Origin of the sequence: Streptomyces niveus (genome assembly GCF_001723055.1) — a bacterium.
Classification (GTDB): Bacteria; Actinomycetota; Actinomycetes; order Streptomycetales; family Streptomycetaceae; genus Streptomyces; species Streptomyces niveus.
On sequence record NZ_MDCR01000064.1, the window covers coordinates 1 to 57,671 of the forward strand.

Sequence of the window (57,671 nt, forward strand, 5' to 3'; positions counted from 1 at the left end):
GGGTGCGGGCGGCCTCAGGCGTTCGGCGTTGTCGGGGGTTCGGCCACCGGCGCCGGGCGCTCGGTCTCACGGACCCGCGGGCCTGGGCCCGGAGCCCGACCGGGCCCCGTGAACAGCCACGGCCGTCCCACTGCCCCGGCTGCGAGGGTACGGACGGCCGTCGGGCGACGGGGCGGGCGAGCGACGGGCGGGCTCGCGACGCACGAAGTCCCCCTTCCCGCCGGCGCCGGCGGGAAGGGGGACTCGTGGGACCGATCAGGAGAAGCGGAGCGGGGTGAACGGCGCCGTCGCGGCGTGCGGGACGGTGTCGGTCAGGTAGGCCGCCATGGCCACGGCCGTGACGGGAGCCAGCTGGACTCCCATCCGGAAGTGCCCGCTCGCCAGGTAGACATCGGGAACCGTGGTCGGGCCCATGACGGGGAGGTCGTCGGGCGAGGCGGGACGGAGCCCCGCGGTGATCTCGGCGAAACGCAGGGCGCCCACCTCGGGAATGACCTCGGCGGCGCGGCGCAGCAGGCTGCCGGTGCCCTCGGCGGTGACGGTCTCGTCGTAGCCGCGCTCCTCGTAGGTGGCGCCGACGACGAGCTCACCGTCCAGGCGGGGAGCCAGGTAGAGGGACTTGCCCTTGGAGATGGCGCGGGCCGTCACGTTGAGCAGTGGCACGTCGGAGCGCAGGCGGAGGATCTGGCCCTTGACGGGACGGATCTCCGGGATCGCGCCCGCGGGCAGCCCCTCGATCTGGTGGGTCCAGCAGCCGGCGGCCAGGACGAGACGGTCGAAGGGCACCTTGTCACCGGTGTCGAGGACGACGGTGTGGTCCTCGATCCGGGTGGCTCCCCTGCGTACGACGCTGCCGCCCAGGGCTTCGACGGCGGTGATCAGCGCCGCGTCGAGGACGCGCGGGTCGATGGCGCCGTCGTCCGGGGACAGCAGGCCGCCGACCACGGGGGCGAAGGCCGGCTGGAGCTTGGCGCACTCCTCGGCGGTCAGCCGTTCGGTGCGCACACCGATGGACTTCTGGAAGGCCAGTTGGCGGTCGAGGATCGGCAGGGATTCCTCGTCGAACGCCGCGTCGAGGACGCCGTCGCGCCGGAAGCCGGCCGGAGCGAACTCCTCCAGCTCCTCGACGAAGGACGGGTACAGCTCACGGGAGGTCAGGCACAGGCGCAGGAGTTCCGGCTGGTCGTACAGCTGGTCGTTGATGGCCGGGAGCAGTCCCGCCGAGGCGTGGGACGCCTTGCTGCCCGGGGCGGGGTCGATCACCGTGACGGAGACGCCTTCGCGCGCGGCCCGCCATGCGGTGGCCAGGCCGATGACACCACCGCCGACGACAACAGTTCTCATGAATTGCTCTCCTGGAGGAGTCGACGCAGGTGGGAGGCGAGCTCTGCGGGGGTGGGATGGTCGAAGACGAGGGTCGCCGGGAGCCGCAGGCCGGTGGCGGCCGCCAGGTGGCGGCTGAGTTCGAGGTTGCCGATGGAGTCGAGCCCGGCGGCGCTGAACTCCCGCTGCGGGTCGACCTCGTCGCCGCTCTCGTAGCCGAAGACCACGGCGGACACCGAGCGGACGAACTCCAGGGCGGCGGCGTCGCGTTCGGCCTCGGGCAGCTCGGCCAGCCGGCTGACCAGGGTGTCGGTCACGGCGGGCTTGCCGGTACGGGTGGGCGCCAGCTCCTCAAGGACGGGCGGGATGTCCCCGGTGAGGCCCGCCTCGTTGAGCCGGACGGGCGAGAGGACCGCCTCGTCGCTGCCGAGCGCGGCGTCGAAGAGAGCCAGGCCCTGGTCGTGCCCCAGGGGGGCGAAACCGGACCGCTTGATGCGGTTGTGGTCGGCGGCGGACAGGTCGGAGCCCATGCCGTTCTCGCTCTCCCACAGACCCCAGGCAAGCGAGAGGCCCTGCAGTCTGCGGGCACGGCGGTGGTGGGCGAGCGCGTCGAGGACGGCGTTGGCGGCGGCGTAGTTGCCCTGCCCCGCGTTGCCGACCAGCCCCGCGACGGACGAGAACACCACGAACGCGCAGTCCGGGTCCTGGATCAGCTCGTGCAGGTGGAGGGCGGCGTCGACCTTGGGACGCAGAACCTTGTCGAGTCCGCGTGGCGTGAGGGTGCCGATCGCGCCGTCGGACAGCACACCCGCGGTGTGGATGACGGCGGACGGGGCGGGGATGCCGGCCAGTGCGCTCTCCAGCGACGAGCGGTCGGCGACGTCGCAGGCGATCACGTCGACACGGGCGCCGAGCGCGGTGAGTTCGGCATCCAGCTCGGCGGCGCCGGGCGAGCCGGGACCGCGCCGGCTGAGCAGCACGAGGTGCCGCACGTCATGGCCGGTGACGAGGTGCCGGGCGAGCAGGCGGCCCAGTTCTCCGGTGCCGCCGGTGATCACGACGGTACCCGTGAGGCTCCTGCGCCGCGGCGGCGGTGGGCTGCGTACGAGACGCGGCCGGAGCAGCGCGCCGTTGCGCACGGCGAGTTGGGGTTCGCCGGAGGCGACGGCGGCGGCGAGGGAGCGGCCCGAGTTCCCGGGGTCGTCGACGTCGACCAGGACGAAGCGGTCGGGGTGTTCGGACTGGACGCTGCGGAGCAGTCCCCAGACGGCGGCGCCCGACACGTCGGACAGGTCCTCCCCGGCGCGGGCGGCGACGGCTCCGCTGCTGACCAGCACCAGGCGGGTCTTGGCGAGGCGGTGGTCGGCCAGGCACTCCTGTACGACCATGAGGGCGCGCTGCGCCGCCGAGCGTACCGGCGAGTCCTCGTCCGTGCAGGAGACGACGAGCACGTCCGGGACGGCCGTGGCAGCCCGGAGCACGGAGTCGAGTTCGCGCAGCGTGGGGTAGGAGTCGAACAAGGGGCGGGTGGCCTTCAGCGCGCCGGTGAGGCCGATGCGGTCGGTTCCTAGGAATCCCCAGCGCTGCTGGTCGGAGTGGTCCGACTGCTGTACGACGGACTTCCACACGACGCGCAGCAGTTGGGTGCGCTGCGCCGCGGCGTCGAGCTGCTCGGCCGTGACGGGCCGGCTGACGACGGAACCGATCGTGGCGACCGGTTCGCCGTCGTCGCCGGTGAGCGCCAGGGAGAAGCCGTCGTCGCCCGGCACGGTGTGGATGCGGACGGCGCGGGCGCCGCCCTTGTGCACCCGTATCCCGCGCAGCGCGAACGGCAGGAACGTCCGGTCCTCGCGGTCGATGTCGGGGACCAGTGCCGCTTGGAGCGCGGTGTCGAGCAGGGCCGGGTGCAGGAGGTAGTCGCCGCCCGTCGCGGTGTCGAGCGCCGAGTCGGCGTAGACCTCCTCGCCGTGCGACCACACGGCGCGCAGGCCCCGGAAGGCCGGCCCGTACTGGAGACCGCGGTCGGCGAAGCGGCGGTAGAGGTGCTCGATGTCGACCTCGCGGACTCCGTCAGGAAGCCCGGGCCGTTCTGCTTTACTCATTGTCGCTTCCTTCGCGAAGTCCGGGCGGGGGTCAGATCACGGGCGGGTTGGTGACGGCGGCGGTGATCTCGCCGTGGCTCTCGCCACCTTGCTCGTCGGCGTAGTGGCACTTGGTCCGCAGGATCACCAGGGCGTCGCGCAGGTCGTTGGCGTCCCATTCGGCGATGTCGATGATCTCGATCTCGCCGGTGAACCGGCGGCCCTGCATGGCGCTGCGGAAGCTGCTCTTGAAGTCGGTGATGAACACGTCGGCGAGCTGCCGGGTCCAGAACTGCTCGATCGTCCAGCCGGAGAACGGCTCGACCAGTGACTCCCGTACCGACATGGCCAGCAGGTAGTAGGCCATCTGGTTGAAGCAGATGTTGAACTCGACCGAGTTGAAGTGCCCGGTGTCGTCGATGTAGCAGGACTCGGGGATCTCGAAGGTGCAGGTGGCGACGAGCCGTCCGCCGTCGCGGGGGTCGCCCTGCGAGGTGACCGTCGCCGAGGTGAGGTACTCGCACTTCTTGGCCCGGTAGGGGGTCAGCACCCGGTGCAGCAGTTCGTCGTCGGTGGGGAAGACGCGCCGGTCGGTGTCTTCGAGAAGCTGGGTCATGTCGGGTCTCCTGATCGTCGCGCGGTGCGGAGAAGGTCGGCCAGGCTCATGTTCTGGATCGCGGCGGTGCGGTCCTCGGCGCCCTCGGCCGACTCGGGCTCCGGTTCGTTCTCGGGTACGTCGATCGCCATTTCCCCGAGCAGGTGCCGAGTGAGGACGAGCGAGGTCGGGTGGTCGAAGACGAGCGTCGCGGGCAGGCGTTCCCCGATGACCTCGCCGAGGGCGTTGCGGAACCGCACGGCGGCGAGGGAGTCGAAGCCCATGTCGCGGAACGACCGGTCGGCGTCGACCTCGTCGGCGTCGCCGAAGCCGAGCGTGGTGGCGGCCTGCGCCCGGACGATGTCGAGCAGTGTCTGTTCGCGGCGGGCCGGTGTCAGCCGTGCCAGCCGGTCGCGCAGGCTCTCGGCCGGTTCGGCGGCCCGTGCGGCGGGATCGACTACGCGGCGGGACGGGCCGCGTACGAGATCGCGCATCAGATAGGGCACGTCGGACCGGCTCTGCCCGCTCAGGTCGAGCCGGACGGGCGCCAGGAACGCCCGGTCGAGCGCGCCGGCGGCGTCCAGCATCGCCAGGCCCTCGTCGGAGCCGATGGGCAGGACACCGTCGCGCACCATGCCGGCCACGTCGGCGTCGGCCAGTTCGCCGGTCATGCCGCTGGCCTCTTCCCACAGCCCCCAGGCCAGGGACTGTGCCGGGAGCCCGTTCGCGCGCCGGTGCGCGGCGAGGCCGTCGAGGAAGGTGTTGGCGGCGGCGTAGTTGCCCTGTCCGGCACCGCCGGTCACGCCCGCGGCGGACGAGAACATCACGAACGCCGAAAGGTCCTGACCGGCGGTGAGTTCGTGCAGGTTCAGCGCCGCGTCGACCTTGGGGCGCATCACCGCGGCCATTCTCTCCGGTGTCAGCGAGGAGAGGATCCCGTCGTCGAGGACGCCCGCGGTGTGGACGATTCCGGTGAGGGTGCGGTCGGCCAGCACGGCCGCCAGCGCGTCGCGGTCGGCGGTGTCGCAGGCGACCACCTCGACACGGGCGCCGAGCGCGGTGAGTTCGGCGTCCAGTTCGGCGGCGCCGGGTGCGGCGGGTCCGCGGCGGCTGGTGAGCAGCAGGTCGGTGACGCCGTGGGTGGTGACCAGGTGCCTGGCGACGAGGCTGCCCAGGGTGCCGGTGCCGCCGGTGATCAGTACGGTGCCGGGCCGGTCGCCGAAGACGGTGGCGGCGGTGCCGTTCAGGTCCCCGTTGACGCGGGCGAGTCGCGGGCGGTGGAGGGTGCCGGAGCGTACGGCGATCTGGGCCTCGCCCGTGGCCACCGCCGCGTCGATGTCGGCGTCCGTGTGGTCGGCGCGGTCGTCGACGGCGTCCAGGTCGATCAGGACGACGCGTCCGGGGTTCTCCGTCTGAGCGCTGCGTACAAGTCCCCAGACGGCCGCTCCGGCGAGATCGGTGACATCCTCGCCGTTCACGGACAGGGCGCCGCGGGTGACGACGGCGAGCACGGCGTCGTCGGCGCCGCTCTCCAGCCAGGACTGGAGGACGGCGAGTGTCGTGGCGGTCTCGGCGTGGGCCGATGCGGCGGTGGTGCCGCCCGTGCAGCGGTGCACGACGGTCCGGGGGGCGGTGCCGCCCGGTACGGGTGCGGCGGGTGCCCAGACCAGCTCGAACAGCGAGTCGTCGTACGCGCCGGTGCGGATCGGCCCGCCCGGGGCCACCGGACGCAGTACGAGCGACTCGACGGAGGCGACGGGGCGGCCCGCGGTGTCGGTCAGGCGCAGCGCCACCTCGTCATCACCCAGGCTGGTCATCCGCAGTCTGAGCGCGGCGGCTCCCGAGGCGTGCAGGTCGACCCGTGTCCAGGCGAACGGCAGGGTGACCCGTCGGGCGTCGGTGGCGAGCAGTCCGGTGGCGTGGAGAGCGGCGTCGAGTGCGGCCGGGTGCAGCCCGAACCGCTGGGCCTCGGCGGCGGCCTGCTCGGGGAGCGTGATCTCCGCGAACACCTCGTCGCCGGAGCGCCAGGCGGCGCGCAGGCCCTGGAACACCGGTCCGTAGGCGAGGCCGCCGTCGGCGGCCGGCTCGTAGAAGCCGGTGAGGTCGACGGGCTCGGCGCCCGGCGGCGGCCAGGCCGCCGGTTCGTGGGCCGGTTCGGGCGCGGCGTCGGTGAGCGTGCCCTGGGCGTGGCGTGTCCAGAGGGTGTCGGCGGGGGCGTTGTCGGGCCGCGAGTGGATCGACACGGTGCGCAGATCGGCGTCGATCACGACCTGGATGGCCACGCCGCCGCGCTCGGGGAGAGCCAGCGGTGCTTCGAGTGTCAGTTCTTCCACGCGGCCCCGGCCGACCTCGTCACCGGCCCGGACGGCCAGTTCCACGAAGCCCGACCCGGGGAACAGGACGGTGCCGCCGACGACATGGTCGGCGAGCCACGGCTGGCCGGAGAGCGAGAGGCGTCCGGTGAGCAGTACTCCCCCGGCCCCGGCGACCGGCACGGCCGCGCCGAGCAGCGGGTGGTCGGTGGGTATCTGGCCGATGCCCACGGCGTCGCCGGTGTGCTCGGACAGGTGCAGCCAGTACCGCTTGCGCTGGAAGGGGTAGGTGGGCAGTTCGACGTGCTGGGCCCCGGTTCCGGCGAACTGGCTGTCCCAGTCGACGGTCGCGCCCCGCACGTACGCCTCGGCCAGCGAGGTGACGAACTGGCGCGGGCTGCCGGAGTCGCGGCGCAGTGTGCCGACGAGTGTGGCGTTCACCCCGGCCGACTCGGCGGTCTCGTCGAGTCCGGTCAGCAGGCCCGGGTGCGGGCTTGCCTCGATGAAGGTCTCGAAGCCGTCGGCGAGCAGCGCCCGCGTCGTGTCCTCGAACCGGACGGTCCGGCGCAGGTTGGTGTACCAGTACTCGGCGTCGAGACCGACGGTGTCCAGGGTTCCCGCGGTGACGGTGGAGTAGAACGGGATGGACGAGGTCCGGGGCGTCAGGCCGCTCAGTTCGGTGAGCAGCCGGTCGCGGATCTCCTCCACGAACATCGAGTGGGAGGCGTAGTCCACCGGGATACGGCGGGACTGGACCTCGTCGGTGTCCAGCCGGGCCCGCAGTTCGTCGAGGGCCTCCGGGCCGCCGCACACGACGACGGAGCTCGGGCCGTTGACGACGGCGAGTTGCAGACGGCCGTCCCAGTCGGCCAGGTACTCACTCGCGCGGTCGGCGGACAGGGCGACCGACATCATGCCGCCCCGGCCCGCCAGGTCCTGCCGGATGACGCGGCTGCGCAGGGCGACCACGCGTGCGCCGTCCTCCAGCGACAGCGCGCCGGCGACACAGGCGGCGGCGATCTCGCCCTGGGAGTGGCCGACGACGGCGGCCGGTTCGACACCGGCCGCGCGCCAGGCCTCGGCCAGCGACACCATCAGCGCCCACAGCGTGGGCTGGACGACGTCGACGGCGTCCAGGGCCGGTGCGCCGGGCGCGCCGTGGACCACGTCGAGCAGGTTCCAGTCGACGTACGGTTCGAGCGCCTTGGCGCATTCGCCCAGGCGTATCGCGAACGCCGGTGAGTGCTCCAGCAGTTCGACGCCCATGCCCTGCCACTGCGAACCCTGTCCCGGGAAGACCAGCACGGCGCGCGAGTCGCCGCGTTGCAGGCCCTGGACCACGGCGGCGGACGAGTTCCCGGCGGCCAGCGCGTCGAGCCCGGCGAGCAGGCCGTCGCGGTCGGCGTCCACGACCACGGCCCGGTGTTCCAGGGCGGCGCGGCCCCGGGCAAGCGTGGCGGCGGCGTCCAGTTCGTCGACGTCGCCGTTCTCGCGCAGGTGGGCGGCGATGCGCGCCGCCTGGGCGCGCATCGCCTCGGGGGTCGAGCCCGAGACGGTCAGCGGGACGACCGGGGGCCGCTGGCCGCGCGGTTCGCCCGGGCCGGCCGGCGGCGCCTGCTCGATGATCACGTGGGCGTTGGTGCCGCTGACGCCGAAGGAGGAGACGGCGGCGCGGCGCGGGCGGCCGTCGGCCGTCCACTCCCTGGGCTCGGTGAGCAGTTCGACGGCGCCCTCGGTCCAGTCGATGTGCGGCGAGGGGGTCTCGGCGTGGAGGGTGCGCGGCAGTACGCCGTGGCGCATCGCCATCACCATCTTGATGACGCCGGCGACGCCGGCGGCGGCCTGGGTGTGCCCGAGGTTGGACTTGACCGAGCCGAGCCACAGCGGGTCGTCGCGTCGCTCCTGGCCGTAGGTGGCCATCAGCGCCTGTGCCTCGATCGGGTCGCCGAGGGTGGTGCCGGTGCCGTGGCCCTCGACCGCGTCGATGTCGGCGAGTGTCAGACCGGCGGAGGCCACGGCCTGCCGGATCACCCGCTGCTGGGCGGGGCCGTTGGGGGCCGCGATGCCGTTGGACGCGCCGTCCTGGTTGATCGCCGAGCCGCGGATCACCGCGACCACCGGGTGACCGTTGCGGCGGGCGTCCGACAGGCGTTCGAGCACCAGGAGTCCGGCGCCCTCGCCCCAGCCGGTGCCGTCTGCGCCGGCGCCGTACGCCTTGCAGCGGCCGTCGGCGGCGAGGCCGCTCTGCAGGCTCATCCCGACGAACGTCTCGGGCGTGGCCATCACGGTGACGCCGCCCGCCAGGGCGAGCGTGCACTCGCCCTGCCGCAGCGACTGCATCGCCCAGTGCATGGCCACCAGGGAGGAGGAGCAGGCGGTGTCGATGGTGACCGCCGGGCCCTGGAGACCCAGGGCGTAGGCGATGCGTCCGGAGGCGATGCTGCCGAGGCCGCCGCCGGCGGTGAAGCCCGCGAGGTCCTCGGGGACGGCGCCGGAGCGGGTCGTCCAGTCGTGGTTCATGACACCGGCGAACACACCGGCGGCGGTGCCGTGCAGGGAGTGCGGATCGATGCCGCCCTGTTCGAGGGCCTCCCAGGCGACTTCGAGGAGCATGCGGTGCTGGGGGTCCATCGCCTGGGCCTCCTTCGGGCTGATGCCGAAGAAGGCGGGGTCGAACTCGGCGACGTCGTGCAGGAAGCCGCCCTCACGGGTGTACGTGGTGCCGTGCTTGCCGGGCTCGGGGTCGTAGATGTCGTCGGTGTGCCAGTCCCGGTCGTCCGGGAACTCGGTGATGGCGTCGGTGCCGCCGGCGACCAGCCGCCACAGTTCCTCGGCGGAGGTCACGCCGCCCGGGTAGCGGCAGCCCATCGCCACGATCGCGATGGGCTCGTCCGTCGCGGCCCGCACGGTGGCGCGCGGCGCGGCGACGACGGGTGCGGCCCCGCGTACGGTTTCGAGGACGTGGTCGACCAGGGCGCGCGGCGTGGGGTGGTCGAAGATCAGCGTGGAGGTGAGCCGCAGCCCGGTGGCCGTACCGAGCGCGTTGCGCAGTTCGATGGCGGCCAGTGAGTCGAAGCCCAGCTCGGTGAAGGCGCGGCGCGGGTCGATCGCGGTGCCGCTGTCGTGTCCGAGTACGGCGGCGATCTGGGTCCGGACCAGGTCGAGGACGATCCGTTCGCGTTCGGCGTCCGGCTTTCCGGCGAGCCGGTCGGCCAGTGCGCCGCCGGGGCCGCTCGCGGCCGCCGCGGCGGTGTTCCGCCGGGCGGGCGGGCGGACCAGTCCCCGCAGCATCGGCGGGATGCCTTCGGAGCGGGCCCGCAGCGCGGGGGCGTCGATGCGCAGCGGCACCAGGGCGGGCGCGCCGGTGACGAGGGACTGGTCCAGGAGGGCGAGGTTCTCCTCGGCGTCCAGGGCGGGGAGTCCGGAGCGCTCGGCGCGGCGGAGGGTGACCTCGTCCAGTCGGGCGCCCATTCCCGCGTCGCCCGCCCACAGGTTCCACGCGAGGGAGGTCGCGGGGAGGCCCTGGGTGGCCCGGTGCGCGGCGAGCGCGTCCAGGAAGGCGTTGGCGGCGGCGTAGTTGCCCTGCCCGGCCGCCTCCATGGTCCCGGCCGCGGAGGAGAACAGGACGAAGGCGGCGAGCGGCAGGTCACGGGTCAGCTCGTGCAGATGCCAGGCACCGTCGGCCTTGCCGTGGAAGACGGTGTGGACCTGCTCGGGCGTGAGCGATCCGGCGAGCCCGTCGTCGACGACTCCGGCGCTGTGGACGACACCCGTCAGCGGGTGCTCGCCGGGGACCGTCTCCAGCAGCGCGGCCAGGGCCGCGCGGTCGGCGACATCACAGGCGGCGACCGTGGCCTGGGCGCCCAAGCCGGCCAGTTCGGCGACGAGTTCGGCGGCGCCGGGGCTGTCGGGGCCGCGTCGCCCGGTGAGCAGCAGGTGCCGCACGCCGTGCTGTCGTACGAGGTGACGGGCGACCACGCCGCCCAGACCGCCGGTGCCGCCGGTGATCAGCACGGTGCCGTCCGGGTGCCACGCGACGGGGCGCGGGTCCTCGGGTACGGGCGTCCTGGCCAGGCGGGGCACGAGTACCTTGCCGTCGCGCAGGGCGAGTTGGGGTTCGCCGGTGGCCAGGGCGGCGCGCAGTTCGTGTTCGGGCACGTCGTGGTCGGTGCCGACGAGGACGAAGCGGCCCGGGTTCTCGGCCTGGGCGGAGCGCACGAGCGCCCACAGGGACGCGAGGGTGAAGTCGTACGGCTCGCCGCGGGTGACGATCGCGAGGCGGGTGTCGTCGCGCAGCGCGTCCTGGACGAGGGTGAGGGCGTGCAGTGTCGCCGCCCGGGCCGCGTCGGCCGGTTCGCCGGGGAAGGTCTCGGGGACGTACGCCAGTTGGAACTCGTGCGACGCGGCGTACGGCTCGGACGGGGCCTGGACGGCGGTCCATTCGACGCGCAGCAGCGAGCCGCCGCCCGAGGCGGACGGCCGTACGCCGTTGACCGGCACGGGGCGCTGGACGAGCGAGCGGACGGTGGCGACCGGCGCCCCGTTCGCGTCGGCGAGTTCGACCGTGACCTCGTCCGGGGCGGTCTGGACGACGTGGACGCGTACGGCGGTGGCGCCGGTGGCGTGGAGTTCGACACCGCGCCAGGCGAACGGCAGCCGCACCTGGCCGTCGTCCTCCGGGCCTTCGGCGGCGTGCAGTGAGGAGTCCAGCAGCGCGGGGTGCAGTCCGAACCGCTCGCCTCCGGCCTCGTCGAGTGCGACCTCGGCGAACACGTCGTCCCCGCGGCGCCAGGCGGCGCGCACGCGTCGGAACGCGGGCCCGTAGCCGTACCCCTGCGCGGCCTGACGCTCGTAGAGGCCGTCGACGTCGATCGGCTCGGCGTCGGCCGGCGGCCACTGGGCGAACACGGCCGGGTCGGCCGCCGCGCCCTCGCCGTGTTCAGCGAGTGTTCCGCTGGCGTGGCGGGTCCAGTTGTCCTCGCTCCGCGCGGGGCGCGAGTAGATGTCGACCGAGCGGCGGCCCGAGGCGTCGGGCGCGCCGACGACGACCTGGATCTCGACCCCGGCGTCGGTGGTGACCGCCAGCGGTGTCTCCAGGGTGAGTTCCTCCACCGCGGCGCAGCCCGCCTCGTCGCCGGCGCGGACGGCCAGTTCGACGAGGGCGGTGCCGGGTACGAGGACGACACCCGCGATGACATGGTCGGCCAGCCAGGGCTGTGCCCGGGTGGACATCCGGCCCGTCAGGATCACTCCGTCGGCGCCCGCGAGGCTGACGGCGCTGTCCAGCATCGGGTGCCCGATCGTGCCGGGGTGGCTGCTTCCGGCGTCCAGCCAGTAGCGCTTGCGCTGGAACGAGTAGGTGGGCAGCGCGGTGCGGTGGGCGCCGCGGCCGGCGAAGAAGCGGTCCCAGTCGACCGCGAGACCGTGGGCGTGCGCCAGGCCGAGCGCGGTGAGACTCTGGCGCTCCTCGTCGTGGCCGTCGCGCAGCAGCGCGGCGAACGCTGCGTCGGCGCCGCCGTCGGTCAGGCAGTCGCGGCCCATCGCCGACAGGACGGCGTCGGGGCCCAGTTCCAGATACGTGGTGACGCCCTGGGATTCGAGCCAGCTCATGGCGTCGGCGAACCGGACAGGCTCTCGCACGTGGCGTACCCAGTAGTCGGCGTCGAACGCGGCGACGGGCTCGCCGGTCAGGTTGGACACCACGGGGATACGCGGCGGCTGGTAGGTCAGGGTCTCGGCGACGCGGCGGAAGTCGTCGAGCATCGGTTCCATCAGCGGCGAGTGGAACGCGTGCGAGACGCGCAGCCGCCGCGTCTTGCGGCCCTCCTCGGTGAAGCGGGCGGCGACGGCGAGTACGGCGTCGGTCTCACCGGACAGCACGACCGCGGCCGGGCCGTTGACGGCGGCGATGCCGACCTTCTCGGTGAGATACGGGGCGACTTCGGCCTCCGCCGCCTGGACGGCGACCATGGCGCCGCCGGCGGGAAGCTCCTGCATCAGCGTGCCGCGCGCGCCGACGAGCAGCGCCGCGTCGGCCAGGTTCATGACGCCTGCGACGTGCGCGGCGGCGATCTCGCCGATGGAGTGTCCGGTGAGGAGTCCGGGCGTGACGCCCCACGACTCCAGCAGCCGGAACATGGCGGTCTCGACGGCGAAGAGGGCGGCCTGCGCGTAGCGGGTCTGCTGGAGCAGTTCGGCCTGCGCCGAACCGGGCTCGGCGAACAGCACCTCGCCCAGGGGTTCGTCGAGGTGGAGGTCGAGGTGGTCGGCGGCGTCCTGGAGCGCCCGCGCGAACACCGGGAAGGCGCGCACCAGTTCGCGGCCCATGCCAAGACGCTGGCTGCCCTGGCCGGTGAAGAGGAACGCGGTACGGCCTGCGGCCGGCGTCGTACCGGTGAGCAGTCCGGGCGCGCTCTCGCCCGCGGCGAGGGCGGTCAGGGCGCGGCGCAGTTCGGCACGGTCGGCGGCCACGACGGTGGCGCGGTCGCGCAGCGCGGCGCGCGTGGTGGCGGCCGAGTAGGCGAGGTCCAGCGGCGAGGCGTCGTCGACCGCCGTCAGGAGCCGTTCGGCCTGGCCGCGCAGTGCGTCCTGGCCCTGGGCGGACAGGACGACCGGCACGGGGCGCTCGGCCACCGGGGGTTCGTCGCCCCCGTCGGCGGCGGCGACGGAGGCGGGCGGCTCCTCGATGATGACGTGGGCGTTGGTGCCGCTCGCGCCGAACGAGGAGATTCCGGCACGGCGCGGTGTGTCCGCGGCTTCCCACGGGACGGGCTCGGTGAGGAGCTGGACGGTGCCGTCCGACCAGTCGACGTGCGTGGTCGGCGCGTCCACGTGCAGGGTGCGCGGCAGCGTGCTGTGACGCATCGCCTGCACCATCTTGATGATTCCGGCGGCGCCCGCCGCCGCTCCGGTGTGGCCGATGTTGGACTTCACCGACCCCAGCCACAGGGGCTTCTCGGGTGAGCGTCCGCGTCCGTAGGCGGCGACCAGGGCCTGGCCCTCGATGGGGTCGCCGAGTGTGGTGCCAGTGCCGTGCGCCTCGACCGCGTCGACCTCGTCGGCGGTCAGACGGGCGTCGGCGAGCGCGCGGCGGATGACACGCTGCTGCGCGAGGCCGTTGGGGGCGGACAGGCCGTTGGTCGCGCCGTCCTGGTTGATGGCGGTGCCGCGGATCACGGCCAGTACGGGGTGCCCGTCGCGCAGCGCGTCGGACAGGCGGGCGAGGACGAACACGCCGACGCCTTCGGCGAACGAGGTGCCGTCCGCCGCGGCGGCGAACGCCTTGATGCGTCCGTCGGGGGCCAGACCGCGCTGGCGGCTGAAGGTGGTGAACGTGCCGGGGCTGGATATCACGGTGACACCGCCGGCCAGCGCCAGCTCGCACTCCCCGCCCTGGAGCGAGCGCACGGCCAGGTGGAGGGCCGTGAGCGAGCCCGAGCACGCGGTGTCGACGGTGAGTGTGGGGCCTTCGAAGCCGAGGGTGTAGGCGACGCGGCCGGACACGACGCTGGGCAGGTTGCCGCCCAGGACGTAGCCGTCGAGACCCTCGGGGGCCTCGTGCGTCCGGGGCCCGTACTCGTGCGGCTCCACTCCGATGAACACGCCCGAGGGTGTGCCGCGCAGGCGGCCCGGGTCGATGCCCGCGTGTTCGAGCGCTTCCCAGGAGGTCTCCAGCAGCAGCCGCTGCTGGGGGTCCATGGCCAGCGCTTCCTTGGGACTGATCTGGAAGAAGTCGGCGTCGAAGTCGGCGGCGTCCGGGAGGAATCCGCCGCGCCGCACATAACTGGCGCCGGTGACGGACGGGTCCGGGTTGTAGATGCGGTCGAGGTCCCAGCCTCGGTCGGAGGGGAAGTCCGTGAGCACATGGGTGTCGTCGGCGACGATCCGCCACAGGTCCTCGGGCGTGCTCACACCACCGGGGAAGCGGCAGCCGATTCCGACGATCGCGATCGGCTCGCCGAACGCCGACGGCAGGGCGGGCGCCGCCGTCTCGTCGGGTGCGTCCGCTCCGGCGGTGCCGTGCAGCAGGTCGGCCAGGTGGCCGGCGAGGGCGATCGGTGTCGGGTGGTCGAAGGCAAGGGTGACGGGCAGGTCCACCCCCACCTCGGCGGCGAGCCGCCGCTGCAACTGGACCAGGCCCAGCGAGTCCAGGCCCCCCGCCAGGAACGGGCGGTCGGCGGCCAGGTCGATGGCCCCTTCCCCGTAGGCGTCCGGGTCGGCGGTCCGCAACACCGCTGCGGCTTGCGCCAGCACCAGTTCCAGCATCGCGGCCCTTGACTGCTCGGTCATGTGCATACTCCGCAACGAAGAAGAGGCATGGAAACGAAGAAGACGCTTGGAGTCGATCGAGCGGGTCAGGACGCCACGTGGGCGGCCAGGGCGGTGCGGTCGACCTTGCCGTTGACGGTCACGGGGAACTCGTCCACCACGCTCAGACCGTGCGGGACCATGTAGGCGGGCAGCGCGGCGCGACAGAACGCGAGGACTTCCCTGGTGTCCGGCGCGGGACCCGCGGGGGCGCAGGTGACGAACGCGTGCAGCAGCGGGTCGCCGTCCTCGCGCGGCAGGACCATCGCGACCGCGCCGGTGATGCCGGCGAACTGGCCGATACGGCGCTCCACCTCGCCGAGTTCGACGCGGTTGCCGCGGATCTGCACCTGGGAGTCGACGCGCCCGCGGAAGTACAGCTCGCCCTCGGGCCCCATGTGGGCCAGGTCGCCGGTCTTGAACACCACCTGTCCCGATCCGGGGTGCAGCGGGTCCGGGAGGACGACGGCGCGGGTGGCCTCCGGGTCGCGCCAGTAGCCGGAGAAGAGCGACGGGCTGCGCAGGTAGATCTCGCCGATGGTGCCGGGCTCGTCGACGGGGCTGCCGTCGGACCCGAGGAGCATCATCTCGGCGCCGGCGACGGCGTAACCGATGGAGAGGCGTTCGGTGCCGGGCGGCAGCGGGTTGGGCACCTCGGTGATGGACGCGGCCATCGTCTCGGTGGCCCCGTACCCGTTGGTGAAGCGTGCCTTCGGCAGCAGCTCCTGGAGGCGCCGCAGCTCGTCCAGGGGAAAGTCCTCCCCGGAGAAGGTGATGCGGCTGAGGATGCCCTCCTGGCCCATCTCGGCCAGCAGGTCGGATTCGTGGCGCAGTACCGGGCGCCAGACGGACGGGACACCGTCGACCTGTGTGACCCCCGCATCGCGCAGGTACGACAGGAAGCGGCGGGGCCAGTTGAGGCGGGCGCGCGGTACGGGCACCAGCGTGGCGCCGTGGCCGAGGGCGAGGCCGATGTCGAACAGCGCGAAGTCGAACTGGAGCGGAGAGGTGTTCGCCACCCGGTCCTCGGCCGTGACGAGCCGTGCGGCCTCGGCGCCCCGCAGGAACGCGATGACCCCGCGGTGGCTCATGACCACGCCCTTGGGCCGACCGGTCGTGCCCGACGTGAAGGTGATGTACGCGGTGTCGATGGGCGTCACCACGCGGCGGCGGCGGACGCGCGGCGCGGGCGCCCGCTCCACGGTGAGGCCGCCGGGGCCGAAGCGGGCGGTGCCGACCGTCTCGGGAATGCCGGTGCGCTGTCCCTGGTCGGACTGGATGTGCAGCGCGGGCTCCGCGCTGTCGATGATCGTCAGCAGCCGCTCGTCCGGGACCTCGGGGCTGGTCGGGGTGAACGGCAGGCCCAGCGTGGCGCAGGCCAGCAGGGTCGCCACCGCGTCGGCGTTGGTGTCGGACTCCAGGATGACGCGGTCGCCCACATCCAGGCCGAGCGCGTCGAGCGCGTCGACGAGGCGGTCGACGCGCCGCTCCAGTTCGCCGTAGGTGACGGTCTCCAGACCGCCGTCCGCCGCCGCCTGGATCACGGCGGGCCGGTCGGGGTCCCTGCGGGCGGCTGCCAGCAGATACGTCCGCAGGTTGTCCACCGACGCGTGCGCCCGGACCGGACGGGCTCCATTCGGGCTCATGCGCCACCTTCCCGATTCAACGTTTCCGAGTAATGCCCGCCCATTTCTAACAGGTGGACTTTTCAACTCGCAAGAACCCCTGGCCACCGGGGTCCGAACTAGGGGGCATTAGGGGTTATGCGGCCAGTAGGGGCGCAAGAACACTGACCGTACAACAGGTGGGATCCAAGTGCTGGGCTTTCGGCGCGCATCCGATGAGCCCGACAAATAGGGAGAGCGAGAATATGTCGGCGATTATCTTTCCCGGAATCGGCCCGGTCCGGCTCGCCGACTCGGCGCGGTTCCTGGTGACCCATCCCATAGCCCGCCGACTCGTCGCCGAGACGGACCGAATACTGGGCTATTCCCTTCTCGACAGCTATCGCGAGGCCGAAGACCGCGACGACCAGGGGGCGTTCCCCGAGCCGGCCCGGATCGCGTTCCTGGTCCAGTGCCTGGCGCTGGCGGAGTGGGCCGTCAAGGAGAACGACCTGGACCCGGTCGTCTGCGCCGGCGCCAGCTTCGGCGGCACGGCGGCCGCAGTGCACTCCGGCGCGCTGTCGTTCCCCGAAGCCGTGGAGATGACCGCCGCGTGGGGCCGCCGGGTCGACGACTACTTCACCCGTGAGCACCGCGACATCGTCACCCAGTCCTTCGCCCGCGTCGCGCCCGACCCGCTCGCGGAGATCCAGGCCGAGCTGGACGCGCGGGGCGACTGGAACGAGGTGGCCTGCCAGGTCGACAACGACTTCCACATGCTGTCGGTGCGCGAGGACGTGGTCGAGTGGTTGCAGGGACGGCTCCGCGCGGCGGGCGGCCTGCCGCTGTACGTCATGCGGCCGCCGATGCACTCGACGCTGTTCGAGGCGCTGCGGGAAGAGATCGCGGACGGGATCACCTCGGACATCGTGTTCTCCGATCCCCGGATCCCCGTGGTGTCCGACCATGACGGGTCGCTGGTACGGACGGGGGCCGGGGTGCGGGAGTTGCTGCTGAACGCCGTGACGCGCACCGTGCGGTGGCCGGCCGTCGTCGACACGATCAAGGGGCTCGGCGTCGAGCGGGTGCATGTCACCGGGCAGGACGCCCTGTGGGGACGGGTGGATGTCATGACCAAGGCGTTCCAGGTGGTGGCGGTGCGTCCGGACACAGCTATGCGACCGCGCCGTCGCAGCGCGATCGCATAGCGGAAAAGAATGCGGTCAGCGCATGGCGTCCAGGGTTTTCCAGAGAGCCCCGGGAGTCGCGAAGTTGTCCATGTTGAGCGCATCGTCGACGAAACGGACGCCATACGCGTCCTCCATCGAGGACAGCAGTGAGACCATTCCCATGGAGTCGAGACCGCAATCGCGCAGGCTCAATTCGGCGGTCAACTCCTCATCCGGTTCCAGCAGAGGAATCTGTTTGCGGAGAAGTTGCTCGAATGACTCGTCCCACATACGGGCTCCTGTGTTTTCCCGACGTTTACCGAATAGCCGGCGTCGCCGCCAACCTAAGCCCCGCGCCCTACCGGTCGGCACCCCTACCCACCCCTTTCCCTCTTCGGAGCGAGGACAATGAATCAGACACCCGTCCCCGGACACGGCCTGCACGAACGGTTCCTGACCGGCCTGGCGCTGTCGCCCGGCCGGACCGCGATCCGCGTGCACGCCACCGAGAGCCTGACGTACGAGCAGATGCACGAACTGGCGATGCGCCGGGCCGCGGCACTGCGGGCCATGGCTCCGCAAGGACCGCACAACGTCGCCGTGCTGGCGGACAAGAGCCTGACCGCCTACGTCGGGATCATCGCCGCGCTGTACGCGGGCGCCACCGTCGTACCGCTCAACCCGCGGTTCCCGGCCGAGCGCACCCGCTCCATGCTCACCGCCGCCAACGTCTCCACCGTCGTCGCTGATCCGATCGGCCGCTCCTCACTCGCGGAGACCGAGCTGGATCTGCCCGTCCTGGACGAGGGCAGGACGGGGCCCTCGCTGGACACGCCGGTGGCCGTCAGCCCGTCCGACGTCGCGTACGTCCTGTTCACCTCGGGCTCGACGGGCCGCCCCAAGGGGGTGCCGATCACCCACGGGGCCAACCACCACTACTTCGACCTGCTGGACCGGCGCTACGACTTCAACCCCGACGACGTGTTCTGCCAGAACGTCGGACTCAACTTCGACTGCGCCATGTTCGAGATGTTCTGCGCGTGGGGCAACGGGGCGCAGGTGCACCCCGTCCCGCCCGCCGCCCACCGGGACCTGCCGGCGTTCTTGGCCGAGCGGAAGATGACCGTGTGGTTCTCCACCCCGAGCGGCATCACGTTCATCCGGCGGATGGGCGGCCTGACCCCCGGATCGATGCCCACACTGCGCTGGACCTTCTTCGCCGGTGAGGCGCTGCTGCACGAGGACGCCGCCGACTGGCACGTCGCCGCACCCCAGTCGAAGATCGAGAATCTGTACGGGCCGACCGAGCTGACCGTGACCATCACCGGGCACCGCTGGTCGCCGAAGACCACCGAGGAACAGACCGTGAACGGCGGCGTGCCGATCGGAAAGGTGCACCCCGGCCACGACCACCTGCTGCTGGACGACGACGGCGAGTCGGCGGTGGAGGGCGAACTGTGCATCGCCGGACCGCAGATGACACCCGGTTACCTGGACGCCGACGACAACCGGGGCCGCTTCCTCGAGCACGCCGGCCGTCGCTGGTACCGGACCGGCGACCGGGTGCGGCGGCTGGACGACGACGAGCTGATCTATCTCGGCCGGATGGACGCCCAGGTGCAGATCCAGGGATTCCGGGTCGAACTGGCCGAGGTCGACCATGTCGTCCGCCAGTGCACCGGTGTGCAGAACGCGGCCACCGTCACCCGGCCGGCACCGAACGGCGGGCTGGAACTCGTCCTGTACTACACGGGCGAGCGCATTCCGTCGGCGACTCTGCGCCGCGAGCTGGCCGCGCACCTGCCCGATCCGATGGTGCCCAAGACCTTCCGGCACGTGCCGGAGTTCCCGCTCAATTCCAACCGCAAGGTCGACCGGGCGCAGTTGGCCCGGGAGGCCGCCGCGCTGTCAGACGGTCGTGCCTGATCCGAAGTGACGGGCGTTCTCCGCGACCGTCCGTAGCGCCTCGGCGAGCGACTCGCCCGTCGAGGCGTGCTCCGGGTCGACGACCCACTGCATCATCACGCCGCTGAGCAGCGCGTGGTAGAACTGCCCGACCGCGGTCGCGGTGGGTCCCGGCAGCTCTTCGCCGCCCCACAGGAGCCGGACCAGGCCGTTCTGCGCCTGCTGCTGCGCCTCTATGAAGAAGCTGCCCACCTCGGGCACATGGTCGCGCTGGGAGATCGCGTCGAACTGGGCCCCCCACACAGGGCGGTGGCGCTCGAACAGCTCGATCACGCGCGTCCAGGCCACCTCGAACCGCTTGATCGGATCGTCGGGGAGGTCTCCCACGTCAGCCAGAGCACTCTTCAGCTCCTGGGCCCACTCCTCCAGCGCCTCCATGATGGCGGCGTTGAGGAGTGCTTCCTTGGTGCCGTAGTGGTAGCCGATCGAGGCGAGATTCGTACCGGAAGCCTCGACGATGTCGCGCGCGGTGGTACGCGCGTACCCCTTCTCGTAGAGGCATTGCTTCGCTCCGGCCAGCAGATCCTCTCGGTGTCCCATGCCGAGAGTCTAGCCACCCCCCTCAGACATCTGTCTTGAACAGATGTCCTGAACAGAATCTGAATTAGACGAACTTCTTATACAGATCTAGAGTCGAGGCCATGAGTCCGCAACGTGCAACCTTGAGGGACTGGGTCGGCCTCGCCGTCCTTGTCGTCCCTGTCCTCATGATGTCGATGGACATGACGGTGCTGTACTTCGCGCTGCCGTTCCTCAGCGCGACCCTGGAACCGAGCGCCACCGAGCAACTGTGGATCGTGGACATCTACGCGTTCATGCTCGCCGGGCTGCTCATCGCGATGGGCACACTCGGTGACCACATCGGCCGCCGGCGGCTGCTGATCATCGGCGCGGTGGTGTTCGGCGCGTCGTCACTGGCCTCCGCCTACGCGACCAGCGCCGAGCTTCTGATCCTCGCCCGCGCCGTGCTCGGTATGTCCGGCGCCGTACTCGCGCCGTCCACGCTCTCGCTGATCCGCAACATGTTCCAGGATCCCGGCCAGCGCCGTACCGCCATCGCGGTATGGACCGCCGGTCTCTCCGGCGGCGCCGCCCTCGGTCCGATCGTGTCGGGAGTGCTGCTGGAGCACTACTGGTGGGGCTCGGTCTTCCTGATCAACATCCCGGTGACGATCCTGATCGTGGTGCTCGGCCCCGTCCTCCTGCCGGAGCACCGCGACCCCAAGCCCGGCCGTTTCGACTTCCTCGGTGCCGTGCTGTCGCTGGCCGCGATGCTTCCCGTCATCTACGGCATCAAGGAACTCGCCGACAACGGCTTCGACTGGAAGTACGCGGCGGTGATCGCCGCCGGCCTGGTCATCGGGGTGCTCTTCGTCCTGCGCCAGCGCGCGGCCCCCAATCCGCTGATCGACCTGAGCCTCTTCCGCGACCGGGGGTTCACCGCGTCCATCGGAGTCAACCTGGTGGCCCTGTTCGCGATGATCGGGTTCCTGCTCTTCGCGACCCAGTGGATCCAGCTGGTCCACGGGCTGAATCCGCTGGAGGCGGGCCTGTGGACACTGCCCGCGCCGTTGGCGGTGGCGGTCACGACATCGGTCGCCGTCGGGCTGGCGAAGAAGATCCGTCCCGGCTACATCATGGCCATCGGCATGGTCGTCGCGTCGGCGGGATTCGCCATCATGACGCAACTGCGCGCCGATTCGAGCCTGGCCATGGCGGTGATCGGCGCGAGCGTGCTGTCGGCCGGCGTCGGCATGGCGATCCCACTGACCGCCGACCTGATCGTCTCCGCGGCTCCGGAGGACCGCGTGGGCGCTGCCGCCGCGCTGCCCGAGACCGCCAACCAGCTCGGCGGAGCGCTGGGCGTAGCGATCCTCGGCAGTATCGGTGCCGCCGTGTACACGCGTGACGTCGCCGACGTGACGACGGGGCTGCCACCCGAGGCCGCGGAGGCAGCGGAGGGTTCGCTCGGCGGCGCGACGGAAGTGGCCAAACACCTGCCCGCCGACACGGGCGACGCCCTCGTCACATCCGCCGGGGAGGCCTTCACCCGCGGCATGAACCTCAGCGCCGCGGTGGGCGGCGTCGTCATGCTGCTCGGTGCCGCAGGCGCGGCACTGCTCCTGCGCCAGGTCAAGACCCCCACCGTCACGTCCGCGCCGGCGGACGAGACGAAGGGCGAGACGAAGGGCGAGACGGCGGACGAGCCCTCACCCGTCCCCAAGTAGTGACCGCCGCCCGGTAGCGGCGGCCAAGCAGAAGGGGTCTCCGCGCGAAGATTCACGCGGGGACCCCTTCCGGTGTTCCTGGTACGGGGCGATCAGCGGCCGAGAGTCACCGGGAGCGAGGTGTAACCGGTCAGGCCCATGATGGCGCGGCGCCCGGGGGTGCCCGCCAGCTCGATGTTCGTGAACGTGTCGATCAGCTTCGGGAAGAGGTCGGCGGCCTCCATACGGGCGAGGGTGCCGCCGAAGCAGAAGTGGCCGCCGGCGCTGAAGCTCAGGTGGGCGCCGTTGTCGCGGCTCAGGTCCAGACGGTGCGGGTCGGGGAAGCGCGCCGGGTCCCGGTTGGCGGCGGAGAGCAGGGCCAGGACGAGAACGCCCTCGGGAATGTCGGTGCCGCCGATGGTGACGGGGCGCGTCGTCAGACGGCTCGACGCCGTGGTGTGGGCGGTGTGACGCAGCAGCTCCTCAACGGCCGTCGGGGTGATGCTCTTGTCCGCGCGCCAGCGCTTCAGCTCGTCGGGGTGCTCGATGAGCGCGAGCACGCCGGTCGCGATGAGGTTGGTGGTGGCCGCGAAGCCCGCCGTGAACAGGAAGAGGATGAGCGCCATCAGCTCCTCCTCGTCGAGCTTCCCGTTGGCCGCCTCCTGGACGAGGGCGGACATCAGGTCGTCCTTGGGTTCGGCTCGGACCGCCTTGATCACGTCAATGAAGTACCCGGTCAGCTCCTCGGCGGCGGCGTCGGCCGCCACCAGGTCCTCCTCGGTGTAGACACCGGAGAAGACCCGTGACCAGTCGTCGGCCAGCTCCCAGGTGCGCTTGCCGTCCTCGTACGGGAGGCCGAGCATGTCGCTGATGACCGCGACGGGGAAGGGCATGGCCAGCAGCTCGACGATGTCGACCGGCTCGCCGCCGGCGGACCTCTCGATGAGTTCGTTGATCAGCTCGTCGGTCCGCTTCTCCACCGCGGGCTGCATCTTCTTGATCTTGTTGGGGGTGAAGACCCGGGCGGCCAGGCCGCGAACCCGTCCGTGGTCGGGCGCGTTGAGTGTGACCATCGAGTTCAGGTACATACGCAGGGAGATGTGCTCGGCCCAGTCCTCGCGCATCTGAGCGGCGGCACGGGCCCCACTGTGGACATCGGGCATCTTCAGGAGCTCGGTCACCTCCTCGTAACCGGAGAGCGCGTAGATACCGAGCGCGGACTTGTGGACCCGGTTCACCGACTGCAAGGTCTCGTAGATCGGGAAGGGGTCGTCGGGGAAGGGCGGCGACAGCAGCTTCATCAGCGCTTCGTCGGCCTGCTGGGTGGTGGGAGTCGCTTCGGTGGTCACGTGGTCGTTCTCCTCGTTATGGGTGGTGGTTCCGGTCCGGCAGGTTCTACGACGCGGACCGCGTATCGAGCTCGTCGTCGAGGACGTCGAACAGCTCATCGGCCGAGAGCGACCCGAGTTCGGCCTCGTCGCTCTCGTCCCGCCTGTGGGTCTCGGTCCAGCCGGCCGCCAGGGCGCGCAGCCGGTCGGCGACGCGGCCGAACGTCTCCTCGTCGGGCGTCACCGACGCCAACGCCGCTTCCAGACGGGCCAGTTCCGCCTCCAGCGGTGACCCGGCGGGCTCCTGGTCGCCGGCCAGCTGCTCGCGCAGGGACTCGGCGACGGCGGAAGGGGTGGGGTGGTCGAAGACCAGGGTGGCCGGCAGCTTCAGCCCCGTGGCCGAACGCAGCGTGTTGCGCAGTTCCACGGCGGTGAGCGAGTCGAATCCGAGGTCCTTGAACGCCCGGTCGGAACGGACCGCGTCCACGCCGTCGTGACCGAGCACCGCCGCCACGTGGGTACGGACCAACTCGACCAGGATGCCGTCGCGCGCGGCTTCGTCGGCCGCCGCCGCCAGGGTCCGTCGCAGTCCCGCGCCGCCGTCCCCGCCGCCGGCCGCGTCCGCGCCCCCGGCGCGACGGCGCGACGTGGGCACCAGACCACGCAGCAGCGACGGCAGTTGGTCGACGGGCCGGGTCCGCAGGGCCCCTGTGTCCAGGCGGAACGGCGCCAGCGCGGGCTCCCCCGTACGCAACGCGTCGTCCAGCAGCGCCAGGCCCTCCACCTGCGAGAGGGCGGGCAGGCCCATGCGGAGCATGCGCTTGCGGTCGGCGTCGGTCAGCTCACCGAGCCCGGTCTCGGCTTCCCACAGACCGAACGCCAGTGAGGTCACCGGCAGGCCGGCCCGGTGGCGGTGGTGGGCGAGCGCGTCCAGGAAAACGTTCGCCGCGGCGTAGTTGCCCTGGCCCGCCGCCAGCAGCAGGCCGCCCATCGAGGAGAACAGGACGAACGCGGACAGGTCGCGGTCGGCCGTCAGCTCGTGCAGATGCCAGGCGCCGTCCACCTTGGGCCGCAGGACCGTGTCCATGCGCTCCGGCGTCAGCCCGCGGACCAGGCCGTTGTCCACGACACCGGCCGCGTGGACGACCGCCCCGACGGGATGCCGGTCGAGCACCGCGGCCAGCGCGGCGCGGTCGGCCACGTCGCACGCCTCGATGTCCACCCGCGCGCCGTGGCCGGTCAGTTCGGCGCGCAGTTCCGCCGCGCCCGGTGCGCTTCCGCCCCGACGGCTGGTCAGGACCAGATGCCGGATGCCGTGTTCCGTCACCAGGTGGCGGGCGACCAGGGCACCGAGACCGCTGGTGCCGCCGGTGATCAGCACGGTCGGCGACGACTCCCACGGGTCGCGTCCGGCGTCCACCGCCGAGGCGGGTACGCGGGTGAGGGCGGGTACGAGAAGTTCGCCGCCTCGAACCGCCACCTCGGGTGCGTCGACGAAGGGCGGCACGGTGGCCCCGTCGCCCAGGTCGAGCAGAAGGAACCGGCCGGGATTCTCCGCCGCCGCCGCACGGACCAGGCCCCACACGGGTGCCTGGCTCAGATCGACGTCCTCGCCCTCGATCGGCACCGCGCGACGGGTGACGACGGCGAGTTTCTCATCGCTCCTGCCCTTGTCCGCCAGCCATTCCTGGACACGCGCCAGCACCTCGTCGGCGACCGCGTGCGCGGCTTCGGATGTGTCACCTTCGGCGCGCGGGACCTCGTACACCACGACGGGTGTCTCCAGTACGGGCACGTCGCCGGCCTTGGTCCAGGTGAGGGCGAACAGCGACTCGCGGTGGTCGCCGTCGGCCCGTAGCTGCTCGGCCGAAACGGGCCGCGAGGTCAGGCTCGCGACGGAGAGCACGGGCGCGCCGGTCCCGTCGGCGACCAGAACGTCCGTGCCGTCGCCGCCCTCCGGGTTCGACAGACGGACGCGCAGCGCGGAGGCGCCGGCGCGGTGGAGCGTGACACCGTTCCAGGAGAACGGCAGCTCCGGCGCGTCGGTGGCGGCGCCTTCCTCGATGAGGCCCACGTGCATCGCCGCGTCCAGCAACGCCGGATGCAGGCCGAACCTGGCAGCCTCCGTTCCCTCCGGGAGCGAGACCTCGGCGAACACGACGCCGTCACCGTCCCGCCAGGCCGCTTTCAGCCCCTGGAACGTGGGGCCGTAGTCGTAACCGCGGGCGAGGAGCCGCTCGTAGGCGCCGTCCACCGGGAGCGGCGTGGCGCCGACCGGCGGCCACTGGATCAGGTCGGACGAGGGAGATACGGCCGACGGGAGGAGGGCACCGGCCGCGTTGCGGGTCCAGATCTCGTCGTCCAGGGACGAGTAGATCTCGACGGTGCGTGACTCGGAGTCGTCGGGGCCGCCCACGAGAACGCGCACGGCGACCGCGCCCTTCTCGGGAACGACGAGCGGCGCCTCCAGGGTCAGCTCGTCGACCGTGCCGCAGTCCACCTGTGCGGCCGCTTGCAGGGCGAGTTCGACCAGTCCGGTGCCGGGCAGCAGCAGGGTACCCAGTACGTCGTGGTCGGCGAGCCAGGGGTGGGTGTCGAGAGAGAGACGTCCGGTGAAGACGACACCTCCGGTGTCGGGCAGCCCGATACCCGACGTCAGCAGAGGGTGGTCGACGGCGTCCGCGCCGGAGGTGGCCCCGGACTGCTCGATCAGCCAGAAGCGCTTGCGCTGGAAGGGATACGTCGGCAGATCCACGCGCCGCGCACCGCGCCCGTCGAACACGGCGTTCCAGTCGACCGGAACACCGGCGGCGAACAAACGGCCCACACCGGCGAACACGCTCTCCACCTCGGGACGGTCACGCCGAAGCGTGGGTGCCAGCGTGCCCTCGGCACTCTGACCCGCCATCGCCGTCAGCACACCATCAGGACCGATCTCCAGGAACCGCGTCACACCCTCGTCCTGGAGGTGGCGCACGTCATCGGCGAACCGCACGGCCTCGCGTACGTGCGCCACCCAGTAGTCCGCCGAGGCCATATCCCGTACGAGCCGAATCACCGGCTCCTGGTACGTGACGCTCTCCGCGATCTTGCGGAAGTCGTCCAGCATCGGATCCATCAGCGGCGAGTGGAACGCGTGCGACACCTTCAGCCGAGTCGTCTTGCGGTCGGTGAACCGCTCCACCACCGCCGCGACCGCGACCTCCTCACCCGAAATCACCACCGAAGAAGGGCTGTTGACCGCAGCAACACTCACCCCCTCGGTCAGCAATGGTGAGACTTCTTCCTCCGTGGCCTGGATGGCGACCATCGCCCCACCCGCCGGCAACCCCTGCATCAACCGCCCACGCGCAGCGATCAACCGGCCCGCGTCCTCCAGACCGAACACCCCCGCCACATGCGCCGCCGCCAACTCACCGATCGAATGCCCGGCCAGGAAGTCCGGCCTGACACCCCACGACTCCACCAGCCGGAACAACGCCACCTCAAGAGCGAAGATCGCGGGCTGAGTGAACTCCGTACGACTCAGCGCCTCCTCATCACCCCACATCACCTCACGAACCGCGGGATCCAGCACCGCACACACCTCGTCGAACGCCACCGCGAACACCGGGAACGTCTCGTACAACTCCCGCCCCATACCCAGGCGTTGACTCCCCTGCCCCGTGAACAGGAAAGCCACCTTCCCCGCACCGGTCTCGCCCGTGACCGTCTCGGACCCGATGAGCACCGCTCGGTGTTCCAGCGCGGCCCGGCCGGTGGCGGCCGAGAACGCGACATCGAGCGCGTCCGCCTCCCGTAGCAGTTCGCCGAAGCGGCGGATCTGCGCCTCCAGCGCCGCCGGGGTCTTCCCCGACACCACCACCGGAGCCACCGGCAACTCCCGCCGCTCCACCGCCATTTCGGCAACCGGCACGACTTCTTCGACGATGACGTGGGCGTTCGTGCCACTGATTCCGAAGGAGGAGATGGCGGCGCGGCGCGGACGGTCTTCGCTCGGCCACTCACGCGCCTCGGTCAGCAGCCGCACATCCCCTGCGTCCCAGTCGACCTGCTTCGTCGGCTCCTCCACATGCAGCGTCTTCGGCAGCCTGCCGTGACGCATCGCCTCGACCATCTTGATGATCCCCGCGACACCCGCCGCCGCCTGCGTGTGACCGATGTTCGACTTGATCGACCCCAGCCACAACGGCCGCCCTTCGAGGCGATTCTGGCCATAGGTCTCCAACAGGGCCTGGGCCTCGATCGGGTCACCCAGCGTCGTGCCCGTCCCATGCGCCTCGACCGCGTCCACATCGGCGGCCACCAGACCGGCGTTGGCCAGTGCCTGCTTGATCACGCGGCGCTGGGAGGGGCCGTTCGGCGCGGTGATGCCGTTGCTGGCGCCGTCCTGGTTGAGCGCGCTCCCGCGCACCACCGCGAGCACCGGATGCCCCAGCCGACGCGCCTCCGACAGACGCTCCACCACCAGGACGCCCGCGCCCTCGCCCCACCCGGTGCCGTCGGTGGAGGACGAGAAGGACTTGCAGCGGCCGTCCGCGGCCAGGCCGCGCTGCTCGCTGAAGTCGATGAACGACCGCGGTGTGCCCATGACGGTCACGCCGCCGACGAGGGCGAGCGAGCACTCGCCGGAACGCAGTGCCTGCGCCGCCCAGTGCAGGGCCACCAGGGACGACGAGCACGCCGTGTCCACGCTCACCGCGGGGCCTTCGAGACCGAGGGTGTAGGCCACCCGGCCCGACACGAGGCTGCCGCCGCCGGTGCCGCCGGGGTAGTCGTGGTACATCACCCCGGCGAACACACCGGTCGGGCTGCCCTTCAGCGTGGTGGGCGCGATCCCGGCACGCTCCAGCGCCTCCCACGAGGTCTCCAGCAGCAACCGCTGCTGCGGGTCCATGTCCAGGGCCTCGCGCGGGCTGATGCCGAAGAAATCGGCGTCGAACTGTGCGGCGTCGTGCAGGAACCCGCCGTCGCGCACATAGGTCTTCCCCGGAACTCCGGGCTCGGGGTCGTAGATGTCCTCCACGCCCCAGCCACGGTCGGCCGGGAACTCCGATATCGCGTCGACACCCTCGTCGACGAGCCGCCACAAGTCCTCGGGCGTGTCCACGCCACCCGGGTACCGGCACGCCATCGAGACAATGGCGATCGGCTCGTCGTCCTCCGGGCGCACAAAGGACGCGACCGGAGCCGACTCCACGGCTCCGGAGAGCTCCCGCAGCAGGTGGCCCGCCAGGACGACGGGGGTGGGGTAGTCGAAGACGAGGGTGGCTGGCAGGCGCAGTCCGGTGGCGGCACCCAGCAGGTTGCGCAGTTCGATCGCGGTGAGGGAGTCGAATCCGAGGTCGCGGAAGGCCCGCTCCGGGTCGACCGCGTCGGCTCCGGCGTGGCGCAGGACCATCGCCGCCTGGGAGCGTACGAGAGCGAGGAGTTCGTCGGCGCGTTCCGCGTCACCGAGTCCCGCCAGGCGCTGCCGCAGGACGCCGGTCGCGGACGCGTCGTTGTCGAGGACACGGCGCGACCGGCCGCGGACGAGGCCGCGCATGATGGGCGGCGGCGAGTCGAAGGCGGCGAGGTCGAACCGCACGGGCACCAGTACGGGCTCCGCCACGCCGGCGGCGGCGTCGAGCAGGGCGAGGCCCTCCTCCGGTGCCAGGGAGCGCATGCCGACCGAGGCGAGACCGTCCGCCATGCCCTCCCCGGCCCACGGACCCCAGGCCAGTGACAGCGCCGGCAGTCCGGCGGCGTGCCGATGCCGCGCGAGGCCGTCGAGCAGGGTGCTGGCGGCGGCGTAGTTGCCCTGTCCGGGGGCACCGAGTACGCCCGCGACGGACGAGAACAGCACGAAAGCGGTCAGCCCCATGTCGCGGGTGAGTTCGTGCAGATGCCAGGCCGCGTCCGCCTTCGGACGGAGCACGTGGTCGACGCGTTCGGGCGTCATCGAGAGGATCACGCCGTCATCCAGGACGCCCGCGGCGTGTACGACCCCGCCGATGGTCCGGCCGTCGAGCAGCGTGGCCAGGGCGTCGCGGTCGGCGGCGTCGCACGCGGCCACCTCGACCTCGGCGCCGAGCCCGGTCAGTTCCTCGGCGAGCTCGGCGGCTCCCGGCGCCTGCGGGCCCCGGCGGCTGGTCAGCAGCAGCCGCCGTACCTCGTGGCGGGTGACGAGGTGCCGGGCGACAGCGGCCCCGAGGGCACCTGTCCCGCCGGTGATCAGGACGGTGCGTTCGGTGTCCCAGGTGGAGGCGGCCGATTCGAGCGGTACGCCGACCAGCCGGGGCACCCGTGTCTCGCCGCCGCTCACGCGCAGTTCGGGTTCGCCGATCGCGACGACGCGGGCGGGGTCGACCGGGGCGTCGGTGTCGACGAGGAAGAAGCGGCCGGGGTGCTCGCCCTCGGCGGCGCGTACCAGTCCCCAGGCGGCGGCGTGGCCGAGGTCGGAGCCGTCGGTGGCGCCGTCGGTGACGACGACGAGGGCGGTGTCGCCCTCGATCGCGGCCCGCACGGCTTCGAGTACGCCGGTGGTCACCGCGCGTACGGCGGCCGGTGTGTCGCCGGTCGTCGGGGGGCAGTGGTGAACGCTCACCTCGATGTCCTCGGCCGGTGTCCGGACTTCGGCGGCCGGGATCCAGTCCACGCGGAAGAGGGCGTTCGCGACGCGGGCCGCGGCCGGCGCGAGGCCGTCGGCGGTGACGGGGCGCAGCGTCAGCGAGCCGACCGAGGCGACGGGCCGCCCCAGGGCGTCGGCCAGTTCCAGGGACACGGACTTGTCGGCCCGGACGCGCAGGTGGACTCGTGCGGCGGTGGCGCCCTCCGCGTGGAGGGTGACGTCCGACCAGGAGAACGGCAGTACCTTCGCGTCCTCGCCCGCCAGGTCGAGCACGTGCAACGCCGAGTCGAACAGGGCGGGATGCAGGCCGAAGCCGCCGGCGTCCACACCTTCGGGCAGGGCGATCTCGGCGAACAGCTCGTCGCCGCGCCGCCATCCCGCGCGCAGTCCCTGGAACGTCGGCCCGTACTCCAGCCGTTCGTAGAGTCCTTCGACCGCGAGGGGCTCGGCGTCGCGCGGAGGCCACACCGTGAGGTCGGTGGCGGGCTCACCGGCGTCGGGCGCCAGGAAGCCCTCGGCGTGCAGGATCCATTCGCGGTCGAGCGGGGCGTCGTCGGCTCGCGAGAACACCCGCACGGGGCGGAGTCCCGACGCGTCGGGCGCGTCGACGGCGACCTGGATGTGGACGCCGCCGTGCTCGGGCAGGAACAGCGGCGCAGCGACGTTGAGTTCCTCGACGCGGTTCCAGCCCACCTGGTCCCCCGCGCGCACCGCGAGTTCCACGTACGCGGTGCCGGGCAGCAGGACGGAGCCCATCACGGTGTGGTCGGACAGCCAGGGGTGGGCCCCGGTGGAAAGCCGTCCGGTGAACACCACGCCGTCGGAGCCGGGCAGGTGCACCATCGCACCGAGCAGCGGGTGGTCGGGCCGGTCGAGACCGGCGGAGGTGACGTCGCCGCCCAGGCCGCGCTTGTCGAACCAGTAGCGAGCGCGCTGGAAGGGGTAGGTGGGCAGGTCGACGCGGCGGGCGCCGCGGCCGTCGAAGACACCCGCCCAGTCGACTTTCAGGCCCGCGGTGTGCAGGCCGCCGAGGGCGGTGAGTACGGCGACGGGTCCGGTTTCGTTACGGCGCAGGGCCGGGACGAGTACGGCGGTGTCGGCGGTGGTCGTGAGGCACTGGCGGGCCATCGCGGTGAGGATGCCGTCGGGCCCGAGTTCGACGTACCGGGTGACGCCTTCGGATTCCAGCCGGGTCACGGCGTCGGCGAAGCGGACGGTGTCACGGACATGCCCCACCCAGTACGCGGCGGTGGTGACATCGCCGTTGGCCACGACGGGAATGCCGGGCTCGGCGTAGGCGACGCGCTCCGCGACACGGCGGAAGTCGTCGAGCATCGGGTCCATCAGCGTCGAGTGGAACGCGTGCGACACCTTCAGCCGGTTGGTCCTGCGCCCGCCGAGCTGTTCGACGACCGCGTCCACGGCCTCCTCGGTGCCCGAGAGCACCACGGAGGTGGGGCCGTTGACGGCGGCGATTCCGACGCCGTCCCGAAGCAGCGGGACGACCTCCTCCTCGGCGGCCTCGACCGCCACCATCGCCCCGCCCGGGGGCAGCGCCTGCATCAGCCGTGCCCGCGCGGTGATCAGCGAGGCGGCGTCGGGCAGGGAGAACACGCCGGCCACATGGGCGGCGGCGAGTTCGCCGATGGAGTGTCCCGCGACGAAGTCGGGCCGTACACCCCACGATTCGAGCAGCCGGAACAGGGCGATCTGGAGTGCGAAGATCGCGGGCTGGGTGAACTCGGTGCGCCGCAGGGCCTCTTCGTCGCCCCACATCACCTCGCGCACGGCGGGGTCGAGCGCGGAGCACACCTCGTCGAAGGCGCGTGCGAACACGGGGAACGCCACGTGCAGGTCGCGGCCCATGCCGAGGCGCTGGCTGCCCTGGCCGGTGAAGAGGAAGGCGGTCAGCCCGGTCGACCGCGCGGCGCCGCCGAGGGGAGCGCCGTCCGCCAACGCGGTCAGCGCGCCGAGGATCTCGTCGCGGTCGTGGCCGACCACGACGGCGCGGCGGGTGAGCGCGGCGCGGGCGGTGGCGAGGGAGTACGCCATGTCCACGGGGTCGAGGTCGGGCGTGGTCCGCAAGTGGTCGGCCAACTGCCGGGCCTGGGCGCGCATCGCGGTCTCGGTGCCGGCCGACAGCGGCAGCGGCAGGGGTACGTCGGTGGACGGGCGCGGTGCGGCGGGCTCCGGCCCGGAGCCGGACGCGGGGTCGGGCTGCGCCTGCTCGATGATCACATGGGCGTTGGTGCCGCTGACGCCGAACGAGGACACCGCGGCGCGGCGCGGCCGGTCGGCGTCGGGCCAGGCACGCGCCTCGGTGAGCAGGCGGACGTTTCCGGCCTCCCAGTCCACCTGGGGCGACGCCTCGTCGACGTGCAGTGTCTTCGGCAGCGTGCCGCGTCGGATGGCCTCGACCATCTTGATGACGCCCGCGACACCGGCGGCGGCCTGCGTGTGACCGATGTTGGACTTGATCGAACCCAGCCACAGCGGTTCTTCGCGGCCCTGTCCGTACGTGGCGAGCAGTGCCTGCGCCTCGATGGGGTCGCCGAGCGAGGTGCCGGTGCCGTGGCCCTCCATGACGTCGACATCGGCGGTCGTCAGTCCGGCGGAGGTGAGCGCCTGCTGGATGACACGGCGCTGCGAGGGGCCGTTGGGGGCGCTGAAGCCGTTGGACGCGCCGTCCTGGTTGACCGCCGAGCCGCGCACGACGGCCAGCACGGGGTGCCCGTTGCGGCGGGCGTCGGACAGCTTCTCCAGCAGCAGGACGCCGGCGCCCTCGGCCCAGCCCGTCCCGTCGGCGGAGGCGGCGAACGAGCGGCAGCGGCCGTCGGCAGAGAGTCCGCGCTGCTCGCTGAACTCGATGAACGTCTCGGGCGTGGCCATGACGCTGACTCCGCCGGCCAGCGCCAGGGTGCACTCTCCCGAGCGCAGGGCCTGCGACGCCCACTGGAGTGCGACCAGCGACGACGAGCAGGCCGTGTCGACGGTGACCGCCGGGCCTTCCAGCCCGAGGGTGTAGGCGACGCGTCCGGAGACGAGGCTGCCGTCGCTGCTGGTGATGCCGTAGTCGTGGTACATCGCGCCGGCGAAGACACCGGTGCGGCTGCCGCGCAGCGACGCCGGGTCGAGTCCGGCGCGCTCCATCGACTCCCAGGTGATCTCCAGCAGGAGCCGCTGCTGGGGGTCCATGGTGAGGGCCTCGCGCGGGCTGATCCCGAAGAACTCGGGGTCGAACTGCGCGGCGTCGTGCAGGAATCCGCCCTCGCGCGCGTACGTCTTGCCGGGCTTTCCGGGCTCGGGGTCGTACAGCGTGCTCATGTCCCAGCCACGGTCGTCCGGGAACGGGCTGATCGCGTCGCGGCCTTCCTCGACCAGTGCCCACAGCTCCTCGGGGGATCCGACGCCACCGGGGTAACGGCAGGCCATGCCGATGATCGCGATGGGTTCGGTGGTCACGCTCGCGGCGGCGCGCAGGCTGTCGTTGTCCTGTCGCAGCCTCTCGTTCTCGACCAGCGAGCCACGCAGTGCCTCGACGATCTCCTCGACTTCGGCGTTCATCGTCGTCTCAGCCTCCGCTCACGGTCGTGGTCCGCGTGTCGTTCACGCGTACCGAGTCAAGGAATCCGCCGAGCACCTCGTAGAACAGCTCCGGCTCCTCCAGGTGCGGGTTGTGGCTGGAGTTCTCAAGGATTTCCCAGCGGGCGCCCGGAATGAGTTCCTGGTAGGGGCGCACCGTGACCGGGGTGGCCTCGTCGTGGCGGCCCGAGATGATGAGAGTGGGCGCGCTGATGTCGGGCAGGCAGTCGATCACCGACCAGTCGCGGATGCTGCCGATGACATGGAACTCGTTGGGACCGTTCATCGTGCGGTAGACCGTCGGGTCGGTGACGGCTTCCAGGTAGGAGGCCATGAGTTCACTGGGCCACGGCTCGACGCGGCAGACGTGGCGGCTGTAGAAGACCAGCATCGCCTCCAGGTACTCGTCGCTGTCGGTGGTGCCGGCGGCCTCGTGCCGCCGCAGCGTCTCGTCGACGCCGGGCGGCAGTTGGGCGCGCAGGACGTCCATCTCCGAGAGCCACAGGGGGTAGGAGGCCGGTGCGTTGGCGATGACCAGGCCGCGCAGCCCGGCGGGTCGGGCCGAGGCGTGCCAGGCGGCGAGCAGTCCGCCCCACGACTGTCCGAACAGGACGTAGTCGTCGGCGATGTCGAGCCGGCGCAGCAGGTTCTCCAGCTCGTCGCGGAAGAGCTGGGGCGTCCAGAAGCCGGGGTCGGCGTCGGGACGGTGGGTGGAGCCGCCGTTCCCGATCTGGTCGTAGTGCACCACCGACCAGCCCTGTTCGGCGTAGACGGACAGCCCCGTCAGGTAGTCGTGGGTGGAGCCGGGGCCTCCGTGCACGACGACGAGGGCCGGGCGGCCCTCAGCGGGCTGCCCGGTGACGCGGTACCAGGTCTTGTACTCCCCGAAGGGAACAGTTCCTTTGGCCGTGGCCGTGGGCGTGGACGCCATTTCTCAAACCACCTAAGTTCGGGTCGTTCTCAGCAGCGGTTGCCGCGTCCCCCGCACGCGGCGTGCACTTCTTCCGAGGGGAAGCCTGGCGTCGGCCACGGCTCAGTCGAGCGTCTCCAGCCATTCCTCGATGACTCGGGCGGTCGCCGGGGCGTGGTCCTGCCCGAGCGAGAAATGGTTGCCTTCGACGGTGCGCAGGGTGTGCTCGGAGTCCCACGGGCGGGCCCGCATCTCCGCCACGTCGACCCCCTCGGGGGGCTGGACGAACGGCTCGGACGCCTGGACGAAGAGGGTCGGCGTGTCCAGCCGTACGGGGTCGAAGCCCGCCAGTACCTGGAAGTAGTGCGGCATCGCGGACAGTCGCGCCGCGTCGTAGTTGCCGAGGGTCGTCTCCACCGTCAGCAGTTCGCCCATGAGGTGGCCGAACCCGACGTTCATCGCCGTGTCCTCGACCCGGAAGGTGTCGATCAGGACGAGTCCGGCGGGCGGGACCTTGAGCGTCTCCTCCAGGTGACGGGCGATGATGTGGCCGATGATGCCCCCGGAGGAGTAGCCGAGCAGGACGAACGGCTCACCGTCCGCCGCCGCCAGCACGGCGTCGCCCAGCACCTGTGTCAGTACCTCGACGGAGTCGGGCAGTGGCTCGTCCCGGTGGAATCCGGGCAGTGCCACCGCCGACACGTGGCGCACGTCCCGGAATTCGGAACCGAGCCGGGCGTGCTGGTGCACGCCGCCGCCCGCCATGGGTGTGGCCAGGCAGATCAGCCGGGGGCGGCCGGGGCCGTCCGCCAACCGCACCGTCTTCGGGGCCTGTTCGAGGTCGGCGGGTGTGACGAACCGGGGTCGCAGCGCCGCGACCGCCGACATCAGGCCCAGAGCCCCCGTCGTGTCACCGGCCCGGACCGCCCGCCGGAACATCTCGGTCACCGTCTCGTCGTCCTCTTCCGAGGGTTCGGCGGCGGACTCGGCGCCGGCGGCGGCCGTCCCGGACTCCATCTCGTCGGCGAGGAGACGGGCCAGGTTGGCCGGGGTCTTGCTGTCGAACACCGCCATCGTGGGCAGCTTCGCCCCGGTGGCGGCGATCAGCGCGGTGCGCAGTTCCATCGCGGTGAGCGAGTCGAACCCGGACTCCAGGAAGTCGCGGCTGGGGTCGACGGCTTCGGCGTCGGCGTGTCCGAGCACGGAGGCGGCGAGGCTCAGCACCAGTTCGCCGAGCGCCCGCTCCCGCTGCCGCGCCGGCATCGCGGCCAGCTCTCGCCGCAGCGCCGACGGGTCGGCGGTCGCGGAGCGGCGCCGTACGGCCGGGACCAGGCCGCGCAGGACGACGGGGAGTTCGCCTCCGGCCCCGTTCCGCAGCGCCCGCAGGTCCAGGCTCATCGGCACGAGCGCCGGCTCGGGCCTCGCGGACGCGGCGTCGAACAGCGCGAGGCCGTCCTGGGACGACAGCGCGGGCATGCCCTGGCGGCGCAGCCGCCGCAGGTCTGCCTCGCTGAGGTGGCCCGCCATTCCGCCGGTGTCCGCCCACAGCCCCCAGGCGAGGGACTGCGCGGGCAGTCCCTCGGCGTGGCGCCGCGCGGCGAGGGCGTCGAGGAAGGTGTTGGCGGCGGCGTAGTTGCCCTGGCCGGGTGAGCCCAGCACGCCCGCCGCGGACGAGAACAGGACGAAGGCGCCCAGCTCCTGGTCGCGGGTGAGGTCGTGCAGGTTGAGTGCGCCGTCCACCTTGGGGCGCAGGACCTGGTCGAGGCCGTGCGCCGTCAGGTTGGCGATCATGCTGTCGGCCAGTACCCCGGCGGTGTGGACGACGGCGCCGAGGGAGCGGCCGGCCAGCAGCGCCTCGACGGCGTCCCGGTCGGCCACGTCGCAGGCGGCGATCTCGACCGTCGCACCGAGTGCGGTCAGCTCCTGGCGGAGGTCGGCCGCGCCCTGCGCGTCGATGCCGCGACGGCTCGTCAGCAGCAGGTCCCGGACGCCGTGTCCGGCGACCAGGTGGCGGGCGACGAGCGCGCCGAGACCGCCTGTGCCGCCGGTGATCAGTACGGCTCCGGGCCGGTCCCAGGGCGAGCGCGAGGGGGCGTCCTCCTCCGGTGCGGCCGGGACCCGCGCGAGCCGGGGGACCAGGATCTCCTGACCCCGTACGCGCAGGTCGGGCTCGCCCGACGCGACGGCCCGGCCGATCGTCTCCGGGTCGTCGCCGTCGGTGTCGAGCAGCGCGAAGCGCTCCGGGTCCTCCGAGCGGGCGGCGCGTACCAGGCCCCAGGCGGAGGCGTGTGCCAGGTCGTCACCTCGGGTGACCACCAGGAGCCTGCTGCCGGCGAACCGTTCGTCCGTGAGCCAGGTCTGGAGGGTCCGGAGCGTCTGGGTGGTGACCGTCCTGACGTCGTCGGCGATCCGGCCGGTGCCTGCCGGGGGTGTCCAGGCGACCGTCGAGGGCACCGGGCCGGAGAGTTCGGCCAGTTCGTTGACCGTCGTCCAGTCCGCCTCGGCGGCGGTGGCGGTGGCGGTGGCGGCGGGTGTCCACGCGAGGTGGAAGAGGGAGTCGCCCGGCCCGGCGGGCGCCGGTGCGAGCTGCTCGGCGGAGACCTCCCGGGAGATCAGCGACTCCACGTACGCGACGGGACGGCCCTGGGGGTCGGCGACGCGGATCGTCGTGCCGCCCTCGGCGTTGGGGGTGAACCGGACGCGCGCGGCCCTGGCGCCGAAGGCGTGCAGCCGCACACCCTTCCAGGCGAACGGCAGTGAGGTGGCGTCGTCCTCGCCCGCGCCGAGTATCACCGCGTGCAGAGCGGAGTCGAGCAGCGCCGGGTGCAGTACGAACCTCTCGGCGTCGGCCGCGTCGTCGGCGAGCGCCACCTCGGCGAATGTCTCGTCACCGACGCGCCACGCCGCCTTGAGCGCCTGGAACGCGGGGCCGTAGACGTATCCGAGGTCCGCGAACCGTTCGTACGCGCCGTCGGTGGTGATCCTCGTCGCCTCGTCGGGCGGCCAGCGCGACAGGTCGAAGGAGGACGCCTCGTCGGACTCTCCGGCCACCAGGGCGCCTTCGGCGTGCAGGACCCATGGCGCGTCGTCGTCGGCGTCCTCGGCGAGCGAGTGGATGCTCAGGGGGCGCCGGCCGGTGTCCTCGACCGGTTCACCGACCGTCAGCCGCAGTTGTACGCCGCCGCTCTCGGGCAGGACCAGCGGCGCGCGCAGCGTCAGTTCTTCGAGGACGCCGTGGCCGACCTGGTCGCCCACGCGTACTGCCAGTTCGACGAACGCCGTGCCGGGCAGCAGCGTCGCGCCGAGTACCTCGTGGTCGGCGAGCCAGGGGTGGGTGTCGGCCGACAGACGGCCCGTATAGATCACCGTCCGTGCGCCGGGAACGGCGATCTCGGCGCTCAGCAGGGGGTGGTCGAGCGCGCTGAGGCCCATGGACGCCGCGCTGCCGCCTCCCGCGTCCACCGGCTCCTGGAGCCAGTAACGGGTGCGCTGGAAGGAGTAGGTGGGCAGATCGACCCGGTGTGCCCGCCGGTCCGCGAAGAAGGCGGTCCAGTCGGGAGAGACGCCCGTGGTGTGCAGTTGGGCGACGGCGGTCAGCAGTGTCGTGGCCTCGGGCCGGTCGCGGCGCAGGGCGGCGGCGGCGGTGGCCTCCGGCGCGGTCTGGCGGGCCATGGCGGCGAGGGCGCCGTCGGGTCCGATCTCCAGGAACCGGGTGACGCCCTCGGCCTCCAGGCGTCGTACGTCGTCGGCGAACCGCACCGCGTCGCGCACATGCCGTACCCAGTAGTCGGCGGACGCCATGTCCTTCACCAGCCGGATGCGCGGCCGCTCGTAGGTGAGGGACTCGGCGACCTTGCGGAAGTCCTCCAGCATCGGTTCCATCAGCGGCGAGTGGAACGCGTGGGAGACGGTCAGCCGTCGCGTCCTGCGGTCGGCGAAGTGCTCGGCGACCGCCTCGACAGCGTCCTCGGTGCCCGAAACGACCACGGAGGACGGGCTGTTGAGGGCGGCGATCCCCACCTCGTCCGTGAGCAGCGGCGCGACTTCCTCCTCGGTGGCCTCGATGGCCGTCATGGCCCCGCCCGCCGGGAGCGCCTGCATCAGCCGGCCGCGTTCGGCGACCAGCCGCGCGGCGTCCTCAAGGCCGAGAACGCCCGCGACATGGGCCGCCGCCAGCTCGCCGATGGAGTGCCCGGCGAGGTAGTCGGGCTTGATTCCCCAGGACTCCACCAGCCGGAACAGGGCGACTTCCAGGGCGAAGATCGCGGGCTGGGCGTACTCGGTGCGGTGCAACGCCGACTCGTCGCCCCACACCACGTCCTTGAGCGACAAGCCCGTGGCCTCGCACACCTCGTCGAAAGCGGCGGTGAAGACCGGGAAGGTCTCGTACAACTCCCGTCCCATGCCGAGGCGCTGGCTGCCCTGGCCGGTGAAGAGGAACGCCACCTTGCCCTCGCGCCGCTTGCCGGTGACGACGGACGGCGACGGGGTTCCCGCGGCCAGCGCGGTGAGCCCCGCGAGGAGATCCTGACGGTCGTCGGCGACGATCGCCGCACGGTGTTCGAGAGCCGCGCGGCCCCTCGCCAGGGACAGGCCCACGTCCGCGGGCGTCAGGTCGGGCCGCTCGCGCAGATGGGAGTGAAGGCTTTCGGCCTGCGCGGACAGCGCCTGCCCGGTCCTGCCCGACAGGGTCCACAACACCGGGCCCCCGGTGGTCGCCGCGACCGGGGGCGCGTCCTCCTCGGCGGGCGGTGCCTCCTCGATGATGACGTGGGCGTTGGTCCCGCTGATGCCGAAGGACGACACCCCCGCGCGGCGCGGGTGCTCCTGGTCGGGCCACCGCCGCGCCTCGGTGAGCAGCCGGACGTCGCCGGACTCCCAGTCCACCTGGGGTGTCGGGGCGTCGACGTGCAGCGTGGGCGGCATGACACCGTGCCGGATGGCCTCGACCACCTTGATGATGCCCGCCACGCCCGCCGCGGCCTGGGTGTGACCGATGTTCGACTTGATCGAACCCAGCCACAGCGGTCGGTCCTCAGGGCGGTCCTGCCCGTAGGCGGCGAGCAGGGCCTGCGCCTCGATCGGGTCGCCGAGCGTCGTGCCGGTGCCGTGGCCCTCGATCAGGTCGACCCCGTCGGCGGACACCCGGGCGTTGGCCAGCGCCTGCCTGATCACCCGCTGCTGGGACGGGCCGTTGGGGGCTGTGATGCCGTTGCTGGCGCCGTCCTGGTTGATCGCCGTACCGCGCACGATCCCCAGCACCGGGTGGCCGTTGCGGCGGGCGTCCGACAGCCGCTCCACCAGGAGCATGCCGACGCCCTCGCCCCAGCCGGTGCCGTCAGCCGCCGCGGCGTACGACTTGCAGCGGCCGTCGGTCGCCAGCCCGCGCTGGTGGCTGAACTCGATGAAGGTCTCGGGTGTCGCCATCACGGTGACACCGCCGGCCAGCGCGAGCGAGCACTCCCCCGACCGCAGGGCCTGGACCGCCCAGTGCAGGGCGACCAGCGAGGACGAGCAGGCGGTGTCGATCGTCACCGCGGGGCCCTCAAGACCCAGGGTGTAGGCGACCCGGCCGGAGGCCATGGCGCCCGTGCTGCTGTTGTACGTGTAGTCGTGGTACATCATCCCGGCGAACACACCGGTCGGGCTGCCCTTGAGAGTCGTCGGGTCGATGCCCGCCCGCTCAAGCACCTCCCACGACGCCTCCAGCAGCAATCGCTGCTGAGGGTCCATCACCAGCGCCTCGTTCGGCGCGATCCCGAAGAAACCGGGATCGAACTCGGCCGCGTCGTACAGGAACCCGCCTTCGCGCGAGTACGTCTTGCCGGGCTTTCCCGGCTCGGGGTCGTAGATGCCCTCCTCGTCCCAGCCGCGGTCGGCGGGGAACCGCGAGACGGCGTCCGTCCCGTCGGCGACCAGCCGCCACAGCTCCTCGGGAGAGGTCGCGCCGGGGTAGCGGCAGCTCATCGCCACGATCGCGATGGGTTCGCGGGAGGCGGCCTGCAGGGCGCGGTTGCGCGTACGCAGGCTCTCGGACTCCTTGAGCGACGCGCGCAGCGCCGCCACGAGTTTCTGGTCGGTGTCGGCCATCGTGTCCTCAGACTTCCCGCGTCGCTTCGTCCGGATCGGTGTCCTGCAGGGCCATGCTGATCAGGGCTTCGGCGTCCATCGCGTCGATCGAGTCCTCCTCGGGCACGGCTGCCGCCGTGCCCGAGGCGGCGCCGGCTCCGGCTCCGGCGAGTTCGAGCAGGGCCTCCATCAGCCCCGCGTCGTGCAGCCGGGTGAGCGGAATCGACCCGAGCAGGCGGCGGACCGTCTCCTCATCGGCGGCGGCGCCCGCGTCACCGTCGGGTGCCAGCTCCGCGGCGATGTGCTCGGCGAGCACCCGGGCGGTGGGATGGTCGAAGATCATCGTGGCGGGCAGTCGCAGCCCGGCCGCGGCGTTGAGGGTGTTGCGGAACTCGACTGCGCCCAGCGAGTCGAAGCCCAGATCGCCGAAGGCCCGCTCCGGTTCGACGGCCTCGGGACCCGCGTGACCCAGTACCGCCGCCGCGTGGGTACGGACGAGGTCGAGGACTTCGTCGTACCGATCGTCGGCGGGCAGTGCCGCCAGCCGCTTCCGCAGCGCGGCCCCGCCGCCCGTGGAATGCGCCGACACAGTACGCCGCGAGGAGCCGCGTACCAGTCCGCGCAGCATCGGAGGCACCTCGGCCGCGTTCAGCGTCCTGGTGTCCAGGCTCATGGGCACCAGCGCCGGTGCGGCCAGCGCGCCCGCCACGTCGAGGAGTTCGAGACCCTGCTCGGGCGAGAGTCCCGTGAGGCCCGCGCGGTCGATCCGCTGCCGGTCGGTGTCCGCCAGGTCACCGGCCATGCCGGCGTCGGTCGTCCACAGGCCCCAGGCCAGGGACTGGGCGGGCAGGCCGTCGGCGCGCCGGTGCGCGGCCAGGGCGTCCAGATAGGCGTTGGCCGCGGCGTAGTTGCCCTGCCCCGGTGTGCCGATCACGCCGGCCACCGAGGAGAACAGTACGAACGCGCCCAACTCCATGTCGCGGGTCAGCTCGTGCAGATGCAGGGCGGCCACCGCCTTGGGTGTGACGACCTTGTCCAGGCGTTCGGGGGTCAGCGACGCGATCACGCCGTCGTCCAGAACGCCCGCCGCGTGCACCACACCGGTGAGCGAACGCCCCTCCAGTAGCGCCGCGAGCGCCTCACGGTCGCCGACGTCGCAGGCGGCGACCTCGGCCTCGGCCCCCAGCCCGGCCAGCTCCTCCACCAACTCCGCCGCGCCGGGCGCCGCCAGGCCCCGGCGGCTGGTCAGCAGCAGTCGCCGTACGCCGTGCCCGGTGACGAGATGGCGCGCGACCAGTGCGCCCAGGGCGCCGGACGCGCCCGTGATCAGTACCTCGTCGCCGAAGACCGAGGACGGCTCGGACTCCGCGACCGAGGCCGCTCTCAGCCTCGGTACGTAGACCTTCCCGTCCCGGACGGCCACCTGGGGCTCGCCCGCCGCCAGCGCCAGGGCGATGTCCGCCTTCTCGTCCTCACCGGCCACGTCGATCAGGACGAACCGGCCCGGATCCTCCGACTGGGCGCTGCGCACCAGGCCCCACGCCGAGGCGCCGGCCAGGTCGGTCACCCGCTCACCGGCCACGGACACCGCGCCGCGCGTGACGACCGCGAGAGTCTCGGTCTCCGCCTGGACCGCCTTGAGCAGCGGATGCAGTGTGGAGAGCACGTCGTCGCCCTCGGTCCGCCACACCTTCGTGTCGGCGGCAGCGTCGTCGCGTACGGCGACGGGCGTCCACTCGACCTGGAAGAGCGAGTCGACGCGGGTGAGCGCACCGGCGGCCATCGGACGCAGTGTCAGGGCGTCCACGGAGACGACCGGCTGCCCGGCGCCGTCCACGGCGTGGAGGGTCACCTGGTCCTGGTCGGAGAGGGTCATCGTGACCCGGAGCGCGGTGGCGCCAGAGGCGTGCAGTTCCACGCCCGCCCAGGAGAAGGGCAGCACGACCCGGTCGTCGTCCGACAGGAGCGGGACGGTGTGCAGGGCCGCGTCCAGGAGCGCCGGGTGGATCCCGAAACGGTCGGCCGCCCCGGACAGGACGATCTCCGCGTACACCGTCTGCCCGCTGCGCCAGGCGGACTTGAGTCCCTGGAACGCCGGCCCGTACTCGATTCCGGCTTCCGCCAGGCTCTCGTACAGCCCCGCCAGCTCCAGGGGCTCCGCCCCGGGCGGTGGCCACTGTGCCGCGGCCTCCGCCGCCGGGCCGCCGGTGGCCGGGGACAGGGTTCCGGCGGCGTGGCGGGTCCAGGGCAGATGGGGTTCGTCCGCGTCTCGGGCGTACACCTCGACAGTCCGCCGGCCCGCTCCGTCGTCCACCCCGACCACGACCTGTACGGCCGTGGCGGTGTGTTCGGCGAGGACCAGCGGTGCCTCGATCGTCAGCTCCTCGATCCGGCCGCAGCCGACCTCGTCGCCGGCGCGGACGGCCAGTTCGACGAAGCCCGTACCGGGGAAGAGCAGGGTGCCGGCGACCGCGTGTTCGGCGAGCCAGGGCTGGGTACCGAGCGACAGACGCCCGGTCAGCACGGTCCGGTCCGCCCCCGCGACAGCGACGACCTGGTCCAGCAGCGGGTGGTCGGACGCGTCCGCGCCGCGCCCCGACTCGATCCAGAACGACTGCCGCTGGAAGGGGTACGTCGGCAGATCGACCCGCCGCGCCCCGCGCCCGTCGAACACGGCGTCCCAGTCGACCCGCACACCGGCGGCGAACAGCCGGCCGACGCCGGTGAAGAGGGTTTCCACGGCCGGACGGTCGTGTCGCTGGGTGGCCGCGACCGTCCCGTCGGTGGTCTGCCGCACCATCGCGGTGAGCACACTGTCCGGTCCGACCTCCATGAACCGGGTGATGCCCTGGTCCTGCAGGTGGGTCACGTCGTCGGCGAACCGCACCGCGTCGCGCACGTGCCGTACCCAGTACTCCGCCGACGCCACGTCCTTGGTCAGCCGGATGACCGGCTCGCGGTAGGTGACGCTCTCGGCGACCTTCCGGAACTCTTCGAGCATCGGGTCCATCAGCGGCGAGTGGAACGCGTGCGACACCTTCAGCCGAGTCGTCTTGCGGTCGGCGAACCGCTCGGCGACCGCGGTGACGGCCTCCTCGGCGCCCGAGATCACCACCGAGCCGGGGGTGTTGACCGCCGCGACGCTCACCCGCTCGGTGAGGTACGGCGTGACCTCCTCCTCGGTGGCCCGGATCGCCACCATCGCCCCGCCGGGCGGGAGTTCCTGGATCAGCCGTCCGCGCGCCGTGATCAGCCGGGCGGCATCAGCCAGATCGAACACCCCGGCCACATGGGCGGCGGCGAGTTCCCCGATGGAGTGGCCGGTCATGAGGTCCGGCTTGATCCCCCACGACTCCACCAGCCGGAACAGGGCGACCTGGAGAGCGAAGATCGCGGGCTGGGTGAACTCGGTGCGGCCCAGGGCCTCCTCGTCGCCCCACATCACCTCGCGCAGCGCGGGGTCGAGCACGGCGCACACCTCGTCGAACGCCGTGGCGAAAGCGGGGAACGTCTCGTACAGCTCCTGGCCCATCCCGGCCCACTGACTGCCCTGTCCGGTGAACAGGAACGCCAGCCCGCCCTCGGTGACCGAGTCGATCACGGTCTCGGAGCCGATCCGCACCGCGCGGTGTTCCAGGGCGGCCCGGCCGGTCGCGGCCGAGTACGCCACGTCCAGCTCGTCCGCGTCGACGGAGGTGATCCGGTCGAGCTGGGCCTGGAGCGCGGTACGGGTCCGGGCCGAGAGCACCAGGGGGACGACGGGCAACTCCCGCCGCTCCACCGGCGCTTCCTCGACCGGGGCGGCCTCCTCGATGATGACGTGGGCGTTGGTGCCGCTGATGCCGAAGGAGGACACGCCCGCGCGGCGCGGGCGGCCGTCGTTCGGCCACTCCCTCGTCTCGGTGAGCAGCCGGACGTGGCCGGCCTCCCAGTCCACCTGGGGTGTGGGCGCGTCCACGTGCAGCGTCCTGGGCAGCGTGGCCTGCCGCATCGCCTCGACCATCTTGATGATGCCCGCCACACCCGCGGCGGCCTGGGTGTGCCCGATGTTCGACTTGATCGAACCCAGCCACAGCGGTCGGTCCTCGGGGCGGCCCTGGCCGTAGGTGGCCAGCAGCGCCTGCGCCTCGATCGGGTCACCCAGGGTGGTGCCCGTGCCGTGCGCCTCGACCGCGTCCACATCGGCGCCCGCCAGGCCCGCGTTGGCCAGCGCCTGCCTGATCACCCGCTGCTGGGACGGCCCGTTGGGGGCGGTCAGGCCGTTGCTCGCGCCGTCCTGGTTGGTCGCCGTGCCCCGTACGAGGGCCAGCACCGGGTGGCCGTTGCGGCGGGCGTCCGACAGCCGCTCCACCAGGAGCATGCCGACACCCTCACTCCAGCCGGCGCCGTCGGCGGCGGCGGCGAAGGACTTGCAGCGGCCGTCGGTCGCCAGGCCCCGCTGCTCGCTGAACTCGATGAAGTTGTCCGCCGCGGCCATCACGGTGACACCGCCGGCCAGGGCGAGCGAGCACTCCCCCGACCGCAGGGCCTGCGCCGCCAGGTGCAGGGCGACCAGGGAGGACGAGCAGGCGGTGTCGACGGTCACCGCGGGGCCTTCGAGCCCCAGGGTGTAGGAGACGCGGCCGGAGGCGATGGCGCCCGTGCTGCTGTTGTGGGTGTAGTCGTGGTACATCATCCCGGCGAACACACCGGTCGGGCTGCCCTTGAGAGTCGTCGGGTCGATGCCCGCGCGCTCCAGTACCTCCCAGGACGCCTCCAGCAGCAGCCGCTGCTGAGGGTCCATCACCAGCGCCTCGTTCGGCGCGATCCCGAAGAAACCGGGATCGAACTGGGCCGCGTCGTAGAGGAATCCGCCCTTGTCGACGTAGCTGGTACGGGGGCGGGTGGCCGTGGGGTCGTAGATCCGCTCCAGGTCCCAGCCGCGGTCGGTGGGGAAGTGTGAGATGGCGTCCGTGCCGCTGTCGACCAGCCGCCACAGGTCCTCCGGCGAGGACACGCCTCCCGGGTAGCGGCACGCCATCGCGACGATCGCGATCGGGTCGTCGCCGACCGGGGTCGCGACCGGGGTGAGACGGCTCTCGTGCACCGTTCCCGAGACCTCGTCCAGCAGATGACGCGCGAGAACGGTGGGGTTCGGGTAGTCGAACACCAGCGTGGCCGGCAGCCGCAGGCCGGTCGCGCCGCCGAGACCGTTGCGCAGTTCCATCGCCGCCAGCGAGTCGACGCCCAGATCGCGGAACGCGCGCTCCGGGTCGACGGCCCCCGGTCCGGCGTAGCCGAGCGTGGTGGCGGCCTGCGCGCGGACCAGGTTCAGCAGCATGTCGAAGCGCTGGTCGTCGGACATGCCCACGAGCCGCTCGCGGAGCCCGTCCGCGTCGGCGCGGGTACGGGCGGTGCCACGGGTGACGACCGGGACCAGGCCGCGCAGCAGCTCCGGCACCGCGCCGCCGGCGCGGACGGCCGGGAGGTCGAGCTTGACGGGGACGAGTACGGCGGGTCCGTCCGCCGCCGTCGCAGCGTCGAAGAGCGCCAGCCCCTCGCTGTGGGACAGCGACAGGATGCCGCCGCGTTCCATACGGGACCGGTCGGTGTCCGTCAGCTCACTGGCCATACCGGTGCTGGTCCGCCACAGGCCCCAGGCCAGGGACTGGGCGGGCAGGCCACCCGCACGGCGGCGCTCGGCCAGGGCGTCCAGATAGGCGTTGGCCGCCGCGTAGTTGCCCTGCCCCGGCGAGCCGATCACGCCGGCCGCGGAGGAGAACAGTACGAACGCGGTCAGGTCCATGTCGCGGGTCAGCTCGTGCAGATACAGGGCGGCGTCCACCTTGGGTCGCATCACCCGGTCCACCCGCTCGGGCGTCAGGGACCCGATCACACCGTCGTCCAGGACACCCGCCGCGTGCACCACACCGGTGAGCGAACGCCCCTCCAGCAGCGCCGCGAGCGCCTCACGGTCGCCGACGTCGCAGGCGGCGACCTCGACCTCGGCCCCCAGCCCGCTCAGCTCCTCCACCAACTCCGCCGCGCCGGGCGTGTCCACGCCCCGGCGACCGGTCAGCAGGAGCCGTGACACCCCGTACTCGGTGACGAGATGCCGGGCCAGCAGAGCACCCAGGACACCCACTCCACCGGTGATCAGCACCTCGTCGCCGAACGCCGGCGCCAGGTCGTCCGTCGTCTCCGGCGCCGCGGACACGCGGGCCAGCCGGGGCGCGTGGGCGACACCGTCGCGTACCACCACCCGGGGCTCACCGGTCGACAGCGCCGGCGCGAGGTCGGCGTTGTCCGCGCCCGGCGCCTCGTCGGTGTCACCGTCCAGGTCGATCAGGAAGAACCGGTCGGGGTCTTCGGTCTGGGCGGTACGCACCAGACCCCAGACGGCCGCCGCGGCCAGGTCGTCGACGTCCCCGCCGTTCACCGAGACGGCGCCGCGCGTGACGACCACCAGACGGGAGCCGGCGGACTGCAGTGCCTCCAGCGCCAGGTTCACCGCCGCGCGTACGTCCAGTCCGCCGGGGAGGCGGAACACCTCCTCGTCGTTGGGCGGCTGGCCCTCGGTGGAGGCGGAACCGGCGGCGACCGGGGTCAGGGCGACGTGGTACAGCGGCTCCGTACGGGCCTTGGTCGCCATGTCCGTGAGGGGTCGCAGGGCCAACGAGTCGACCGTCGCGACGGACCGGCCGGTCGCGTCGGCGATGGTCAGGGCCGCCACGCCGTCCTGCACGGGCGTGACGCGCACCCGCAGCGCGCCCGCGCCGGAGGCGTGCAGTTCCACTCCCGACCAGGCGAACGGCAGCATCGCCACATCGCCGGTTCCCGCCGGGGAGAGTCCGATGGCGTGCAGGCCCGCGTCGAAGAGGGCCGGGTGCAGACCGAAGGCGTCCCCCACCGCGTTGTCCGGCAGGGCGATCTCGGCGAACACCTCGTCGCCAGCCCGCCAGGCGGCCCGAAGCCCCCGGAAGGTCGGCCCGTACGCCATACCCGTGCCGACCAACTCCTCGTAGAGGGTGTCGACATCGAGGTCCAGCGGCTCGGCGCCGGGCGGGGGCCACTCGGCCAGGTCGCCTCCCCCGGCGGAGGTGGCGGTGGCGAGCAGACCGGTGGCGTGCCGGTTCCAGGGCAGGTCGGTCGCGTCCTGGTCGCGGGAGTACACCTGGACCTCGCGGCGGCCCTCTTCGTCCGCCGCTCCTACGACGACCTGGACGGCGACCCCGCCGCGTTCGGCGAGGACCAGCGGCGCCTCGATCGTCAGCTCCTCAACACGGCCGCAGCCGACCTCGTCGCCGGCCCGGATCACGAGCTCCACGAATCCGGTGCCGGGGAAGAGGATCGAGCCGCCGATGACATGGTCGGTGAGCCAGGGCAGCGTCCCGGTCGACAGCCGTCCGGTGAGCACGACCTCCTCCGAGCCCGCGAGCATGACCATCGCCCCGAGCAGCGGGTGGCGCAGCGAGCCCAGGCCCATGGAGGCCGCGTCGGCGTTCGCCGTCTCGTCGTTCAGCCAGTAGCGGTTGTGCTGGAAGGCGTACGTGGGCAGTTCCGTCTGCCGAGCCCCGGTCGCCTCGTACACCTTCTCCCAGTCGACGTCCACGCCGCAGGTGTGCGCCTGGGCCAGCACGCTCAGGAAACGGTCGAGGCCGCCGTCGTTGCGGCGCAGCGTGCCGATCGTGGTCTGTTCCATGCTCGGCGCCAGCACCGGGTGCGGGCTGGCCTCGATGAACACCCCCACGCCCTGCTCGGTCAGCCGGCGGATGGTCCGGTCGAACTCCACGGTCTGGCGCAGATTCCGGTACCAGTAGCCGGCGTCGAGAGCGGTGGTGTCCAGCAGCCCGCCGGTCACGGTGGAGTAGAAGGGGATCCGCGCGGCGCGGGGCTTGATGGGTGCCAGCACGTCGAGCAGTTCCCGCCCTATGCGCTCCACCTGTGCCGAGTGCGAGGCGTAGTCCACCTGGATCCGGCGCGCCCGTACGCCGTCGGCCTCGCAGGAGGCCATCAGTTCGTCCAGCGCGTCGACCTCGCCCGAGACCACGGTGGCGGCGTTGCCGTTGACCACCGCGATGCCCGTCCGGGTGCCCCAGCGCTCGATCAGCCGCTCGGTCTCCTCCCGTGGGAGGGCGACCGACACCATCCCGCCCTGGCCGGAGAGGGCCAGCAGCGCCTTGCTGCGCAGGGCGACCACCCGGGCACCGTCCTGCAACGACAGCGCTCCGGCCACGCTCGCCGCGGCGATCTCGCCCTGGGAGTGGCCCACCACGCCGACGGGCTCGACTCCGTAGTGCCGCCACAGACCGGCCAGTGACACCATGACCGCCCACAGGACGGGCTGCACGACGTCGACACGTTCCAGCAGGGCCTCGTCGCCGAGCGCCTCGCCCAACGACCAGTCCACGAAGGGCGCCAGTGCCTCCTCGCACGCGGACATCTGCTCCGTGAACACGGCGGACGACGCCATCAGCTCGGTCGCCATGCCCACCCACTGGGAGCCCTGTCCGGGGAACACCATGACCGCGCCGGCGCCGGGCCGGGCCGCTGTCACCGGTGCTTCCCCCTGCACCAGAGCGGCGAGCCCCTGGGAGAAGCCCTCCTCGTCGGCGGCCAGTACGGCGGCCCGGTAGTCGTACGACGCCCGCCGCGTGGCCAGGGACCATCCCACGTCCACCGGCCGTGGGTCGTGCGTGGCGACGGCCTGGAGCCGCTGCGCGTAGGCGCGTACGGCGGCCTCGGTCTTCCCGGAGATCAGCCAGGGCACCACCGGAAGTTCCCGGTGCTCACGCGGCTCCGGCGACTCCGGCGACTCTTCGGCCGGTACGTCCCCGGCCCGCGGAGCCTCCTCCAGGACGATGTGGGCGTTGGTCCCACTGGCCCCGAACGAGGACACGGCGGCGCGGCGCGGGCCGCCCTCCGGCCAGGCGCGGGCCTCGGTGAGCAGCCGGACGCTTCCCGCCGTCCAGTCCACCTGCGGGGACGGTTCGTCCACATGCAGTGTCTTCGGCAGAGAGCCGTGGCGTATCGCCTGGACCATCTTGATGATGCCCGCCACACCGGCGGCGGCCTGGGTGTGCCCGATGTTCGACTTGACCGACCCGAGCCAGAGCGGGCGGTCCTCGGGGCGGTCCTGCCCGTAGGTGGCCAGCAGCGCCTGCGCCTCGATCGGGTCACCCAGGGTGGTTCCGGTGCCGTGGGCCTCCACGACGTCCACATCGGACCCCGCCAGGCCCGCGTTGGCCAGGGCCTGCTGGATCACCCGGCGCTGGGACGGGCCGTTCGGCGCGGTGATGCCGTTGCTGGCGCCGTCCTGGTTGACGGCGCTGCCGCGCACGACCGCCAGAATCGGGTGGCCGTTGCGGCGGGCGTCCGACAGCCGCTCCACCACCAGCATGCCGACACCCTCACCCCACCCGGTGCCGTCGGCCGCCGAGGCGAACGCCTTGCAGCGGCCGTCCGTCGACAGACCCCGCTGCCGGCTGAACTCCACGAAGGTGACCGGCGTCGACATGATCGTCACGCCGCCGGCCAGGGCGAGGGAACATTCCCCACTGCGCAGGGCCTTGACCGCCATGTCCAGTGCGACCAGCGAGGACGAGCAGGCGGTGTCGACGGTCACCGCCGGACCCTCCAGCCCCAGCGTGTAGGCGACCCGGCCGGAGACCAGCGCACCGGTCACGCTGCTGCTCGGATAGTCGTGGTACACGAGCCCGGCGAAGACTCCGGTGGCGGTGCCCTTCAGCGACGGCGGGTCGATCCCGGCCCGCTCCACGGCCTCCCAGGAGGTTTCCAGCAGCAGCCGCTGCTGCGGGTCCATCGCCATCGCCTCAAGGGGGCTGATGCCGAAGAACTCGGGGTCGAAGTCGCCCGCGCCGTCCAGGAAGCTGCCCTTGTTGACGTAGCTGGTGTTCTCGCCCGTCCCGTCGGGGTCGTACAGCGAGTCCAGGTTCCAGCCACGGTCGGTGGGGAACTCGCCCACCGTTTCCAGGCCGTCGGCGACGAGGTCCCAGAGTCCTTCCGGCGAGGACGCGCCACCGGGGAAGCGGCATGCCATTCCCACGATCGCGATCGGCTCCCGCTCCCGATCCTCCACCTCACGCAGACGGCGCCGAGTCTGCTGCAACTCACCGGTGGCAAGCCGCAGATACTCGCGAAGCCGGTCGTCGTTGGAGTCCTTCGACATCGTCATCAACCAATCCGTGAAAGTTCACAAAGCAGAGGCGGGAGCCGTCAGGACAGTCCGAGTTCCTTGTTCAGCACCGCGAACAACTCGTCATCGGATTCGGTCACCAGGCCGCCGACGGGCTCATCCGTCACGCCGCTTCCGGCGTCTCGCGCCCGTCGCGACATGGTTTCGAGGCGGGCCGTGACCTTGGCATGGGCTTCGCGGTCGCCCGATGCCAGCTCGCTCAGCACGGCTTCCAGCCGACTCAGTTCGGCCAGCAGCGCTGCCGCCCCGTCGGCCTCCTCCGGGCGCAGCCCGTCGTGCACGAGCTCGGCGATGGCCAGGGGGGTCGGGTAGTCGAAGGCCAGGGTCGGGGGCAGTGACAGCCCTGTCTCGGTGTTGAGCGCGTTGCGCAGTTCCACCGCGCCCAGCGAGGTGAGGCCGAGTTCGTTGAAAGCGCGGTCCGGGGGCACCTCGTCGGCGCCGCCGTGTCCGAGCACCTGGGCGACGTGGCCCCGTACCAACTCCAGGAGGAACTTCTCGCGTTCCGGCACGGTCAGTCCGGACAGCCGCTCCCACGACGCCCGGCCTGCCGGCGCGCGACGGGTCTGACCGCGTACCAGTCCGCCGAAAATCGCGGGCAGCGTCCCCGTCTCGGCGAGGGACCGCATCACCGCCAGGTCGAACCGGACCGGCAGCGTCATCGGCGGCCGGCCGCGCAGGGTCGCGGCATCCATCAGCGCCAGCCCCTCGTCCGGGGACAGCGGTGGCATTCCCGAGCGCCTGAGCCGCGCCAGCTCGGCGTCGTCCAGGCGGTCGGCCATGCCCCCGACCTCGGTCCAGGGTCCCCAGCCGAGGGTCAGCGCGGGCAGCCCCTTGGTCGCGCGATGCCTGGCGAGCGCGTCCAGCCAGGCGTTCGCGGCCGCGTAGTTGCCCTGTCCCGCGCCGCCGAGCGTGCCGGCGACGGAGGAGAAGATCACGAACGACGAGAGATCGTGGTCCAGGGTGAGTTCGTGCAGATGCCAGGCGGCGTCGACCTTCGGCCTCATGACCGTGTCCAGCCGCTCGGGCGTCAACGCTCCCATGAGTCCGTCGTCCAGCACACCGGCCGAGTGCACGAGGCCCGTCAGGGGCCGTTCGGCCAGCAGGGCGGCCAGCGCGTCCCGGTCGGTGACGTCGCAGACGACGACCTCCACCTCGGCGCCCGATCCGGTCAGCTCCGCCACCAGTTCGGCCGCGCCCGGCGTGTCCATGCCCCGGCGGCTGGTCAGCAGCAGGCTCTTCGCGCCGTGCTCCGCGGCCAGGTGCCGGGCGGCCAGGGCGCCGAGCCCGTTCAGACCACCGGTGATCAGGATCGTGCCGTGCGTGCCCCACGACTGGACGCGGCCTTCGACCGCGGGGACGCGGGCCAGCCTCGCCACCCGGATCTCGCCGTCCCGTACGGCGATCTCGGGCTCGGCGAGGCGCAGCACCTCGTCGGGGAGTTCGGCTTCGGCGTCCAGGTCCACCAGGACGAACCGGCCCGGGTGCTCCGACTCCGCCGAACGCACCAGGCCCCAGACCGCCGCGTGCCCGAGGTCGCTTCCGTCGGTCGCGCCGCGCGTGACGACGACGAGCCTGGCGTCGGCGGCTTGCTCGTCGTCCAGCCACCGCTGGATGACGGGGAGCACCTGATGGGTGATCGCCCGGAAGCCTTCGGGCGCGGAGTCGTCCAGTGGCGGGCACTCGTAGACGACATGAGCACCGGTCTCGGAGCCGACGGGTGCGGGGGCGGTGACCCAGTCGACGTGGAACAGCGATTCACGGCCGCCGGTGTGCGCCCGTACCTCGTCCGTGGTGATCGAGCGGGTCTCGACCGACTCCACCGACAGAACGGGCTTTCCGTCCTGGCCGACGCTCACCGAGGCTCCGCGCCACATGTGGGCGAGCGTCGGCTCGCCGTCGGGGTGGAGTCCGGCGGTGTGCGCGGCGGCTTCGAGCACCGTGGCGTACGTCTCGTCGTCACGTGTCCACGAGGACCCGGTGGCCTCGGAGGTCAGGACGCCGGTGGCGTGCTTGACCCAGGCCGCCGTCCGGTCGCCCCGGCGCGCGTACACGCTGAACGCCCCGGCCTCGTCGACCATCGCGCGCAGTGTCGTGTCGTCCTCGGTGCCGGCCATGACCAGCGGCGCGTGGAGGTCGAGCGCTTCGACGCGCCCGCGACCCGTCTGCTCCGCTGCCGTCAGGGCGAGTTCCAGGAACACTTCCCCGGGCACGACCACGGCGCCGAAGGCGTCGTGGTCGGCGAGCCAGGGGTGGGTGTCGAGGGAGAGACGTCCGGTGAAGACGACACCTCCGGTGTCGGGCAGCCCGATACCCGACGTCAGCAGAGGGTGGTCGACGGCGTCCGCGCCGGCCGTGGTCTTGGACTGCTCGATCAGCCAGAAGCGCTTGCGCTGGAACGCGTACGTCGGCAGATCGACGCGCCGCGCACCACGCCCGTCGAACACGGCGTCCCAGTCCACCGCCACACCGGCCGCGAACAAACGGCCCACACCGGCGAACACACTCTCCACCTCGGGACGGTCACGCCGAAGCGTGGGTGCCAGCGTGCCCTCGGCACTCTGACCCGCCATCGCCGTCAGCACACCATCAGGACCGATCTCCAGGAACCGCGTCACACCCTCGTCCTGGAGGTGGCGCACGTCATCGGCGAACCGCACGGCCTCGCGTACGTGCGCCACCCAGTAGTCCGCCGAACCGACGTCCTTGGTCATCCGGATGGCAGGCTCTTGGTACGTGACGCTCTCCGCGATCTTGCGGAAGTCGTCCAGCATCGGATCCATCAGCGGCGAGTGGAAGGCGTGAGAGACCGTCAGACGATTGCGCTTGCGGTCGGTGAACCGCTCCACCACCGCCGCGACCGCGGCTTCCTCACCCGAAATCACCACCGAGGACGGGCTGTTGACCGCAGCAACACTCACCCCCTCGGTCAGCAGTGGTGAGACTTCTTCCTCCGTGGCCTGGATGGCGACCATCGCCCCACCCGCCGGCAACACCTGCATCAACCGCCCACGCGCAGAGATCAACCGGCCCGCATCCTCCAGACCGAACACCCCCGCCACATGCGCCGCCGCCAACTCACCGATCGAATGCCCCACCAGGAAATCCGGCCTGACACCCCACGACTCCACCAGCCGGAACAACGCCACCTCAAGAGCGAAGATCGCCGGCTGAGTGAACTCCGTACGGCCCAGAGCCTCCTCATCACCCCACATCACCTCACGAACAGCCGGATCCAGAACCGCACACACCTCATCGAACGCCACCGCGAAAGCGGGGAACGTCTCGTACAACTCCCGCCCCATACCGAGACGTTGACTCCCCTGCCCCGTGAACAGGAAAGCCACCTTGCCCTCGGTGACCGAGCCGATCACGGTCTCGGGACCCACCAGCACCGCTCGGTGCTCCAGGACAGCACGTCCCGTCGCGGCCGAGTACGCGACGTCCAGCGGGTCGCCGTTCGCGGCCAGTTCGCCGAAGCGGCGGATCTGCGCCTCCAGCGCCGCCGGGGTCTTCCCCGACACCACCACCGGAGCCACCGGCAACTCCCGCCGCTCCACCGCCATTTCCTCGACGGGGACGGCCTCTTCGACAATGACGTGGGCGTTCGTGCCACTGAGGCCGAACGACGACACTCCCGCGCGGCGCGGACGGTCTTCGCTCGGCCACTCACGCGCCTCGGTCAGCAGCCGCACATCCCCTGCGTCCCAGTCGACCTGCTTCGTCGGCTCCTCCACATGCAGCGTCTTCGGCAGCCTGCCGTGACGCATCGCCTCGACCATCTTGATGATCCCCGCGACACCCGCCGCCGCCTGCGTATGACCGATGTTCGACTTGATCGACCCCAGCCACAACGGCCGCCCCTCCGGACGGCCCTGACCGTACGTCTCCAACAGGGCCTGAGCCTCGATCGGGTCACCCAGCGTCGTGCCCGTCCCATGCGCCTCGACCGCGTCCACATCCGCCGTCGACAGGCCCGCCTTCGCCAGCGCCTGCTTGATCACGCGACGCTGCGCCGGGCCGTTGGGGGCCGTCAGACCGTTGCTGGCGCCGTCCTGGTTGAGCGCGCTCCCGCGCACCACCGCGAGCACCGGATGCCCCAGCCGACGCGCCTCCGACAGACGCTCCAGAAGGAGAACTCCGACACCTTCGGAGCAGCTCATGCCGTTGGCGGCGTCGCTGAACGACTTGCAGCGGCCGTCGATCGACAGGCCGCGCTGCTCACTGAAGTAGAGGAACATCTCGGGGGTGGACATCACCGTCACACCGCCCGCGAGAGCGAGCGAGCACTCACCGGAACGCAGCGACTGAATCGCCGTGTGCAGAGCGACCAGCGACGACGAGCAGGCGGTGTCCATGGTCACCGCGGGACCCACGAGGCCCAGTGTGTAGGCCACGCGCCCGGAGACGATGCTGCCTCCGCTGCTGCCGCCGGCGTAGTCGTGGTACATCACCCCGGCGAACACACCGGTCGGGCTGCCCTTCAACGAGGCGGGGTCGATCCCGGCACGCTCCAGCACCTCCCAGGACGCCTCCAGCAGCAGGCGCTGCTGCGGGTCGGTCTCCAGGGCCTCACGCGGGCTGATACCGAAGAACTCGGCGTCGAACTCCGGGGCGTCGTGCAGGAATCCGCCTTCGCGGGACGTTGTCTTTCCGGGCTTGCCGACCTCGGGGTCGTAGATGTCCTCCACGCCCCAGCCACGGTCGGCCGGGAACTCCGATATCGCGTCGACACCCTCGTCGACGAGCCGCCACAAGTCCTCGGGCGAGTTCACGCCACCCGGGTAGCGGCACGCCATCGAGACAATGGCGATCGGCTCCTGGTCACGCTGCTCAAGCTCGGCGACTCGTCTGCGCGCTGTGCGCAGATCCGTGGTCGCGCGCTTGAGGTAGTCAAGAAGCTTCTCCTGGTTGCTCACCAAAGCCACCCCGGGTCGAAAGGGCGTCGACACTTACGACGCGCGCTTGCCGGGAACGTTACGCAGGGTGAAAACACCCCCCAACCCCTGATCGCCCCTAACGTGGCCCGACCCCTTCGCCCGGCGCGACCATCGGTTTCCGACCCCGGCGTCCGGACCACGTGCAGCCCACACCGACCGCGCCCGGTCGCGGCAGGGGTTCGCCCTGTCACGCGCGGTAGTCGGCTCTCAGGGACGTACGGGGTCGGTGCGCCGCCTCGCGGCGACGCACCCGCTCACCGGTGGTTCGGCGGGAAGGCGCGGGTCAGTGCCGCCACTCTCTGTCCTGGCCGCCCGTCCAGGCGCCCGGCGGTGTGTACCAGGCACCGGGTGAGGTGTAACGGACCGCACCCCAGGCGGAGTTGCGCCGCTGTCGGGCCGCGGAGGACGCGACGGCCTGCTCCCGGGTACCGGTCAGGGCGCTCAACACCGCGAGCAGCGCCGCCAGTTCCATCTCTCCCGGAGCGCCCCTGACGACGCGCACGAGGTGCTCGGCAGGTGTGACGGCGACGGGTTCCCGTGTTCGCGGGCCGGCCACGTAGTCGGGGTGCATGATTTCCCTCCGGTACTCTTCGAAAGACTCCGCCCGTGCTTTCTCCGTGCTTTCTCTCCTTCATTGAAGGGTCCCTCCGCCCCGCACTTCCAGCGGATCGACCCCCTAATTCCCCGCTTCGTCCCCCTATTCGAAAGCCGTGGTAGTCCGTCCTCACAACAACGGGCCGCCATTCCGGACCGAGCGCGACCCGCGAAGCGGTTAGGGTCCGATAGGGGTCATGAGGGGTCGCCACGCGCCCGTACACACATGAACGCTGAACACAGCCTGCCGCAGCGGCTTCAGCCGGATCGATCCAAGGAACTTGATTGATGACCGCCATATCGAGCGACAACGCGTCCAATTGGATTCGAGAATTTCATCCGGCGGACCGGACGTCCCCGAGGATGATCTGCTTCCCCCACGCGGGCGGTGCGGCGAGCTACTACTTCCCCGTCTCGCGGGCGCTGGCCGGGAAGATCGAAGTCCTCGCCATCCAGTACCCGGGGCGCCAGGACCGTTACACGGAACCGGCCATCGGCAACGTCGAGGCCCTCGCCGCCGCGGTCTTCCGTGAGCTTCCGACAGAGGACCTGGACCGGACCTGGCTCTTCGGGCACAGCATGGGGGCCGCCGTCGCCTTCGAGGTGGCCCGGCTGATGGAAAGGGAGTTGAACCAGTCGCCTGTCGGGATCATCCTCTCCGGCCGGCGCGCACCGTCCCGGTTCCGCCCCGAGACCCTCCACCTGCAGGGCGACGCGGCGATCATCGCCAACGTGCAGTCGCTGAGCGGTACCGACGCGATCCTCTTCGACGACCCCGACACCCAGCGGCTGATCATGCCGGCGCTGCGTGCCGACTATCGGGCGATCGAGACCTACCGGCCGGCCGGCACTCCGCGCGTCGCGTGCCCGATCTACACCTTCGTGGGCGACGCCGACCCGTTGGCCACGCTGGACGAGGTCGGCAGCTGGCGCGACCACACCACGGCCGAGTTCACCCTGCGCGTCTTCCCGGGCGACCACTTCTATCTGACGGCCCGCGCCCTCGACGTGATCGCCGCGATCTCCCAGCTGATCGTGGAGCCCACCCAGACCGCCTGACCCCGGCGCGCCGCCGCCCCTGCCGGCGGAGGCGCCGCGAACGGCACCGGACCAAGACGCGACCCCGCCCACGGATCGACTGAACTCTCGCCTGTGTGTTGTGATCAGGCAGACAGCGACGCAGCCGGTCCGGCAGAGTGGGAGAAACGCCGTGTTCTACTACGTACTGAAGTACGTGCTGTTGGGGCCCGTGCTGCGGTTGCTCTTCCGGCCCCGGATCGAGGGGCTCGAACACATTCCGGCGGACGGCGCCGCGATCGTCGCGGGCAATCATCTCTCCTTCTCCGACCACTTCCTGATGCCCGCGATCATCCGGCGGCGGATCACGTTTCTCGCGAAGGCCGAGTACTTCACCGGTCCCGGCGTCAAGGGACGCCTCACCGCCTCCTTCTTCCGCGGCGTCGGCCAGATCCCGGTCGACCGGTCCGGCAAGGAGGCCGGGAAGGCCGCGATCCGGGAAGGGCTCGGGGTGCTCGGCAAGGGCGAGTTGCTGGGGATCTACCCGGAGGGCACGCGCTCGCACGACGGGCGGCTCTACAAGGGCAAGGTCGGGGTGGCGGTGATGGCCATCAGGGGGCAGGTCCCGGTGGTGCCGTGCGCGATGGTGGGTACGTTCGAGATCCAGCCGCCCGGTCAGAAGATCCCGAACATCAGGCGGGTCACGATCCGCTTCGGTGAGCCCCTGGACTTCTCGCGCTACGCGGGCCTGGAGAACGAGAAGGCGGCGGTCCGCGCGGTCACCGACGAGATCATGTACGCGATCCTCGGGCTGTCCGGGCAGGAGTACGTGGACCGGTACGCCGCCGAGGTGAAGGCCGAGGAGG

General features: G+C 71.9%; 18 protein-coding genes and 1 pseudogene (1 of these 19 running past the window's edge). 5 read left to right on the forward strand and 14 right to left on the reverse strand.

Annotated elements, in window-relative coordinates:
• Window positions 1-255: 255 nt before the first annotated feature.
• The 5 genes from thiO to BHU15_RS09015 form a co-directional block, all read right to left on the reverse strand.
• On the reverse strand, window positions 256-1,344 hold the full coding sequence (gene thiO / locus BHU15_RS08995; RefSeq protein WP_069626707.1) for a glycine oxidase ThiO: 1,089 nt from the start codon (window positions 1,342-1,344) through the stop codon (window positions 256-258).
• Entirely contained in the window at window positions 1,341-3,425 is a 2,085-nt protein-coding gene (locus tag BHU15_RS09000; RefSeq protein ID WP_069626708.1) for a type I polyketide synthase, read from the reverse strand. Before BHU15_RS09000 ends, thiO begins: the two co-directional genes overlap by 4 nt.
• 31 nt (window positions 3,426-3,456) lie before the next feature.
• Complete coding sequence (locus tag BHU15_RS09005; RefSeq protein WP_069626709.1) at window positions 3,457-4,020, reverse strand: FcoT family thioesterase; 564 nt, start codon at window positions 4,018-4,020, stop codon at window positions 3,457-3,459.
• Window positions 4,017-14,600 carry a type I polyketide synthase gene (locus BHU15_RS09010; protein WP_171908340.1) on the reverse strand — a complete coding sequence of 3,528 codons (10,584 nt, stop codon included), beginning with the start codon at window positions 14,598-14,600 and terminating at the stop codon, window positions 4,017-4,019. Before BHU15_RS09010 ends, BHU15_RS09005 begins: the two co-directional genes overlap by 4 nt.
• 65 nt (window positions 14,601-14,665) lie before the next feature.
• Complete coding sequence (locus BHU15_RS09015) at window positions 14,666-16,264, reverse strand: AMP-binding protein (protein WP_069626725.1); 1,599 nt, start codon at window positions 16,262-16,264, stop codon at window positions 14,666-14,668.
• Window positions 16,265-16,488: 224 nt separating this feature from the next.
• Between BHU15_RS09015 and BHU15_RS09020 the strand changes: the two genes are divergently transcribed.
• Window positions 16,489-17,430 carry an ACP S-malonyltransferase gene (locus BHU15_RS09020; protein WP_079128020.1) on the forward strand — a complete coding sequence of 314 codons (942 nt, stop codon included), beginning with the start codon at window positions 16,489-16,491 and terminating at the stop codon, window positions 17,428-17,430.
• A gap of 15 nt (window positions 17,431-17,445) precedes the next feature.
• Here the strand turns inward: BHU15_RS09020 and BHU15_RS09025 are convergent, their stop codons facing one another.
• On the reverse strand, window positions 17,446-17,682 hold the full coding sequence (locus BHU15_RS09025) for an acyl carrier protein (protein WP_069626710.1): 237 nt from the start codon (window positions 17,680-17,682) through the stop codon (window positions 17,446-17,448).
• A 117-nt stretch (window positions 17,683-17,799) separates the two neighbouring features.
• Between BHU15_RS09025 and BHU15_RS09030 the strand changes: the two genes are divergently transcribed.
• Window positions 17,800-19,317 (forward strand): amino acid adenylation domain-containing protein, encoded by a 1,518-nt coding sequence (locus tag BHU15_RS09030; protein ID WP_069626711.1) that lies wholly within the window; start codon window positions 17,800-17,802, stop codon window positions 19,315-19,317.
• On the opposite strand, the gene BHU15_RS09035 is transcribed toward BHU15_RS09030, so the two are convergent.
• Window positions 19,300-19,896 (reverse strand): TetR/AcrR family transcriptional regulator, encoded by a 597-nt coding sequence (locus BHU15_RS09035; RefSeq protein ID WP_023543230.1) that lies wholly within the window; start codon window positions 19,894-19,896, stop codon window positions 19,300-19,302. The genes BHU15_RS09030 and BHU15_RS09035 overlap by 18 nt on opposite strands.
• A 101-nt stretch (window positions 19,897-19,997) precedes the next feature.
• On the opposite strand from BHU15_RS09035, the gene BHU15_RS09040 reads away from it, so the two are divergent.
• A complete protein-coding gene (locus BHU15_RS09040; protein ID WP_079128021.1) occupies window positions 19,998-21,584 on the forward strand; it encodes an MFS transporter in 1,587 nt (528 codons plus the stop codon).
• A gap of 92 nt (window positions 21,585-21,676) precedes the next feature.
• Here BHU15_RS09040 and BHU15_RS09045 read toward each other — a convergent pair whose 3' ends face one another.
• From BHU15_RS09045 to BHU15_RS09075, 7 genes and pseudogenes are all read right to left on the reverse strand, one after another.
• Window positions 21,677-22,912: a cytochrome P450 gene (locus BHU15_RS09045; RefSeq protein WP_247748810.1), complete on the reverse strand. Its 1,236-nt coding sequence runs from the start codon at window positions 22,910-22,912 to the stop codon at window positions 21,677-21,679.
• A 46-nt stretch (window positions 22,913-22,958) separates the two neighbouring features.
• Entirely contained in the window at window positions 22,959-32,963 is a 10,005-nt protein-coding gene (locus BHU15_RS09050) for an SDR family NAD(P)-dependent oxidoreductase (protein WP_438284960.1), read from the reverse strand.
• 109 nt (window positions 32,964-33,072) lie between these two features.
• Window positions 33,073-34,014, reverse strand: a complete 942-nt coding sequence (locus tag BHU15_RS09055) for a proline iminopeptidase-family hydrolase (protein WP_069626713.1) — start codon at window positions 34,012-34,014, stop codon at window positions 33,073-33,075.
• A gap of 102 nt (window positions 34,015-34,116) precedes the next feature.
• Window positions 34,117-40,083: a type I polyketide synthase gene (locus tag BHU15_RS09060; protein WP_069626714.1), complete on the reverse strand. Its 5,967-nt coding sequence runs from the start codon at window positions 40,081-40,083 to the stop codon at window positions 34,117-34,119.
• A gap of 7 nt (window positions 40,084-40,090) precedes the next feature.
• Entirely contained in the window at window positions 40,091-50,236 is a 10,146-nt protein-coding gene (locus BHU15_RS09065; protein ID WP_255293069.1) for a type I polyketide synthase, read from the reverse strand.
• Window positions 50,237-50,277: 41 nt separating this feature from the next.
• Window positions 50,278-55,173, reverse strand: a pseudogene (locus BHU15_RS09070) (type I polyketide synthase); the annotation flags it as partial.
• 304 nt (window positions 55,174-55,477) lie between these two features.
• Window positions 55,478-55,765: an acyl-CoA carboxylase epsilon subunit gene (locus tag BHU15_RS09075; protein ID WP_023543222.1), complete on the reverse strand. Its 288-nt coding sequence runs from the start codon at window positions 55,763-55,765 to the stop codon at window positions 55,478-55,480.
• Window positions 55,766-56,151: 386 nt separating this feature from the next.
• On the opposite strand from BHU15_RS09075, the gene BHU15_RS09080 reads away from it, so the two are divergent.
• Together BHU15_RS09080 and BHU15_RS09085 are read left to right on the forward strand one after the other, a co-directional pair.
• A complete protein-coding gene (locus BHU15_RS09080; RefSeq protein ID WP_255293070.1) occupies window positions 56,152-56,847 on the forward strand; it encodes a thioesterase II family protein in 696 nt (231 codons plus the stop codon).
• A gap of 151 nt (window positions 56,848-56,998) precedes the next feature.
• Window positions 56,999-57,671: the 5' portion of a lysophospholipid acyltransferase family protein gene (locus BHU15_RS09085; protein ID WP_069626717.1), read on the forward strand. Its footprint extends 44 nt past the window's final position; the window shows 673 of its 717 coding nt (coding positions 1-673); it begins with the start codon at window positions 56,999-57,001; the stop codon falls past the right edge of the window.

Bases quoted from the DNA above. Each gene is read 5' to 3' on its own strand.
- thiO (WP_069626707.1), bottom strand. From the start codon at position 1,344: ATGAGAACTGTTGTCGTCGGCGGTGGTGTCATCGGCCTGGCCACCGCA.
- BHU15_RS09010 (WP_171908340.1), bottom strand. From the start codon at position 14,600: ATGACCGAGCAGTCAAGGGCCGCGATGCTGGAACTGGTGCTGGCGCAA.
- BHU15_RS09035 (WP_023543230.1), bottom strand. From the start codon at position 19,896: ATGGGACACCGAGAGGATCTGCTGGCCGGAGCGAAGCAATGCCTCTAC.
- BHU15_RS09055 (WP_069626713.1), bottom strand. From the start codon at position 34,014: ATGGCGTCCACGCCCACGGCCACGGCCAAAGGAACTGTTCCCTTCGGG.
- BHU15_RS09075 (WP_023543222.1), bottom strand. From the start codon at position 55,765: ATGCACCCCGACTACGTGGCCGGCCCGCGAACACGGGAACCCGTCGCC.
- BHU15_RS09040 (WP_079128021.1), top strand. From the start codon at position 19,998: ATGAGTCCGCAACGTGCAACCTTGAGGGACTGGGTCGGCCTCGCCGTC.
- BHU15_RS09065 (WP_255293069.1), bottom strand. From the start codon at position 50,236: ATGACGATGTCGAAGGACTCCAACGACGACCGGCTTCGCGAGTATCTG.
- BHU15_RS09080 (WP_255293070.1), top strand. From the start codon at position 56,152: ATGATCTGCTTCCCCCACGCGGGCGGTGCGGCGAGCTACTACTTCCCC.
- BHU15_RS09025 (WP_069626710.1), bottom strand. From the start codon at position 17,682: ATGTGGGACGAGTCATTCGAGCAACTTCTCCGCAAACAGATTCCTCTG.
- BHU15_RS09005 (WP_069626709.1), bottom strand. From the start codon at position 4,020: ATGACCCAGCTTCTCGAAGACACCGACCGGCGCGTCTTCCCCACCGAC.
- BHU15_RS09060 (WP_069626714.1), bottom strand. From the start codon at position 40,083: ATGGCCGACACCGACCAGAAACTCGTGGCGGCGCTGCGCGCGTCGCTC.
- BHU15_RS09015 (WP_069626725.1), bottom strand. From the start codon at position 16,264: ATGAGCCCGAATGGAGCCCGTCCGGTCCGGGCGCACGCGTCGGTGGAC.
- BHU15_RS09030 (WP_069626711.1), top strand. From the start codon at position 17,800: ATGAATCAGACACCCGTCCCCGGACACGGCCTGCACGAACGGTTCCTG.
- BHU15_RS09020 (WP_079128020.1), top strand. From the start codon at position 16,489: ATGTCGGCGATTATCTTTCCCGGAATCGGCCCGGTCCGGCTCGCCGAC.
- BHU15_RS09000 (WP_069626708.1), bottom strand. From the start codon at position 3,425: ATGAGTAAAGCAGAACGGCCCGGGCTTCCTGACGGAGTCCGCGAGGTC.